The 51954-nt window shown below is 62.1% G+C and carries 51 protein-coding genes and 1 pseudogene; 40 read left to right on the forward strand and 12 right to left on the reverse strand.

Features of this window, described 5'->3' with window-relative positions; genetic code table 11:
- The 7 genes and pseudogenes from QZY67_RS02140 to argF form a co-directional block, all read left to right on the forward strand.
- A pseudogene (locus QZY67_RS02140) lies at window positions 1-745 on the forward strand (argininosuccinate synthase domain-containing protein); the annotation flags it as partial.
- A 97-nt stretch (window positions 746-842) separates the two neighbouring features.
- Window positions 843-2225 carry an argininosuccinate lyase gene (gene argH, locus QZY67_RS02145; protein WP_295368326.1) on the forward strand — a complete coding sequence of 461 codons (1383 nt, stop codon included), beginning with the start codon at window positions 843-845 and terminating at the stop codon, window positions 2223-2225.
- Window positions 2222-3163, forward strand: coding sequence for an N-acetyl-gamma-glutamyl-phosphate reductase (argC, locus tag QZY67_RS02150; RefSeq protein ID WP_295368327.1), 942 nt, complete (start codon window positions 2222-2224; stop codon window positions 3161-3163). Before argH ends, argC begins: the two co-directional genes overlap by 4 nt.
- A gap of 49 nt (window positions 3164-3212) precedes the next feature.
- On the forward strand, window positions 3213-4478 hold the full coding sequence (gene argJ / locus QZY67_RS02155; RefSeq protein ID WP_295368328.1) for a bifunctional glutamate N-acetyltransferase/amino-acid acetyltransferase ArgJ: 1266 nt from the start codon (window positions 3213-3215) through the stop codon (window positions 4476-4478).
- Window positions 4479-4490: 12 nt separating this feature from the next.
- Entirely contained in the window at window positions 4491-5360 is an 870-nt protein-coding gene (gene argB / locus QZY67_RS02160) for an acetylglutamate kinase (protein WP_295368329.1), read from the forward strand.
- Between the two features lie 53 nt (window positions 5361-5413).
- Window positions 5414-6598 carry an aspartate aminotransferase family protein gene (locus tag QZY67_RS02165; protein WP_294537056.1) on the forward strand — a complete coding sequence of 395 codons (1185 nt, stop codon included), beginning with the start codon at window positions 5414-5416 and terminating at the stop codon, window positions 6596-6598.
- 18 nt (window positions 6599-6616) lie between these two features.
- Window positions 6617-7540, forward strand: a complete 924-nt coding sequence (gene argF, locus QZY67_RS02170; RefSeq protein ID WP_295368330.1) for an ornithine carbamoyltransferase — start codon at window positions 6617-6619, stop codon at window positions 7538-7540.
- Window positions 7541-7586: 46 nt separating this feature from the next.
- Here argF and QZY67_RS02175 read toward each other — a convergent pair whose 3' ends face one another.
- Both QZY67_RS02175 and QZY67_RS02180 read right to left on the reverse strand, forming a co-directional pair.
- Window positions 7587-8042 carry a GNAT family N-acetyltransferase gene (locus QZY67_RS02175; protein WP_295368332.1) on the reverse strand — a complete coding sequence of 152 codons (456 nt, stop codon included), beginning with the start codon at window positions 8040-8042 and terminating at the stop codon, window positions 7587-7589.
- 90 nt (window positions 8043-8132) lie between these two features.
- Window positions 8133-8978 (reverse strand): DegV family protein, encoded by an 846-nt coding sequence (locus QZY67_RS02180; RefSeq protein WP_294535470.1) that lies wholly within the window; start codon window positions 8976-8978, stop codon window positions 8133-8135.
- 286 nt (window positions 8979-9264) lie between these two features.
- Between QZY67_RS02180 and pyrH the strand changes: the two genes are divergently transcribed.
- The 18 genes from pyrH to QZY67_RS02270 all read left to right on the forward strand — a co-directional run bounded on the left by pyrH (window position 9265) and on the right by QZY67_RS02270 (window position 28093).
- Window positions 9265-9987, forward strand: a complete 723-nt coding sequence (gene pyrH / locus QZY67_RS02185) for a UMP kinase (RefSeq protein ID WP_295368333.1) — start codon at window positions 9265-9267, stop codon at window positions 9985-9987.
- A gap of 1 nt (window position 9988) precedes the next feature.
- Window positions 9989-10543: a ribosome recycling factor gene (gene frr, locus QZY67_RS02190; protein ID WP_294535463.1), complete on the forward strand. Its 555-nt coding sequence runs from the start codon at window positions 9989-9991 to the stop codon at window positions 10541-10543.
- Between the two features lie 188 nt (window positions 10544-10731).
- Window positions 10732-11487 carry an isoprenyl transferase gene (locus tag QZY67_RS02195; RefSeq protein ID WP_295368334.1) on the forward strand — a complete coding sequence of 252 codons (756 nt, stop codon included), beginning with the start codon at window positions 10732-10734 and terminating at the stop codon, window positions 11485-11487.
- Window positions 11480-12295 (forward strand): phosphatidate cytidylyltransferase, encoded by an 816-nt coding sequence (locus QZY67_RS02200; protein ID WP_294535456.1) that lies wholly within the window; start codon window positions 11480-11482, stop codon window positions 12293-12295. The genes QZY67_RS02195 and QZY67_RS02200 overlap by 8 nt, the downstream gene beginning before the upstream one ends.
- A 40-nt stretch (window positions 12296-12335) precedes the next feature.
- Window positions 12336-13490: a 1-deoxy-D-xylulose-5-phosphate reductoisomerase gene (gene dxr / locus QZY67_RS02205; RefSeq protein ID WP_294535453.1), complete on the forward strand. Its 1155-nt coding sequence runs from the start codon at window positions 12336-12338 to the stop codon at window positions 13488-13490.
- 12 nt (window positions 13491-13502) lie between these two features.
- Complete coding sequence (locus tag QZY67_RS02210; RefSeq protein WP_295368336.1) at window positions 13503-14621, forward strand: site-2 protease family protein; 1119 nt, start codon at window positions 13503-13505, stop codon at window positions 14619-14621.
- Window positions 14622-14877: 256 nt separating this feature from the next.
- A complete protein-coding gene (gene ispG / locus QZY67_RS02215) occupies window positions 14878-15915 on the forward strand; it encodes a flavodoxin-dependent (E)-4-hydroxy-3-methylbut-2-enyl-diphosphate synthase (protein WP_295368338.1) in 1038 nt (345 codons plus the stop codon).
- A 65-nt stretch (window positions 15916-15980) separates the two neighbouring features.
- Window positions 15981-20141: a PolC-type DNA polymerase III gene (locus tag QZY67_RS02220; protein WP_295368339.1), complete on the forward strand. Its 4161-nt coding sequence runs from the start codon at window positions 15981-15983 to the stop codon at window positions 20139-20141.
- Between the two features lie 180 nt (window positions 20142-20321).
- Window positions 20322-21491 (forward strand): ATP phosphoribosyltransferase regulatory subunit, encoded by a 1170-nt coding sequence (gene hisZ / locus QZY67_RS02225; RefSeq protein WP_295368340.1) that lies wholly within the window; start codon window positions 20322-20324, stop codon window positions 21489-21491.
- A complete protein-coding gene (gene hisG, locus QZY67_RS02230) occupies window positions 21488-22132 on the forward strand; it encodes an ATP phosphoribosyltransferase (protein ID WP_295368341.1) in 645 nt (214 codons plus the stop codon). The genes hisZ and hisG overlap by 4 nt, the downstream gene beginning before the upstream one ends.
- Window positions 22126-23424, forward strand: a complete 1299-nt coding sequence (hisD, locus tag QZY67_RS02235) for a histidinol dehydrogenase (RefSeq protein WP_295368342.1) — start codon at window positions 22126-22128, stop codon at window positions 23422-23424. The genes hisG and hisD overlap by 7 nt, the downstream gene beginning before the upstream one ends.
- Window positions 23424-24035, forward strand: coding sequence for an imidazoleglycerol-phosphate dehydratase HisB (gene hisB / locus QZY67_RS02240; RefSeq protein WP_295368343.1), 612 nt, complete (start codon window positions 23424-23426; stop codon window positions 24033-24035). Before hisD ends, hisB begins: the two co-directional genes overlap by 1 nt.
- Entirely contained in the window at window positions 24035-24643 is a 609-nt protein-coding gene (gene hisH / locus QZY67_RS02245; RefSeq protein ID WP_295368344.1) for an imidazole glycerol phosphate synthase subunit HisH, read from the forward strand. Before hisB ends, hisH begins: the two co-directional genes overlap by 1 nt.
- Complete coding sequence (hisA, locus tag QZY67_RS02250) at window positions 24640-25362, forward strand: 1-(5-phosphoribosyl)-5-[(5-phosphoribosylamino)methylideneamino]imidazole-4-carboxamide isomerase (protein WP_295368345.1); 723 nt, start codon at window positions 24640-24642, stop codon at window positions 25360-25362. The genes hisH and hisA overlap by 4 nt, the downstream gene beginning before the upstream one ends.
- Window positions 25356-26159 carry an imidazole glycerol phosphate synthase subunit HisF gene (gene hisF / locus QZY67_RS02255; protein WP_295368346.1) on the forward strand — a complete coding sequence of 268 codons (804 nt, stop codon included), beginning with the start codon at window positions 25356-25358 and terminating at the stop codon, window positions 26157-26159. The genes hisA and hisF overlap by 7 nt, the downstream gene beginning before the upstream one ends.
- A complete protein-coding gene (hisI, locus tag QZY67_RS02260) occupies window positions 26152-26478 on the forward strand; it encodes a phosphoribosyl-AMP cyclohydrolase (protein WP_295368347.1) in 327 nt (108 codons plus the stop codon). The genes hisF and hisI overlap by 8 nt, the downstream gene beginning before the upstream one ends.
- A 3-nt stretch (window positions 26479-26481) precedes the next feature.
- Entirely contained in the window at window positions 26482-26811 is a 330-nt protein-coding gene (gene hisE, locus QZY67_RS02265; protein WP_295368348.1) for a phosphoribosyl-ATP diphosphatase, read from the forward strand.
- A 103-nt stretch (window positions 26812-26914) separates the two neighbouring features.
- Complete coding sequence (locus QZY67_RS02270; protein WP_295368349.1) at window positions 26915-28093, forward strand: iron-containing alcohol dehydrogenase; 1179 nt, start codon at window positions 26915-26917, stop codon at window positions 28091-28093.
- Window positions 28094-28140: 47 nt separating this feature from the next.
- Here the strand turns inward: QZY67_RS02270 and QZY67_RS02275 are convergent, their stop codons facing one another.
- A complete protein-coding gene (locus QZY67_RS02275) occupies window positions 28141-28644 on the reverse strand; it encodes a nitroreductase family protein (RefSeq protein ID WP_295368350.1) in 504 nt (167 codons plus the stop codon).
- 225 nt (window positions 28645-28869) lie between these two features.
- Here QZY67_RS02275 and QZY67_RS02280 point away from each other — a divergent pair, with 225 nt between their 5' ends.
- The 3 genes from QZY67_RS02280 to QZY67_RS02290 all read left to right on the forward strand — a co-directional run bounded on the left by QZY67_RS02280 (window position 28870) and on the right by QZY67_RS02290 (window position 31004).
- Window positions 28870-29517 (forward strand): redox-sensing transcriptional repressor Rex, encoded by a 648-nt coding sequence (locus QZY67_RS02280; RefSeq protein WP_295368351.1) that lies wholly within the window; start codon window positions 28870-28872, stop codon window positions 29515-29517.
- Window positions 29518-29520: 3 nt separating this feature from the next.
- Entirely contained in the window at window positions 29521-30672 is a 1152-nt protein-coding gene (locus tag QZY67_RS02285; RefSeq protein ID WP_295368352.1) for a hypothetical protein, read from the forward strand.
- Window positions 30673-30848: 176 nt separating this feature from the next.
- Entirely contained in the window at window positions 30849-31004 is a 156-nt protein-coding gene (locus tag QZY67_RS02290) for a hypothetical protein (RefSeq protein ID WP_294534088.1), read from the forward strand.
- An 89-nt stretch (window positions 31005-31093) separates the two neighbouring features.
- Here QZY67_RS02290 and gltX read toward each other — a convergent pair whose 3' ends face one another.
- Window positions 31094-32578 (reverse strand): glutamate--tRNA ligase, encoded by a 1485-nt coding sequence (gene gltX, locus QZY67_RS02295; RefSeq protein ID WP_295368353.1) that lies wholly within the window; start codon window positions 32576-32578, stop codon window positions 31094-31096.
- A 192-nt stretch (window positions 32579-32770) separates the two neighbouring features.
- Between gltX and trpS the strand changes: the two genes are divergently transcribed.
- The 4 genes from trpS to QZY67_RS02315 are packed head-to-tail and all read left to right on the forward strand — an operon-like array spanning window position 32771 to window position 36889.
- Window positions 32771-33772, forward strand: a complete 1002-nt coding sequence (gene trpS, locus QZY67_RS02300) for a tryptophan--tRNA ligase (protein WP_294534082.1) — start codon at window positions 32771-32773, stop codon at window positions 33770-33772.
- A gap of 34 nt (window positions 33773-33806) precedes the next feature.
- A complete protein-coding gene (locus QZY67_RS02305) occupies window positions 33807-34919 on the forward strand; it encodes an MraY family glycosyltransferase (RefSeq protein WP_295368354.1) in 1113 nt (370 codons plus the stop codon).
- Complete coding sequence (gene wecB / locus QZY67_RS02310; protein ID WP_295368355.1) at window positions 34916-36079, forward strand: UDP-N-acetylglucosamine 2-epimerase (non-hydrolyzing); 1164 nt, start codon at window positions 34916-34918, stop codon at window positions 36077-36079. The genes QZY67_RS02305 and wecB overlap by 4 nt, the downstream gene beginning before the upstream one ends.
- Before the next feature lie 33 nt (window positions 36080-36112).
- The gene (locus QZY67_RS02315) at window positions 36113-36889 is read left to right on the forward strand and encodes a hypothetical protein (RefSeq protein ID WP_295368356.1); all 777 of its coding nucleotides are present in this window, start codon (window positions 36113-36115) and stop codon (window positions 36887-36889) included.
- A 5-nt stretch (window positions 36890-36894) separates the two neighbouring features.
- On the opposite strand, the gene QZY67_RS02320 is transcribed toward QZY67_RS02315, so the two are convergent.
- The 3 genes from QZY67_RS02320 to QZY67_RS02330 are packed head-to-tail and all read right to left on the reverse strand — an operon-like array spanning window position 36895 to window position 38032.
- Window positions 36895-37203, reverse strand: coding sequence for a hypothetical protein (locus tag QZY67_RS02320; protein ID WP_295368357.1), 309 nt, complete (start codon window positions 37201-37203; stop codon window positions 36895-36897).
- On the reverse strand, window positions 37196-37708 hold the full coding sequence (locus QZY67_RS02325; RefSeq protein ID WP_295368358.1) for a hypothetical protein: 513 nt from the start codon (window positions 37706-37708) through the stop codon (window positions 37196-37198). Before QZY67_RS02325 ends, QZY67_RS02320 begins: the two co-directional genes overlap by 8 nt.
- Window positions 37709-37750: 42 nt before the next feature.
- Complete coding sequence (locus QZY67_RS02330; protein ID WP_294534066.1) at window positions 37751-38032, reverse strand: hypothetical protein; 282 nt, start codon at window positions 38030-38032, stop codon at window positions 37751-37753.
- Window positions 38033-38118: 86 nt separating this feature from the next.
- Between QZY67_RS02330 and QZY67_RS02335 the strand changes: the two genes are divergently transcribed.
- Together QZY67_RS02335 and QZY67_RS02340 are read left to right on the forward strand one after the other, a co-directional pair.
- On the forward strand, window positions 38119-38592 hold the full coding sequence (locus tag QZY67_RS02335; protein ID WP_295368359.1) for a YfcE family phosphodiesterase: 474 nt from the start codon (window positions 38119-38121) through the stop codon (window positions 38590-38592).
- A 4-nt stretch (window positions 38593-38596) separates the two neighbouring features.
- A complete protein-coding gene (locus tag QZY67_RS02340; RefSeq protein ID WP_295368360.1) occupies window positions 38597-39382 on the forward strand; it encodes a type III pantothenate kinase in 786 nt (261 codons plus the stop codon).
- 37 nt (window positions 39383-39419) lie between these two features.
- Here the strand turns inward: QZY67_RS02340 and sigG are convergent, their stop codons facing one another.
- From sigG to QZY67_RS02365, 5 genes are all read right to left on the reverse strand, one after another.
- Window positions 39420-40190, reverse strand: a complete 771-nt coding sequence (sigG, locus tag QZY67_RS02345) for an RNA polymerase sporulation sigma factor SigG (protein ID WP_295368361.1) — start codon at window positions 40188-40190, stop codon at window positions 39420-39422.
- 225 nt (window positions 40191-40415) lie between these two features.
- Window positions 40416-41342 carry a GTP-binding protein gene (locus tag QZY67_RS02350; protein WP_295368362.1) on the reverse strand — a complete coding sequence of 309 codons (927 nt, stop codon included), beginning with the start codon at window positions 41340-41342 and terminating at the stop codon, window positions 40416-40418.
- Between the two features lie 22 nt (window positions 41343-41364).
- Complete coding sequence (locus QZY67_RS02355) at window positions 41365-43101, reverse strand: ASKHA domain-containing protein (RefSeq protein ID WP_295368363.1); 1737 nt, start codon at window positions 43099-43101, stop codon at window positions 41365-41367.
- Window positions 43102-43146: 45 nt separating this feature from the next.
- Window positions 43147-43803 (reverse strand): hypothetical protein, encoded by a 657-nt coding sequence (locus QZY67_RS02360; RefSeq protein WP_295368364.1) that lies wholly within the window; start codon window positions 43801-43803, stop codon window positions 43147-43149.
- A gap of 58 nt (window positions 43804-43861) precedes the next feature.
- Entirely contained in the window at window positions 43862-45139 is a 1278-nt protein-coding gene (locus QZY67_RS02365; RefSeq protein WP_295368365.1) for a helix-turn-helix domain-containing protein, read from the reverse strand.
- A gap of 272 nt (window positions 45140-45411) precedes the next feature.
- On the opposite strand from QZY67_RS02365, the gene QZY67_RS02370 reads away from it, so the two are divergent.
- From QZY67_RS02370 to QZY67_RS02395, 6 genes are all read left to right on the forward strand, one after another.
- Window positions 45412-46071 carry a cobalamin-dependent protein gene (locus QZY67_RS02370; RefSeq protein WP_294534043.1) on the forward strand — a complete coding sequence of 220 codons (660 nt, stop codon included), beginning with the start codon at window positions 45412-45414 and terminating at the stop codon, window positions 46069-46071.
- A gap of 67 nt (window positions 46072-46138) precedes the next feature.
- Window positions 46139-46780, forward strand: a complete 642-nt coding sequence (locus tag QZY67_RS02375; RefSeq protein WP_294534040.1) for a corrinoid protein — start codon at window positions 46139-46141, stop codon at window positions 46778-46780.
- 63 nt (window positions 46781-46843) lie between these two features.
- On the forward strand, window positions 46844-48301 hold the full coding sequence (locus QZY67_RS02380; protein ID WP_294534037.1) for a trimethylamine methyltransferase family protein: 1458 nt from the start codon (window positions 46844-46846) through the stop codon (window positions 48299-48301).
- A gap of 129 nt (window positions 48302-48430) precedes the next feature.
- Entirely contained in the window at window positions 48431-48667 is a 237-nt protein-coding gene (locus QZY67_RS02385) for a hypothetical protein (RefSeq protein WP_294519895.1), read from the forward strand.
- A 3-nt stretch (window positions 48668-48670) separates the two neighbouring features.
- Window positions 48671-50233 (forward strand): sodium:solute symporter family protein, encoded by a 1563-nt coding sequence (locus tag QZY67_RS02390; protein ID WP_294536499.1) that lies wholly within the window; start codon window positions 48671-48673, stop codon window positions 50231-50233.
- Between the two features lie 84 nt (window positions 50234-50317).
- Entirely contained in the window at window positions 50318-51676 is a 1359-nt protein-coding gene (locus tag QZY67_RS02395; RefSeq protein ID WP_295368366.1) for a uroporphyrinogen decarboxylase family protein, read from the forward strand.
- The last annotated feature ends 278 nt before the right edge of the window (window positions 51677-51954 follow it).

Genomic DNA, 51954 nt, shown 5'->3' on the forward strand with positions numbered 1-51954 from the left:
CGACTACGCCGAGGCCCACAACGTGCCCCTGAAGATCTCCCGGGAGACCAACTACTCCAAGGACAAGAACCTGTGGCACCTGAGCCACGAGGGCCTGGACCTGGAGGACCCGGCCAACGAACCCCAGTACGACAAGCCCGGCTTCCTGGAGATGGGGGTCAGCCCCATCCAGGCCCCCGACGCCCCCACCTACATCACCCTGGACTTTGAGAAGGGCTGGCCCGTGGCCTTCAACGGCGAGAAGATGAAGGCCAGCGACATCATCCGCAAGCTCAACGAGGTGGGCGGCGCCAACGGCATCGGCCTGCTGGACATCGTGGAGAACCGGCTGGTGGGCATGAAGGACCGGGGCGTGTATGAGACCCCCGGCGGCACTATCCTCTACCGGGCCCACGAGGTGCTGGAGATGATCACCATCGACAAGGACACCGCCCACATGAAGAGCAAGCTGGCGGTGGACTTCGCCGACCTGGTGTACAACGGCAAGTGGTTCACCCCCCTGCGGGAGGCGCTGTCCGCCTTTGCCGCCGAGACCCAGAAGCACGTCACCGGCACCGTGAAGCTGAAGCTCTACAAGGGCAACATCATCACCGCCGGCGTCACCTCTCCCGAGACCCTCTACTCTGAGAACCTGGTCACCTTCGAGGAGAGCGACTACGACCAGAAGGACTCTCAGGGCTTCATCAACCTCTGGGGCCTGCCCGACACCGTCCAGGCGCTGCGGGAGCAAGGCAAGCTGAAATAAGGAACCGCGTACAAAGCCGGAAGGCGGGCGCCCTCAGCCAGAGGGACGCCTGCTCTCCGGCTCTGCCGCAAAAGAGCAAAAAGTGAGGTAATGGCTTATGAAACTGTGGGCAGGCCGGTTCCAGAAGGAGACCGACACCCTGGTAAACGACTTCAACTCCTCCATCACCTTTGACGCCCGGCTCTATCAGGAGGATATTGAGGGCTCCATGGCTCATGCCGCCATGCTGGGCAAGCAGGGCATCATCGAGGAGCACGAGGCGGAGAAGATCATCGACGGCCTGAAGGCCATTCTGGAGGACATCAAGGCCGAGCGGGTGGAGCTGACCACCGACAACGAGGACATCCACATGAACGTGGAGTCCCTGCTCACCGGCCGCCTGGGCGAGACGGGAAAGCGGCTCCACACCGCCCGCAGCCGGAACGACCAGGTGGCGGTGGACTTCCGCCTCTTTGTCAAGCGGGAAATTCCCACCATCATCCGCATGTGTCTGGACCTGGAGAAGGTACTGGTGAAGAAGGCCCAGGCCAATCTGGAGACCGTCATGCCCGGCTATACCCACCTCCAGCGGGCCCAGCCCACCACCTTCGCCCACTACATGATGGCCTATGCCAACATGTTCCGCCGGGACGTGACGAGGCTGGAGGACTGCCTGGAGCGCATGGACGAGTGCCCCCTGGGCGCGGGCGCCCTGGCCACCTCCACCTACCCGGTGGACCGGTTCCAGACCGCCGCCGCCCTGGGCTTCCAAAAGCCCACCGACAACTCCATGGACTCGGTCTCCGACCGGGACTTTGCCATTGAGTTCCTCTCCGCCTGTTCCATCCTGATGATGCACCTGTCCCGGTTCTCCGAGGAGATCATCCTCTGGTGCTCCTGGGAGTTCAAGTTCGTGGAGCTGGACGACGCCTACTCCACCGGCTCCTCCATCATGCCCCAGAAGAAGAACCCGGACGTGGCCGAGCTGGTCCGGGGCAAGACAGGGCGGGTGTACGGCTCCCTCATCACCCTGCTCACCGTCATGAAGGGCCTGCCCCTGGCCTACAACAAGGATATGCAGGAGGACAAGGAGCCGGTGTTCGACGCCATCGACACGGTGGAGATGTGCCTGCCCGTGTTCACCGCCATGCTGGACACCCTGACCGTGCTGCCCAATAACATGCGCCGGGCGGCCTCCGGCGGCTTCATCAACGCCACCGACTGCGCCGACTACCTGGTGAAGAAGGGCATGCCCTTCCGGGAGGCCTATATGATTGTGGGCCGGCTGGTGAACATGTGCATCAAGACCGGCGAGACCCTGGACACCCTGCCCCTGAAGGATTTCCGGGCCATCTCCGCGGCCTTTGACGAGGATGTGTACCACGCCCTGGAGCTCAAAACCTGCGTCAACGGCAGAAAGGCCTATGGCGGCCCTGCAAAGGAGGCCGTAGAGCAGCAGATTGCCAATATTCAGGCGTTTATCGAGGCGAGAGAAGCATGAAAGCCAATGTGTATATTGACGGCAGGGAGGGCACCACCGGCCTTCAGATCTACGACCGCCTGTCCGGCCGGGCGGACATCAATCTCCTGCTGATAGATGATGACAAGCGAAAAGACCTTACAGAGCGAAAGAAGTACCTCAACGGGGCGGATATCGTCTTTCTCTGCCTGCCCGACGCGGCGGCAGTGGAGGCGGTGGGGCTCATCGATAACCCCAATACCCGGGTGATTGACGCGTCCACCGCCCACCGTACGGCGGCGGGGTGGGTGTACGGCTTCCCCGAGCTGCTGGCGGGCCAGCGGCAGCGGATCAAGTTCGCCAGGCGGGTGGCCAACCCGGGCTGCCACGCCACCGGCTTCCTCAGCATCGCCGCCCCTCTGGTGGCCATGGATATCCTCCCCGCGGACTATCCCGTCACCTGCTTTTCCCTCACCGGCTACTCCGGCGGCGGGAAGAAGATGATCGCCGAGTACGAGGGAGACGGGAAGGCGGAAGCCCTTTACAGTCCGAGAATCTACGGCACAAGCCTCAACCACAAGCACCTGCCCGAGATGCAGGCCCTGTCCGGGCTGAAGCATCCGCCCGTGTTCAGTCCCATTGTGGACGACTACTATAAGGGAATGGCCACGGGGATTCAGCTCCACAACGCCCTGCTGAAGGGAAAGCCCACGGCCCAGGACATCTGCGAGCTGCTGGGCCGCTACTACGAGGACCGGGCCATGGTGCGGGTGGCCCCCTGGGGGAGCGAGACCGGCATGCTGGCGGCCAACGCCTTCTCCGGGTACGACAACCTGGAGATCTCCGTCACCGGCAACGGGGAGCAGACCCTGATAGTCTCCCGCTTTGACAACCTGGGCAAGGGGGCCAGCGGCGCGGCGGTGCAGAACATGAATCTGATGCTGGGGCTGGACGAAACCACCGGCCTTGCTGTAAAATAAAGGGACAGACCGGCGCGGATGCGCCGGCACCGAAAGGGAAGTGTGAACAATGAAGCAGATTTCCGGCGGCGTCACCGCGCCCATCGGCTTTACGGCGGGCGGCATCCGCTGCGGCGTGAAGAAGGGCCTGGCGGACGGCAATCAGCCTGTGATCTCCTCCATGACCGACTATCTCTCCGGCAAGAAGGACCTTGCCATGATTCTCTCGGAACAGGAGTGCACGGCGGCGGCGGTGTACACCATGAACCGGGTGAAGGCCGCGCCATTGTACGTCACCATGGAGCACCTGGAGGACGGCGTGGCCCGGGGGGTCATCGCCAACTCAGGCAACGCCAACGCCTGCGCCCCCGAGGGCCACGAGAACGCCAGGAAGATGTGCGAGGCGGCGGCGGAGGCCACCGGCCTCAAGCCCTCCGACTTTGTGGTGGCCTCCACCGGCGTCATCGGCCAGACCCTGAACATCGCCGCCATTGAGGCGGGGGTGCCTGTTCTGGCGGGACAGCTGAAAAAGGAGGGCGGCTCCGACGACGCGGCCCACGCCATCATGACCACCGACACGGAGAAGAAGGAGATCGCCGTCACCACCGTCATCGGCGGCAGGACCGTGACCATCGGCGCCATCGCCAAGGGCTCGGGCATGATCCACCCCAATATGGGCACCATGCTCTGCTTTGTCACCACAGACTGCGCCATCACCCACGAGCTGCTCCAGGACGCCCTCCACGAGATCGTGCCCCGCACCTTCAACCGGGTCACCGTGGACGGGGATACCTCCACCAACGACATGTGCGTGGTGCTGGCCAACGGCATGGCGGGCAACCCCCTCATCGAGTGGAAGGACGACAATTATACCCTCTTTGTCCAGGGCCTGCACCATGTCTGCGAGTCCCTGGCCAAGTGCATCGCCGGGGACGGCGAGGGCGCCACCCGCCTGGTGACCTGCCGGGTGTGGCAGGCCCGCAGCGAGGAGAGCGCCGAGCGCCTGGCCAAGGCGGTGGTGGGGTCCCCACTGGTGAAGGCGGCCATGTTCGGCGCCGACGCCAACTGGGGCCGGGTGCTGTGCGCCATGGGCTACTCCAAGGCCCCTTTCCGGCCTGAGTATGTGGACGTGAAGTTCGCCTCCGACCTGGGGGAGATCCTGGTGTGCCAGAAGGGCTCCGGGGTGGACTTCGACGAGGAGAAGGCCAAGAACATCCTCTCCCGGGACAGTGTGGTCATCGACGTGTGCCTCCACGAGGGGGAGCACGAGGCCTCCTGCTGGGGCTGCGACCTGACCTACGACTATGTGAAAATCAACGGGGATTACAGAACCTGAGGAGGTGCCCCCATGGAGGCGAAGGCAATGTCCGATTCCCACGTGGAGCGGGCCAAGGTTCTGGCCGAGGCCCTGCCCTATATTCAGAAGTACTACGGCAAGACCGTGGTGGTGAAGTACGGCGGAAACGCCATGATCTCCGACGAGCTGCGCCACGCGGTTATCTCCGACATCATCCTGCTCCACCTGGTGGGCATCCACGTGGTGGTGGTCCACGGCGGCGGGCCGGAGATCAGCGACATGCTGAAGAAGATCGGCAAGGAGTCCCGCTTTGTGGACGGCCTGCGGTACACCGACCGGGAGACCATGGACGTGGTCCAGCAGGTGCTCTGCGGCAAGGTAAACAAGAACCTGACCGCTATGATCAACCACATGGGGGGCCGCGCCATCGGCCTGTGCGGCCTGGACGCGGGGCTGTTCATGGCCCGGCAGCTGGATGAGAAGTACGGCCTGGTGGGGGAGATCACCCACGTCAACCCCGCCGTTGTGAACGACAGCCTGAACGACGGCTACATTCCGGTCATCTCCACGGTGGCCCAGGGGGAGGACGCCGAGACGGCCTACAACATCAATGCGGACACAGCCGCGGCCAAGCTGGCGGTGGCCCTCAACGCCGAAAAGCTCATCCTGCTCACCGACGTGCGGGGCCTCCTGCGGGACCCAAGCGACGAGGACACCCTTCTGCCCGTGGTGGAGCTGTCCCAGGTGCCCGGCCTGGTGAAGGACGGCGTCGTCACCGGCGGCATGATCCCCAAGGTGGACTGCTGCGTGGAGGCGGTGCGCTCCGGCGTCAGGAGCACCATTATTCTGGACGGGCGGATTCCCCACTCCATCCTCATCGAGCTGCTGAGCGACGAGGGCGTGGGTACTATGCTGCTTTAATCAAATAAAAGGCTCTGCCGCGCTGCGGCGGGCCCGCCAAGGGGGAGAGTCAAATGACCCATGAAGAGCTGAGACAATTGGACCGCCGGTATGTCATGCAGACCTACGGCCGCTTTGACGTGGACCTGGACCACGGCAGCGGCGCCACGCTGTACGACCTGGCGGGCCGGGAATACATCGACTTTTCCAGCGGCATCGGCGTCAACTCGGTGGGCTACGCCCACCCCAAATGGGTGAAGGCGGTGGCCGACCAGGCCGGCAAGCTGGCCCATATCTCCAATCTGTTCTACTCCCAGCCCTACGCCAAGCTGGCCGAGCAGCTCTGCCGCCGGGCGGGCATGGCGGACGTCTTTTTCGCCAACTCGGGCGCTGAGGCCAACGAGGGCATTATCAAGCTGGCCCGCAAGTACAGCTTTGACAAGTACGGCAAGGGCAGGGGCACCATCATCACCCTGAAGAACTCCTTCCACGGCCGCACCATCACCACCCTGACCGCCACCGGCCAGGAGGTGTTCCACAACTATTTCTTCCCCTTCATCGACGGCTTCCGGTACGCCGAGGCCAACAACATGGAGAGCGTGGCCGAGGTGGCGGGGCACGACGTGTGCGCCGTCATGCTGGAACTGGTCCAGGGTGAGGGCGGCGTGCTGCCCATGGACCAGGACTTTGTCCACGAGCTGGCGGTGCTCTGCGCCGAGCGGGACTGGCTGCTGCTGGTGGACGAGGTCCAGACCGGCGTGGGCCGGACGGGCACCCTCTTCGCCTTCCAGCAGTACGGCATCCTGCCCGACGCGGTGTCCTTCGCCAAGGGCATTGCCGGCGGCCTGCCCATGGGCGGCTTCATGGCGGGGGACAAGTGCCGGGACGTGCTGGGGCCGGGCACCCATGCCACCACCTTCGGCGGCAACCCCATCTGCGCCGCTGCGGCCCTGGCGGTGCTGGACATCCTGGACGAGGACACCCTGGCCCGGGTTAAGGAGAAGGGGAATTACCTCCGGGCCCGGATTGAGAAGATGGGCCTGGACTGCCTGGGCGCTACCCGGGGCCTGGGCATGATGATCGGCGTGGAGGTGGCTGGCGGACGCACCAATAAGGAGCTGGCCGCCAAACTGATTGACAACGGCCTGCTGGTGCTGACGGCGGGCAAGGCCCTGCGCCTGCTGCCGCCGCTGACCATCACCCGTGAGGAGATGGACAAGGGCCTGGAGATTATGGAAAAGACCCTCAAGGAACTGTAACGGAAGGAGTATCGGAACATGCAGAAGGACCTGCTCAAGCTGCTGGATCTGACCAAGGAGGACATCATCAAAATCCTCAACGTGGCCGACCAGATGAAGTACAACCAGAAGCACGGGCTGACCCACAACTACCTCCAGGGCAAGACCCTGGCCATGATCTTTGAGAAAAATTCCACCCGAACCCGCGTCTCCTTTGAGACCGGCATGTTCCAGCTGGGGGGCCACGCCCTGTTTCTCTCCGGCAAGGAGAGTCAGATCGGCCGGGGCGAGCCCATTGAGGATACCGCCCGGGTGCTCTCTCGGTACTGTGACGGCATCATGATCCGCACCTTCGGTCAGGACGAGGTGGAGACCCTGGCCAGGTACGCCTCCATCCCGGTCATCAACGGCCTGACCGACTTCGCCCACCCCTGCCAGGTGCTGGCCGACCTGATGACCATCCGGGAGCACAAGGCCCGGCTGGAGGGGCTGAAGCTGTGCTTCATCGGCGACGGCAACAACATGGCCAACTCCCTCATTGTGGGCGGCCTGAAGTGCGGCATGGACGTGTCGGTGGCCTGCCCCGAGGGGTATGACCCGGACCAGAAGGTGCTGGACTTCGCCAAGACCGTCACAGACAGCAAATTCCAGCTCTGCCGGACGCCGGAGGAGGCCGCCGTGGACGCCGACGTGATGATCACCGACGTGTGGGCCTCCATGGGCCAGGAGGGGGAGAAGGCCGCCCGGGAGAAGGCCTTTGCCGGCTTCCAGGTCAACGACGCCCTCATGGCTCTGGCCCACGAGGGCTGCATGGTGCAGCACTGCCTGCCCGCCCATCGGGGCGAGGAGATTACGGCAGAGGTCTTCGAGGCCCACGCCGGCGAGATCTTCGACGAGGCCGAGAACCGCCTCCACGCCCAGAAGGCGGTCATGTTCCTGCTCATGGGCGGCGAGCACGCCTGAGAGACGAAACAACAGCCCTGACACACGCAGGTGTCAGGGCTGTTGTTCATTTCAGGGAAAGTCTGTACACATCCAGGCCGTCTCTGTGTTCCACAAACGAGAACCGGTGTTTCAGCGCAATGTTCCCTGTGGCGGTCTGGGCGGGCAGACACTCGATGATTAGATTGTCCGTCTTGTCTCGTGCATCCTCAATGAGGCACTGCGTCAGCTCGCTGGCATAGCCCATGCCCCAATGGCGCTTATGCAGGACCCAGCCGATTTCATAGGAGCCGGCATCGTAGGGATGGTAAATGACATACCCGATAAACGCCTGATGGAAGTCCTCTACTGCATAGATCTGCGGCGGATCTGCCATCCCGCACCGGCGCAGAAACGCTTCGGCCGCTTCTCTTGTGTATGGCGCTTCCAGGTATTTCATCACTTCTTCATCAGACAGCAGATTAAATAAGTCGTCCAAATCGTCTGCCTGAAACCTCCGAATTTGCAGCCGTGCCGTATGCATAGTGCTTCTCCGTAATTATAAATTCAATCTCTCAAGGACAAAAGCAGCGGCGGCCAGGCAAATGCCCGGCTGCCGCAGTGCCTTTTATAATTATTTGCTGCGGATAAAGAGAATGCCCAGGGTGTTGGGGCCGCAGTGGGTGGACACGGTGCAGCCCGCCCTGGTCTCCAGAATCTCCTTAAAGGGGGCGTACTTGGCGATGGCGGCCCGCACCTGGTCCACGGTGTCCTGAGGCGCGGTGGAGTATGTAATGAAAATCCGGTCGGTCTCCAGATCGGTCCGGCCCTGGAGCCGGTCCCTCACGTAGTCCAGCACGCACTTTTCAAAGGTACCCCGGTATTTCTTGGCCACGCCCATCTTGCCGTCCTTCACCTCGATGCAGGGCTTGAGCCGGAGCAGGTTGGCCCCCAGCATGGCCACGGCGGAGCACCGGCCGCCCTTTACCATGTAGTCCAGACGGTTGAGGATGAAGCTGGCCTCCACCCGGCCGGTCAGGTCTTTCAGATAGGAGATAATTTCCTCGGGGGCCATGCCGGTCTCGGCGGCCAGGGCGGCCTCGATGACCACCAGCCCGTGGCCGGTGGAGAGATTGCGGGAGTCCACCACGTAGACGTTGTCAAACTCCTCGGCCGCGATGCAGGCGTTCTGATGGCAGGAGGAGAACTCGGCGCTGATGTTGATGTGAATGACCGCGTCGTGGACAGGGGAGAGGCGGGCGAACACATCCCGGTACTCGCCCACGCTGACCGCGGTGGTGGAGGTGATGTCTCCGCCTGCATCCACATGGCGGAAGATATCGCCGGGGGTGATCTCCAGCCCGTCCCGGTAGGGCTTACCATCCTTGACGATGGTAAGCGGGACGATTTCAACCTGATAGCGGCTGATCAGCTCGGGAGAGAGGTCGCAGGTGCTGTCGGACGTAATTTTAATGGACATAACGGCTCCTTTCCAGCGGCGAGGGAACAAAGATGCGCTGTCAAATCAAGAGTAACAGGCCGGACAGCCGGAAAATCCGGTGTAAAGCAGTTGAATCCGCTGTCTTTATTTTAGCCGTCAAAAAATGGATTGTCAATCCGGCGGGGGGAGCGGGAGAGACAAATTAAGAACAAATTGAAAAATCTTACTTCACCCCCTATGCAAACGAGAAAAGTTATATTAAAATAAAGTGAATTACAATGCTCCCCTGCGGGGAAATAAATATGGAAACGAAAGGGTCGAGTTTATGACGGAACCTCAGTATAAGCGAGTGCTCATCAAGATCAGCGGCGAGGCACTGGCGGGAGAGGCCTCCCGGGGCCTTAACTTTGACGTGATCAACAGCGTGTGCAGCGTCATCAAAAAGTGCAGCGACGCGGGCGTCCAGGTGGGCGTGGTCGTGGGCGGAGGCAACTTCTGGCGCGGCGTGAAGGACGGCGGCGGAAAGATGGAGCGGACCCGTGCCGACCATATGGGCATGCTGGCCACCACGCTCAACTGTCTGGCTCTGGCCGACGTGCTGGAACAGATGGAGGTGGAGGTCCGGGTGCAGACCGCCATTGAGATGCGCTCCATTGCCGAGCCCTATATCCGCTCCCGCGCCATCCGTCACCTGGAGAAGGGCCGGGTGGTTATCTTCGGCTGCGGCACCGGCAATCCCTTCTTCTCCACCGACACCGCCGCGGTGCTCCGGGCCGCCGAGATTGACGCCGACGCCATCCTGCTGGCCAAGAACATCGACGGCGTCTACTCCGCTGACCCCAACAAGGATCCCACCGCCGTGAAGTACGACTCCATCACCTATGATGAGATCCTGGCCCGCCACCTGCAGGTGATGGACTCCACCGCCACCTCTCTCTCCATGGATAACAAGATCCCTGTTATTCTCTTCGCCCTCAAAGACCCGGAGAACATCTACCGGGTGGTTATGGGAGAAAAAATCGGAACAATTGTCAAGGAGGCACAGTGAGATGAACGAAGCCAACAAGGAATTTGACGCAAAGATGCAGAAGACGGTGGACGTGGTGAAGAGCGACTTTGCCAGCGTCCGCGCCGGCCGCGCCAATGCCGCCGTACTGGACAAGATCACTGTGGACTATTACGGCGTGCCCACTCCCCTCAACCAGGTGGGCGGCATCTCCTCCCCCGATCCCCGCAGCCTGGTCATCCAGCCCTGGGACGCCAAGCTGCTCAAGGCCATTGAGAAGGCCATCCAGACCTCCGATCTGGGCATCAATCCCCAGAACGACGGCCGGGTGATCCGCCTGAACTTCCCCCAGCTCACCGAGGAGCGCCGTAAGGAGCTGACCAAGCAGGTCCGCAAGTACGCCGAGGCGGGCAAAGTGGCCATCCGCAACATCCGCCGGGACGCCATGGATAAATTCAAGTCCATGGAGAAGAAGTCCGAGATTACCGAGGACGACCGGAAGGAACTGGAGAAGGAGCTCCAGGATCTGACCGACAAGCGCTGCAAGCAGATTGACGAGCTGACCGAAAAGAAAGAGGCCGAGCTGATGGCCGTGTAACGGCCTTCCCGGCCCAGTGAACGCATACGCACGGGGCCGGCCCGCCCGGGCCTGTGCCGCAGATTGCCACGCCAGCATGTCGTGGGCGCGCTCCGGCGCCGCCGGAGAAGAGTCCGCGTCCGTGCCGGCGTGGCAATCCGCGTCTCCTGTCTCTGCGCCAGTTCATGGATAAAAGGATAGAGGATATCATGCCATTTTTTAAGCCAAAGGAAGACACCGCAGCTCTGGTGGACTTCGACCATCTGCCCCGGCATGTGGCCATCATTATGGACGGCAACGGCCGCTGGGCCAGGAAGCGGGGCCTGCCCCGCACGGCGGGCCACGCCGCCGGTGCGGAAAACTTCCGCACCATCGCAACCTATTGCAAGGAGATCGGCCTGGAGTACCTGACGGTTTACGCCTTTTCCACTGAAAATTGGAAGCGCCCCGCCGAAGAGGTCTCCGCCATCATGGGCCTGCTGAAGAAGTACCTGCTGGAGGCCATCAGCAAGATGGAACGGGACCGGGTCAAGATGTGCTTTTTCGGCGACCTGTCCCCGCTGCCCCAGGAGCTCCAGGATTTATGTGAGCAGACCCGGGAGATCTCCAGACACTATGAGGGCGTGCAGGTCAATATCTGCCTGAATTACGGCGGGCGGGATGAGCTGGTGCGGGCGGCCAAAGCCTTCGCGCTGGACTGCGCCGCCGGAAAGGCTGATCCCAACCATCTGACGGAAGCCCGGTTCGGCAATTATCTCTTTTCCGCCGGGGTGCCGGACCCGGATCTGGTTATCCGGCCCAGTGGGGAGAAGCGAATCTCCAATTTCCTGCTTTGGCAGTCGGCCTATGCGGAATACTATTTTACAGACGTGCTCTGGCCGGACTTCAATCGAGACGAGCTCCACCGGGCGCTGGCCGCCTACCAGCACCGCCAGAGGAGATTCGGAGGTGTCATCAATGGTTAAGCGAATTGCGGTGGCGGTGGTGTGTATCCCGCTCCTGTTTGTGGTGTTCTTTGTGCTCCCTGAGATCTTTATCCCCATTATGATCTCCGCCCTGTCCATGGTGGCCCTCCACGAGGTCCTGTGGTCCACGGGCTTTGTGAAGAACGCCTGGATTTCTGGGCTGTCCATCGCGCTGTCCGGCGTGGTGCCCTTCTGGGTGTACATCGGACAGGGCATGCGCTCGGCGCTGTGCGGCATTTTCATCTATTTCGTCTGCATCTTCGTGGTGGCCATCTCCAGCCACTACACGGTGACCCTGGAGAAGATGGGCGGTTCCTTCTTTTTTGCCATGCTCATCCCCTATTTCCTGTCCACCTTTGTGCGGATCGATCAGATGCCCCTGGCGGACTACCTGATTCTCCTGCCCCTGGTGGCGGCCTTCACCAGCGACGCCTTCGCCCTCTTCGCGGGCATGGCCTTCGGCAGGCACAAGCTGGCCCCCGAGCTCTCCCCCAAAAAGACGGTGGAGGGCGCTGTGGGCGGCCTGGTGGGCGCGGTCATCTGCTGCCTGATCTACGGCGCGGTGATGCAGTTTGGGTTCCAGCTGAAGGTGAACTACCTCTTCCTGGCCATCTATGGCCTGCTGGGCAGCCTGGTGTCCCAGCTGGGAGACCTGTCCTTCTCCTATATCAAGCGGCAGTACGGCCTGAAGGATTTCGGCAACATCTTCCCCGGCCACGGCGGCGTATTGGACCGGTTTGACAGCGTTATCTTCTGCGCCCCTCTGATTGAGATTCTCATCTACTGGATGCCCGCCCTCAGCGTGTAACAGCCAGCAGGGAAGAACGGATAAGGAGTGGATTGCGGATATGAGAAGAATTTCTCTCCTGGGCTCCACCGGCTCCATCGGCCGGCAGTCCCTGGACGTGATCTCCGCCTGCGGCATGACCGTGGCGGCCCTGACCGCCAACCGGGATGCAGCCCGGATGGAGGAGCAGGCCCGGCGGTTCAAACCCGAGCTGGCGGTGATGATGGACCAGGCCGCGGCCGCCGATCTGCGGGTGCGGCTGGCGGACACGGACACCCGGGTGGCCTCCGGCCCTGAAGGGCTGGAGGAGGCCGCCGCCCTGCCCTCCGCCGATACGGTGATCACCGCAGTGGTGGGCATGGTGGGGCTGAAGCCTACCCTGGCGGCCATCGCTCAGGGCAAGCGCATTGCCCTGGCCAACAAGGAGACCCTGGTCTGCGGCGGCGAGCTAGTGATGTCGGAGGCGGAGCGCTGCGGCGCGGAGATTGTCCCCGTGGACTCGGAGCACTCCGCCCTGTTTCAGTCCCTTCAGGGCTGCCGGGACAGGGGAGAGGTCCGCAGGCTGATTCTCACCGCCTCGGGCGGCCCCTTCTTCGGGTATACCCGGGAGCAGCTGGAGCACGTCACCCTGGACCAGGCCCTCAGGCACCCAAACTGGTCCATGGGCGCCAAGATTACCGTGGACTCCGCCACCCTGATGAACAAGGGCCTGGAGTTTATCGAGGCCATGCGGCTCTATCACATGCCGCCGGAGAAAATTTCCGTAGTGGTTCACCGGGAGAGTATAGTTCACTCCCTGGTGGAATACTGTGATAATGCCATGATCGCCCAGCTGGGCAGCGCGGATATGCGCCTGCCCATTCAGTACGCCCTCACCTGGCCCGCCCGGACGCAGGCGGTGGCAAAGCCCCTGGACCTGCTGGCCTGCCCGCCCCTCCACTTCGCGCCGCCGGACATGGAGGCCTTCCCCTGCCTGGGGCTGGCCATCGGCGCGGCCCGGACGGGCGGCACCGCAACCGCAGTGCTCAACGGCGCCAACGAGGCGGCGGTAGGGCTGTTCCTGGAGCGGAAGATTGGATTTATGGACATTCCCCGCCTGGTGGAGCGGGCCCTCAGCCAGGTGGCCCCGGTGTACGGCGGGGGGCTGGCCGAGATTCTCTCCGCCGACAGAGCGGCCCGGGACGCGGTGCTGTCCGCCCAGGGAACCCAACGCTAGGAGAAACATTTTATGATCATCGTCTATATCCTCATCGCGATTTTGATGTTCGGGCTGCTCATCGCGGTCCATGAGTTCGGCCACTTCGCCGCGGCCAAGGCCGTGGGCGTGAAGGTCAACGAGTTCGCCATCGGCATGGGCCCCCGCATCTTCCACCGGCAGAAGGGGGAGACCGAGTATACCATCCGTCTCTTTCCCATCGGCGGCTTCTGCGCCATGGAGGGGGAGGAGGAGGACTCGGGGGACCCCCGGGCCTTTGGCAACAAGCCCACCTGGCAGCGGCTGATTGTACTGGCCGCCGGGGCGTTCATGAATTTTGTCAGCGGTGTGCTGATTTTCGTCGTCCTATTTGCGGGCACCACCAGCTATATCAGCCCGGTCATCGCCGGCTTTATGGACGGCTTTGCCGCCCAGGGCGAGGACGGCCTGATGGCGGGGGACCGGATTGTGGAGGTGGACGGCCATGACATCTATCTCCAGGAGGACATCAGCCTGTTTTTTAACCGCGCCGGCGAGGTGATGGACATCACCGTGGTGCGGGACGGAGAGCGGGTAGAGCTGGAGGACCTGTCCATGCCCTGGCTGGCCATGGTGGACGAAAACGGCAGCCCGGTGCTGGATGAGAACGGCAACCAGGTCCTCAAGCGGGGCGTCAATTTTACGATTCAGGAAGCCAATGCATTTGACCGGCTGCGGCTGGCCTGGTATAATTCCATTGATACCATCCGCCTGGTCTGGGTCAGCCTGGGCGACCTGGTCACCGGCGCGGTGGGCATCCGGGACATGTCCGGCGCGGTGGGCATTGTGACCATGATGAGCGACGTGGGAACCCAGGCCCAGGAGGCCGCCCAGTCCACCGGGCAGAACTGGGTGGCGGCTGTGGCCAGCAGCATCGCTTATTTTGTGGCCTTCATCGCTATCAACCTGGCGGTGATGAACCTGCTGCCCATTCCCGCCCTGGACGGGGGACAGATTCTGTTCCTCATTGTGGATAAAATTTACAGCCTCTTTTCCAGGCGGCATATTCCCCAGAAGTATCTGGGCTATATCAACGCGGCCGGCTTCATCTTCCTCATGGGTCTGATGATTCTGGTGGCCTGCTCCGATGTGCTCAAGCTGTTCGGAAAATAAAAGGGGAGACACCAGTCTCCCAACAGGCACCTCTTCTCCTGTACGGGAGGGGAGGTGCCTGTCCCTAGGGCCTGTTTGAATATTGTCAACAGGCCCAATTGGCGGACCTTTTGACCGCTGGACGGCCCAATTTTTCCTTGAAATCCGTCGGGATCCCGCAAAAAAATTGCTTGCCAGCGGCCAAAATTCCTCGCCACTGCGCACATTGCCAATATTCAAACAAGCCCTAGACATATGGCGAACGGGGGAGATACCTATGACAAAGCAGATTCTGGTGGGCGGCGTGGCCGTGGGCGGCGGCGCGCCGGTGACCATCCAGTCCATGTGCAATACCCGCACCGACGACGTGGCGGCCACGGTGGAGCAGATTCTCCGCCTGGAGGCCGCGGGCTGCCAGATTATCCGGGTGGCAGTGCCTGACATGGCGGCAGCCCGGGCGGTGGGCGCCATCCGGGAGCGGATTCACATCCCCCTGGTGGTGGACATCCACTTTGACTACAAGCTGGCGCTGGAATGCGTGGCCGCCGGGTGCGACGCGGTGCGCATTAACCCCGGCAACATCGGCGGGGAGGACCGGGTGAAGGCCGTGGCCAATGCCTGTAAAGCAAAAGGACTTCCCATCCGCATCGGCGTCAACGGCGGCTCCCTGGAGAAGCCTCTGCTGGCCAAATACGGCGGCGTCACCGCCGAGGCCCTGGTGGAATCCGCCTTCGGCCACATCGCCCTGCTGAACCGGTATGACTTTGACGATATCTGCATCTCTCTCAAGTCCTCCAGTGTGCCCATCACCATGGCGGCCTACCGGCTGATGAGTGAGAAAAGTGATTATCCTTTACACCTTGGCGTCACCGAGACGGGCACGCCCAGAATGGGCGTACTGAAATCGGCGGTGGGCATCGGCGGCCTGCTGGCCATGGGCATCGGCGACACCATCCGGGTGTCCCTGTCAGCCGACCCCATTGAAGAGGTGTATGCCGCCCGGGATATCCTGAAGGTGTCCGGCGTGCGGAAGGAGGGCCCGGAGCTCATCTCCTGCCCCACCTGCGGCCGCACCCGCATCGACCTCATCGGCCTGGCCCAGCAGGTGGAGGAGCGGCTCCAGGCTGTGACCAAGCCCGTCACCGTGGCGGTGATGGGGTGCGTGGTCAACGGCCCCGGCGAGGCCGCCGCCGCCGATGTGGGCATCGCCGGGGGAGACGGCGTGGGCCTGCTGTTCCGCCGGGGGGAGATTGTGAAGAAGGTGCCCCAGGAGCAGCTGGTGGACGAGCTGTTCCAGATGATTGACGAGCTGTAAAGAGAGCGGACCGCAGGGCGTTTTCCCTGGTCCGGAGCGAAACCGTGTGTGGGAGCGTTGGTGCCATGCCTGAGCAAAAGATACCCTTTTTAACATTGTTTTCCGCCTGGCAGCCGGAGGAGGAGCTGGCAGCCCTGGCCGCCGGGTGCACCGTCACCGGGGCGGTCATTGACCGGGCCGCCCGGTCCATCTCCGCCCGGGTGGAGTGCCCGTCCCTGCCCGCCGACGACCTGCGCCGGCGGTGGGAGCGCTCCCTGGCCGACACCTATCGGGCGGGCCGGGTGGTGCTGGAGCTGCTGCGTCCGCAGAGCGAGGCGCCTGCCGCGGCGGAGCATCGGCCGGAGCCTGTCCCAGAGCCTCCCGTGGAGCAGGCGTCTCCCGCTGCGGAGCCGTCGTCCCCGCCCCGGGAGCCCGCCCAGCAGGAGACCGGGGCCGAGGCGGCCTTCCGCCGCACTGAGGAGATCCGCCGGCAGGCCCTCCAGAAGCTGAAGGTATGCCGCCCTGCTGCAAAAAAGCAGGACAGCAAAAAGGGAGGCGGCAAGCTCATTTTCGGCCGCCGGGAGATCAAGGGCGAGGCCACGGCCATGAAGGATCTGAACCTGGACATGGGCACCGTCACCGTCAAGGGCGATGTCTTTGCCGTGGAGCACAAGGAGCTGAAGAAGCGGGGCGCCTGGGTCATCGGCTTTGACATGACCGACTACACCGGCTCCATCCATATCAATAAGTTTTGTCCCGGCGACGAGGGCAAGCCCATTGTGGACAGCGTGAAGGAGGGTATGCACCTTCTGGTCCAGGGCAAGCTGACGGTGGACCGGTTCTCCGGCGAGATGGTGCTGGAGCCCTACGCCGTCATGGAGGGGAAGAAGGAGACCAAGCAGGACAACGCCCCGGAGAAGCGGGTGGAGCTCCATCTCCACACCACCATGTCCTCCATGGACGCCCTGACCCCTGCCAAAGCGGTGGTCAAGCGGGCGGAGAGCTGGGGCCACCGGGCCATCGCCATCACCGACCACGGCGTGGCCCAGGCCTTCCCGGACGCCTGGCACGCCGCCAAGAACATCAAGGTGCTCTACGGCGTGGAGGCCTATTACATCAACGACGTGGACGATCGTGTGGTGGTCCACGGGGAGCAGGAGCAGGACTTCACCGGTGAGGTGGTCTGCTTCGACATCGAGACCACCGGTCTGGACAACCGGCGGGACGTGATCATCGAGATCGGCGCGGTCATCCTGCGCAACGGCGAGATCGCCGAGACCTTCGATACCTTTGTCTCGCCCGGCCGTCCTCTGAGCCGGGAGATCGTGGAGCTGACCAGCATCACCGACAAGATGCTGGAGGGAGCGCCCTCTCAGGAGGAGGCCATCCGGGCCTTCCTGGAGTTCGCTGGGGACCGCCCCCTGGCTGCCCACAACGCCGAGTTCGACATGGGATTCATCGCTGAGGGCTGCCGCCGATACGGCATTCCCTTTGAAAAGACCTCCATCGACACCCTGATCCTGGCCCAGAACCTGTTGCCCGACCTGGGCAAGTACAAGCTGGACATTGTGGCGGAGCACCTGCGGCTGCCGCCCTTCAAGCACCACCGGGCCGACGCGGACGCCGGCATGGTGGCCTACATGCTGGTGCCCTTCTTCAGGATGCTCCAGGACTTGGGTATCCACACCCTCCAGTCCATCAACCCGGAGATGACCCGCCTGCGGGTCAAGGGCAAGGCCCGCCGCCAGCCCAAGCACCTGATTGTGCTGGCCAAGAACAACATGGGCCTGCGGAACCTGTATACCCTCATCTCCAAGGCCCACCTGGAGCACTTCAAGCGGTACCCCATCATGCCAAAGAGCCTCATCAACCAGCACCGGGAGGGCCTGATTCTGGGTTCCGCCTGTGAGGCGGGCGAGCTCTTTGAGGCTGTGGTCAAGCACAAGGACTTCAACGAGCTCAAGCGCATCGCCTCCTGGTACGACTTCCTGGAGATTCAGCCCCTGTGCAACAACGCCTTCATGCTCCGCAAGGGCATGGTCCAGAGCGAGGAGGAGCTGCGGGACTTCAACCGTACCATCGTGGCCCTGGGCAAGGCCCTGGACAAGCCTGTGTGCGCCACCGGCGACGTCCACTTCCTGGACCCGGAGGACGAGATTTACCGCCATATCCTGCTGGACACCAAGGGCTTTGAGGACTGCGACGCGCCGCTGCCCCTGTACTTCAAGACCACCGAGGAGATGCTGGAGGAGTTCTCCTACCTGGGCAAGGAGGACTGCTACAACGTGGTGGTCCGCAATACCAACCTGGTGGCCGACTGGTGCGACCGCATCAACCCTCTGCCTAAGGGGCTGTTCGCCCCCAAGCTGGAGGACTCCGCCGGGGAGCTGTCCCGGCTGGTGTGGGGGAAGGCCAAGTCCCTCTACGGCGAAGAGGTGCCCCAGATTGTGTCCGACCGTATCAACGCCGAGCTGGGAGACATTCTGAAGCGGCACTACGATGTGATCTACATGTCCGCCCAGAAGCTGGTGCAGAACTCTCTGGAGCACGGCTATCTGGTGGGCTCCCGCGGCAGCGTGGGTTCCTCTCTGGTGGCCTTCATGTCGGGCATCACGGAGGTAAACTCCCTGCCGCCCCACTACCGCTGTCCCAACTGCAAGCACTCCGACTTTGAAATCGCCAAGGAGCTGGGAGCTGGCTGCGGCGCAGACATGCCCGACGCGGTGTGTCCGGTCTGCGGCGCCCAGTATGCCAAGGACGGCTTCAACATCCCCTTCGAGACCTTCCTGGGCTTCGGCGGCGACAAGGTGCCCGATATCGACCTGAACTTCTCGGGCGAGTACCAGGCCAAAGCCCACCGGTATACCTTCGAGCTCTTCGGTGAGACCCACGTGTTCCGGGCCGGCACTATCGGCACGGTGGCGGAGAAGACCGCCTTCGGCTACGTGAAGAAGTACCTGGAGAAGCGGGGCATCCACGTGCCTCGTGCGGAGGAGAACCGGCTGGCCCACGGCTGTACCGGCGTCAAGCGTACCACCGGCCAGCACCCCGGCGGCATGGTGGTCATCCCCCAGAACCGGGAGATCTACGATTTCTGCCCGGTCCAGCACCCCGCCGACGACCCCAATACCGACATTGTCACCACCCATTTCGAATATCACTCCATGGAGTCCAACCTGCTGAAGCTGGACATGCTGGGACACGATGATCCCACCATGATCCGCATGCTGGAGGACCTGACCGGCGTCAACGCCCGGACAGACATCCCCCTGGACGACAAGAAGACCATGTCCCTCTTCACCTCCTCGGAGGAGCTGGGATTTGTGGACGACCCGGTGCTGGGCCCCACCGGCGCGGTGGCCATCCCCGAGTTCGGTACCTCCTTTGTCCGGGGCATGCTGGAGGACACCAGCCCCAGCGAGTTTGATATTCTGATCCGTCTGTCCGGCTTCTCCCACGGCACCGACGTGTGGCTGGGCAACGCCAAGGACCTCATCGTCAACCAGGGTATCCCGGTCGGACAGGCCATCGGCTGCCGCGATGATATCATGCTCTTCCTTATCTCCTGCGGCATGCCGGAGAAGCGTTCCTTTAAGATCATGGAGTCGGTCCGAAAGGGAAGAGGCCTGCCTGAGGGCGCGGAGGACGAGATGAAGGCCGCCGGCGTGCCCGACTGGTACATCGGCTCCTGTAAGAAGATCAAATACCTGTTCCCCAAGGCCCACGCCGTGGCCTACGTGATGATGGCCTTCCGCATTGCCTGGTTCAAGGTCCACCGGCCTCTGGCCTTCTACGCGGCCTATTTCTCCATCCGGGCCAAGGCCTTTGACGAGACCTACATGTGCCGTGGCATGGACGTGGTGAAGGCCAAGATGAAGGAGATCAAGGCCAAGGACAAGGAGGCCACCGCCGTGGAGCAGGACATGCTCACCACCCTGGAAGTGTGCTACGAGTTCTATCTCCGCGGCTTCACCTTTGAGCATGTGGACCTGTACAAGTCCCACGCCATCAACTTTATCTTCAGCAAGACCAACGACAAGGCGCTGATTCCGCCCTTTTCGGCCATTCCCGGCCTGGGCGAGACGGCTGCCTGGTCCATCATGGAACAGCGGGAGGGCAAGGAGTTCATCTCGGTAGAGGAGTTCTCCGCCGCCTGCCCCAAGGTGTCCAAAACCCATATCGAGCTGCTCAAAGCCGCCGGCGCCATGGATGGAATGCCGGATACCAGCCAGATGACTCTGTTCTGAGGCGGTGTTTTCTCTGTGGCTGCGCAGGTGACCGGAGTGCTCCGGCCGCCTGCGCAGCTCTGTTTTTTTCCGGGCGGGCAGCTCTGGAACGGTCGGAGTGAACTGGTAAAAAATTGTTGACTTTAGTATGGTAATGTGCTACTATGAAAAAGTAAAAATCGGGCATAGGAGGCATTTAGGGTGAATTACACGGTACATACCCCCGAGGGTACCCGGGACCGGCTCTTTGCCGAGTGCCGGGAGCGGCGCCAGGTCCAGCGGGCGCTGACGGCGCTCTTCCGCCGCCGAAGCTATGCGGAGATTATCACCCCCGAGGTGGAGTTTTACGACCTCTTCCTCCAGTCGGGCAACCCGATGCCCCAGGAGGCCATGCTGAAGATCATTGACCGCTCCGGCAAGATTATGGTCATGCGGCCCGACTGCACCACCCCCATCGCCCGGGTGGCGGCCACCAAGCTGCGCACCGTACCCCTGCCCCAGCGGCTCTACTATGACCAGACCGTGTTCCGCTCCGGGGACGCGCACCGGGGCGGCAGCAGTGAGATTGCCCAGTGCGGTGTGGAGCTCATCGGCGCGGCGGGGAAGAAGGCCGACCTGGAGATGGTGGCCCTGGCCGTGGACGCGCTGAAGGCCGCCGGCCTGGAGCGCTTCCATGTGGAGCTGGGCCACGTGGGCTTCTTCCGGGAGCTGACCGCCCGGGTGGATATGCCCGCGGCGGCAGCGGAGCAGATGCGCTCCCTCATCGAGGGCAAGAACTTCGCCGCCCTCAACGATTTGCTGGAGCCCTACGCCGGACAGCCCGCCGTCCGTCCCCTCCGCCGCCTGCCCTATCTCTTCGGAGGGGCCGAGGTGCTGGACGAGGCGGAGAATCTCTCCGGCGGCAGCGACGCCCTGGACTATCTGCGGGATCTGTACAGTGAGCTGAAGACCGCGGGCTACGGGGACCACATCCGTTTTGACCTGGGTCTGGTCCATCAGATTGACTACTACACCGGCGTGGTCTTCCGGGGCTACGTGGAGGGGGCGGGGGACGCCGTCCTCTCCGGCGGACGGTACGACAAGCTGGTGGGCGCCTTCGGGCGGCCCGCCCAGGCCACCGGATTTGCCGTGGACGTGGACGCGGTGGCGGCCTGTCTGCCTGCTGTGTCTCCCGCCGGGCTGGAGATGCTGATTCACTACGGCGATGGAGAGTTGGCCAGAGCCCTGGCGGTGCTGGATGTCCGGGAGCCCGGCTCCTGTGAGCTGTCCCCCTGCCGTGCCCTGGAGTCCACCCTCAGCCTGGCCCGGGAGAAGGGGGCGTCTGTGGTGCTGGTGCTGGAAAACGGCGGAGAGAGGCTGGTGGAGGTATGAGTCAGAATCTGAGAATCGCCCTGACCAAGGGCCGCCTGCAGGACAAGGCCGTGTCCCTCTTTGAGGCCATGGGGTTGGATTGCACCCCCATCAAGAACCCGGGCCGCCGACTCATCCACACCATCCCCAACTATCCGCTGGACGGGGTGCTGGCCAAGGCGCCCGACGTCATCACCTATGTGGAGCACGGTGTCTGCGACCTGGGTATCGCCGGAAAGGATACCATTCTGGAGCAGGGCGGCGCCTTCTACGAGGTGCTGGACCTGGGCTTCGGCAAGTGCCGCTTCGCCCTGGCGGTGAAAGAGGGCAGCGACTTCTACGGCACCTACAAGACCCGGCGCATCGCCAGCAAATACCCCAACGTGGCCCGGGCCTTCTTCGCCAAAAAGGGTATGGACGTGGACATCATCAAAATTGAGGGCAGCGTGGAGCTGGCCCCCATCCTGGGCCTGGCCGACGCCATCGTGGATATTGTGGAGACGGGCGCTACGCTGAAGGAGAACGGCCTGGTGCCCATCGAGACCGTGGCGCCGGTGAGCGCCCGGCTGATTGTCAACACAGCCAGCATGAAGCTCCGCAAGGCGGAGATTCAGGATTTTATCGCCAGATGTGAGCGGGAATTGGAGAAGAAGTCATGCTAGAGATCATCCGTGCCGACGGAACGGCGGAGAAGAACAGAATTGCCGCCATGCGGGCCAGAGCGGCCCAGGTGAGCGCGAACGTGGACCGCGCGGTGGCTGATATCCTGAACGATGTAAGGGAAAATGGCTTTGCAGCAGTCAAGGAGTACTCTCTCCGGTTTGACAAGGCGGAGCCCCGGGAAATTTCCAGGGCGGAGCTGGACGCGGCCTACGCCGCCTGCCCGGCCGGACTGATTGCCGCCATGGAGCGGTCCGCCGCCAACATCCGGGACTACAACGAGCACCTGCTCTCCCGCACCATGGAGTGGCGCTCGCCCGACGGCGGCGTGGTGGGCCGGGTGGTCCGGGGCCTGACTAGGGTGGGCATCTACGTGCCCGGCGGCACGGCGGCCTATCCCTCCTCGGTGCTGATGAATGCGGTGCCCGCCAGGGTGGCGGGGGTGGAGGAGATCGTAATGGTCACGCCCCCCACCGAGAACCTGAACAGCGCCGTGCTGGCCGCGGCAAAAATCGCCGGAGTGGACCGCTGTCTCGCCGTGGGCGGGGCCCAGGCGGTGGCGGCTCTGACCTATGGGGCCGGGTTTATCCCCCGGGTGGATAAGCTGGTGGGGCCGGGCAACGCCTTCGTGGCGGCGGCCAAGCGGATGGCCTATGGAACGCTGGACATTGATATGGTGGCCGGCCCCTCCGAGGTGCTGGTCATTGCCGACGGCAGCGCCAAACCGGCGTATGTGGCCGCCGACCTGCTCAGCCAGGCCGAGCACGACAGGCTGGCCTCCGCCGTGCTGCTGACCACCAGCATGGAGCTGGCCCAGGCGGTTGACAGGGAAATTATCCGCCAGACCGGGTATCTGAGCCGCAGCGAGATTATGGAGGCCTCCCTCCGGGACTTCGGCTGCGCCATTGTCTGCGACACCCTGGACGGCTGCGCCGCTCTGGCCAACGAGATCGCCCCGGAGCACCTGGAGATTGTCACCGAGGACCCCCGGGCCCTGCTGCCCGCCATCCGCAACGCCGGCGCGGTGTTCCTGGGGGCCTGGTCCCCGGAGCCCCTGGGGGACTATATGGCCGGGCCGGATCACGTGCTGCCCACCAGCGGCACCGCCCGCTTCTTCTCGCCCCTGAGCGTGGACAGCTTCCTCAAAACCATGAGCGTCATCTCCTATGAAAAGGAGCAGCTGGCGCCGGTCAAGGACCAGATCATCGCTCTGGCCGAGGCGGAGCGGCTCACCGCTCACGCCAACGCCATCCGGGTGCGCTTTGAAGAGGCACCGTCCAAGGAGGGATTTTGATGGAGACCCATGTGTACAAGGCGGGAGACGCCCCCATTCGGGCCTATACCATTGCGCGCAAGACCAAGGAGACTCAGATCCGCGTGGACCTCTGTTTGGACGGGGGAGAGGTGAAGGTGTCCACCGGCATCGGCTTTTTTGACCATATGCTCCACGCCCTGGCCTTCTACGCCGGGTTTGGCCTGGAGCTGGAGGCAAAAGGCGACCTGGAGGTGGACGGCCACCACACCGTGGAGGACACCGGCATTGTCCTGGGTCAGGCCTTCCGGCAGGCCCTCGGCAGCCGGAAGGGTATCCGCCGCTTTGCCAGCGCCTATGTGCCCATGGACGAGGCCCTGGCCTTCACCGCGCTGGACATCTCCAACCGGCCTTTCCTGGTCTACGAGGCGGAGATGCCCCAGGAGCGGATGGGGGAGTATGATGCCTGCCTCACCGAGGAGTTCATGCGGGCCTTTGCGGTCAACGGAGGGCTGACCCTCCACATGAAGGCCCTCTACGGCCGGAATTCCCACCATATTACTGAGGCCCTTTTCAAGTCCCTTGGCCTGGCCCTGAAGGACGCGGTGAAGATAGAGGGGAGCGGTGTCACCTCCACCAAGGGGGTGCTGTAATGGGCTATACCGCAATCGTGGACTACGGCGTGGGCAATCTGAAGAGCATCGCCAACGCCATGGACTATCTGGGCCTGCCCACCCAGGTCACCGACGACGCCGGAGCCCTGGAGCGGGCCGACGCCATTATCCTGCCCGGCGTGGGAGCCTTCCCCGACGCGGCGGAGCGGCTGCGCCGGTCCGGTCTGGACAGGGTGGTGATAGCTCAGGCGGAGCAAAAGCCCATTCTGGGCATCTGCCTGGGGATGCAGCTGCTCTTCGACGAGGGGGAAGAGGTACGGGGCTGTAAAGGTCTTGGCCTTGTCCATGGCCGGGTAAAGCGGATTGAGACAGACCGGAAGCTGCCCCACATCGGCTGGAACAGTCTGACCTTCCAGAACGACGCTCCCATCTTCCGGGGGCTGGAGGACGGTGCGTGGGTCTACTTTGTCCACTCCTACTGCGGCGTGGCCGCATCGGAGGAGGACGTGATCGCCCGCACGGAGTACGGCGTGTCTGTGGTGGCGGCGGTGCGCAGCGGAAATGTGTACGGCTGCCAGTTCCACCCTGAGAAGAGCGGGGAGACCGGCCTGCAAATCCTGAAAAACTTTGGGGAGCTGAACCGATGAAACTGTTTCCTGCCATTGATATGAAGGAGCGTAAGGTTGTAAGACTTTATAAAGGAGATTTCGCAACGGTCCATCAGGTTGCCGACGATCCCCTCACCGTGGCCCGGGCCTTTTATGACGCGGGCGCCCGCCACATCCACATGGTGGACCTGGACGGCGCCCGCAGCGGCGTGCGGGTCAACTTCCCTATGATCTATCAGGTCATTCAGAACTCCGGCCTCAAGGTGGAGCTGGGCGGCGGCATCAAGACCGAGTTGGACGTCATCACCGTGGGCGGGTCCGGCGTGGACCGGCTGGTCATCGGCTCAGCGGCGGTCACCAACCCCGTCCTGGTGTCCTATGCCCTGGGGCTCTACGGAGACCGGGTGGCCGTGGGCATCGACAGCCTGAGCGGCAAGGTGCGCACCGCCGGCTGGGAGGAGAACTCCGGCCTGGACTACCTGGAGTTTGCCGCCCAAATGGAGTCGATTGGTGTAAAGAATATTATCTTTACAGATATTGCGACAGATGGAATGCTGTCCGGTCCCTCCTATGAACAGCTGGCGCGGCTCCAGAAGACGGTGTCCTGTAACATCACCGCATCAGGGGGCGTCTCCTGTCTGGACGACATCAAGCGCCTGCGGGATATGGGGCTTTACGGCGCCATCATCGGCAAGGCCTACTACGCCGGGACCATCGACCTGGCGGAGGCGGTAAAGGAGGCTGGGGACCAGTGCTAGCCAAACGGATCATCCCCTGCCTGGACGTCCGGGACGGCCGGGTGGTCAAGGGGGTCAACTTTGTCAACATCCGGGACGCAGGTGACCCGGTGGAGCTGGCCAAGTACTACTCGGACGCGGGCGCGGACGAGATTGTCTTTCTGGATATCACCGCCACCAGCGACAACCGAAACACGGTGGCCGACGTGGTGGAGCGGACGGCAGAGCAGGTCTTTGTGCCCCTGACTGTGGGAGGCGGCATCCGCACACTGGAGGACTTCCAGCTGCTGCTCCGGGCCGGAGCGGATAAGATCTCGGTCAACTCTGCGGCGGTGAAGGACCCCACCCTCATCTCCCGGGCGGCGGAACGGTTCGGCTCTCAGTGCGTGGTGCTGGCCATTGACGCCCGCAGCAGGGGAGACGGCACCTGGGAGGTTGTGACCGCCGGGGGCCGCAGCCCCACAGGCCTGGACGCGGTGGCCTGGGCCAGAGAGGGCCAGCGGCTGGGGGCGGGGGAGATCCTCCTCACCTCCATGGACGCAGACGGCACCAAGGCCGGCTTTGACCTGCCTATGACCAGGGCCGTCACCCGGGCGGTGGGCATCCCGGTCATCGCCTCGGGGGGCTGCGGCAGTCTGGAGCACTTCGCCCAGGTCTTTGAGGAGACCGGCTGCGACGCGGCTCTGGCGGCGTCCCTCTTCCACTTCGGGGAGCTGACCGTGGAGGAGGTCAAGGAATACCTGCGGGGCCGGGGCGTCCCGGTCCGCCGGTCGGAGAAGAGTGGAAGCGAGTGGATGGGGGGACGGCTGCATGTTTAATTTGGATCAGCTGTTTCAAAAGTCGGAGCTGATTCCGGTGATCATCCAGGACGCGGACACCCTGGAGGTGCTGATGCTGGGCTTTACCAATCGGGAGGCGGTGGAGCTGACTCTGAAGACCAAAACCGCCTGGTTCTGGAGCCGCAGCAGGCAGAAGCTGTGGAACAAGGGGGAGAGCTCGGGCCACTTCCTCCATGTGGAGCGGATGGTCACCGACTGCGACACCGACACCCTGCTCTACTTCTGCCATCCCGTGGGCCCCACCTGCCACACCGGGGCGCGGAGCTGCTTTTTCCGGGAAATCGCAATGGAGGAATGACGTATGAACGATGAAGTTTTGAAGAGGCTCTATCAGGTGGTGCTGGACCGGAAGGTCAACCCCCAGGAGGGTTCCTACACCTGCTATCTCTTTGACAAGGGCGTGGACAAAATTCTCAAGAAGGTGGGGGAGGAGTGCGCCGAGACCATCATCGCCGCCAAGAACGGCGTGGCGGAGGACACGGTGAACGAGTGCTCCGACCTGCTCTACCACCTGATGGTCCTGCTGGCGGCCCAGAATATCCCCTTAGATGCGGTGCTCTCCGAGCTGGACCGCCGCAGCGCCAAAATCGGCAACCTGAAACAGATGCGGGTCACCGACCACAACACCTAATTACAAAAGGCCATGTCCGCTGTCACGCGGATATGGCCTTTTGTCTGGAGTTGTAGTATACTGGTCTCTGGACGAAAGTTCTGCCTCAAGGAGGAATTGTGAGATGAATGCCTTTACCTATCATGTACCTACCAGGGTCATTTTCGGCGAGGACACGGAGAGACAGACCGGACAGGCCATCCGGGACGCAGGGGGCACCAAGGTGCTGTTTATCTGCGGCGGCAGCGCGCTGAAAAGCGGCCTGATGCAGCGCATTGTTGAGTCGATGGACCAGGCTGGACTGTCCTGGGTAGGGGTGAGCGGCGTGAAGCCCAATCCCCGGCTGAAGCTGGCTCAGGATACCGTGGACACATACGCCGGCAGGGGATTTGACTTTGTGCTGGGCGTGGGCGGCGGCAGCGTCATCGATACGGCCAAGGCGGTGGCTCACGGCCTGGCCCGGCCCGACGTGCCCATCTGGGACTATTACAGCGGCAAGGAAAAGGTGACGGCCTCCCTGAAAAAGGGCGTGGTCCTCACCATTGCGGCGGCGGGCAGCGAGATGTCGGACTCCGCCGTGCTCACCAACGAGGCCAACGGCCAGAAAAAGGGGATCAACACCCCCTTCAACCAGCCGGAGTTTGCCATCATGAACCCCGCCCTCACCTGTACCCTGCCGCCCCGGCAGACCGCCTGCGGCGTGGCCGACATCATGATGCACACCATGGACCGCTATTTCAGCGTCCAGACCGACAACGCCCTCACCGACGGCATTGCCGAGGCGCTGCTCCGCACGGTGATTGAATACGGCCGGGTGGTCATGGACGACCCCAATGACCGGAAGGCCCGGTCTGAAATCATGTGGTGCGGCAGCCTGTCCCACAACGGCCTCACCGGTCTGGGCCAGCCCAAGGACTTCTCCACCCATGCCCTGGGCCATGAGCTCTCCGGGATGTTCGACCTGCCCCACGGCGAGAGCCTGACCATCATGTGGCCCGCCTGGGCCCGGTATGTGTACCGGGACGCGCCCGGCCGGTTTGCCCGGTTCGGGCGGAACGTCTGGGGCATCCAGGAGGAGGACGAGGAGCGGGCCGCGCTGGCCGCCATCCGGGCCACAGAGCGGTATTTCTGCGACGTGCTGAAGCTGCCTGTCTCCTTTAAAAAGGCCATAGGCGTACAGGATGAGGCGACCCTCCGGGACCTGGCCCTGCGGGCCACCTACTACGGCGGCCGCAGGGTGGGGCAGCTCCACCCCATGGAGAAGGACGAGCTCTTTCAGATCTATCAGCTGGCCAACCACTGAGAAAATGAGCAGCGGCGCCCATTGGGCGCCGCTCAGGCCGCTGCCGGTCAGCCCTTCCAGAAGCTGACCTTGTCCGGGTCATACTGGTCTGTCCTGGGCCGCTCCTCAGCGGGCCAGCCCAGGGCCACGATGCCCACGGGGAGCACCGCGCCGTCCAGCCGGAAGTAGCGGGAAAAGCCTTCAATCCGCTCCGGCTTGGGGGCGATTGCGCACCAGCAGGCGCCCAGGCCCTGGTGAACCGCCTCCACCAGCAGGTTCTCAATGGCGGCGGCACAGTTGACGTAGAGATATCCCTCCTCAACCTCGGCATTGCGGTCGCCCAAAACCATGATGGCGGCCTGAGCCTGCCGCATCATGGCGGTGTAGGGCTGGAGGGACGGGATGTCGTCCAGGGTTTTCCGGTCGGTGATGACCAGAAAGCGCCAGCTCTGCGTGTTGCGGGCGGAGGGGGCGTTCATAGCGGCCCGGAGCAGCTCGGTGAACACATCCTCCGGGATGGGGCGGGCTGTATAGCGGCGGATGCTGCGGCGTTCAAACAGTTCTTTCAGCATAGAACTCTCCTCCTTATATTTACGGGCGATAACCCCTTTTGCGGTTGTTCAACCGGCATTATTTTAGCATAAATGCGGGAAAAAGGAAAGCCGGGCCGGGCGCAGCCGGAAACCCGGTGAAAAAAATTGACAAGCGCAGGGTACTGCGGTAAACTATTAAAATAAGCGTAAGACCCGGCCTGACGGGAAAACAGCCAACCAAAACAGAGTGAGTGTGATAAAACGATGAGAAAGCAGAAGGTATCCAGCGCCGTAATCCGGCGGCTGCCTCGGTATTACCGCCACCTGAACGATCTCTTTCAAGCCGGTACCGTCCGAATTTCCTCCAATGCCCTGGGGAGCTCCATGGGGCTGACCGCCTCCCAGATCCGGCAGGACCTGTCCTGTTTCGGAGAGTTCGGCCAGCAGGGATATGGATATAATGTAGAGAAGCTGAGGGGCGAGATCTCCGACATCCTGGGGATGAACCGCTCCCATACGGCAGTGATTCTGGGCGCCGGCAACCTGGGCCGGGCGCTGATTGAGAATTTCCATTTTGAAAAGAACGGTTTCCAGCTGACCGCCGCCTTTGACGTCAACCCCGCCATTGTGGGCAGCACCATCGGCGGCGTGACCATCCGGCACGCGGACACGCTGGAGGCGTATCTGGCGGAGCACCCCACCAGCGTGGGCGTGCTCACCGTCCCCGGCCGGGTGGCCAACGGCCTGGCGGAGCGTCTGGCCGCCGCCGGCGTGAAGGGCATCTGGAACTTTACCAATATTGAGCTGAATCTGGCTGACAGCGATAACGTGATCATCGAGGACGTGCACTTTGCCGACAGCCTTCTGGCGCTGAGCTATATGATCTCCGACGCGGACGACGCCCGGGAGTAAACGATGAGACGAATTGCGGCAGCCCTGCTGGCCATGCTTCTGCTGGCCGGCTGTGTGGCGGCGGTGGCGGCGGGCGGCAGTTCCTCCGATCCGCTGCTGACCCAATCCTATTTTACCAATACTTATATCCCTGAGACCGTGGAGCAGGCGGACAAAGAGATTCAGTCCGGCCTCGGCAAGGTCTACGACGATGCGCTCAATGAGCTCAAGGCCCAGGCGGAGCTGTACCAGGCCAGGGCCAACGCGCTGGCCGGGGAGGGGGGCGGATATGCCGCCTCCTTTACCGAGCAGCGCTTCAAGCGGGGCGACGTCATCAACTTGGACACCGGCTCCAGCGGCATGCTGCTGGCCGGGTCCGCCTCCATCTCCTATGCCTCCGGCGGCGTGGTGGACATGACCACGGCCGCCGACGTGGCCTCCGGTACGGCAATGGCGGTCCGGCACCGCTATCTGGCTGCGGAGAACACCCTGTGCCAAGTGACCATCACCTCGGATACCGCTGTGCTGGCGCCCCAGGGATTTTACTCCGTTGTGAAAAGCAGCGCCACGGATTACAACGAGCTGGCCAACGCCCTGAAGGAGATGGGGCTGTTCAAGGGCGGCGACACGGCCTATGGCGATGGGCTGATGCTGGAGAACGCCCCCACCCGCATTGAGGGACTGATCATGTTTCTCCGCCTGCTGGGGGAGGAAGAGGCGGCTCTGGCCACCACGGACGCCTGCCCCTTTGTGGACGTACCCGAGTGGTGCCGCAGTTACGTGACCTACGCCTACGCCAAGGGATATACCAGGGGTGTGGGCGCGGACAGCGAGGAGCTGTACTTTGCCCCCTATGTCACCATCACCGCCGGGGAGTACATGACCTTTGTGCTCCGGGCGCTGGGCTATCGGGACAGCGGCGACAGCCCGGACTTCCAGTGGGATTCGGCGCTGCTCCGCAGCCTGGAGCTGGGGTGCATCACCGACGGGGAGTATAAGCTGCTGGTGGAGGAGTCCTTCCTCCGCGCCCAGGTGGCCTATGTGTCTTACTACGCGCTGGACGCCGGAATGAAGTCCGGCGGGACCCTTCTCAGCCACCTGACTGCGGCGGGCACACTGGATGCCGCCAAAGTCACAGCAGTGCGGGACAGCGTAGTCACAGAGAGAATTGCATAACCAACCCCCGGCGGTCTGACGAACCGCCGGGGGTTGGTTTTTCTATCCCTGCCGATGGCGCCGCAGCCCGCACCAATCAGGACGTGGGGCATAGTATGAAGTGAGGCCGCGCAGGAGAAGCTGTCAGGGCAGACTCCGGCAGCCGGTCTCCATTTCATTTCAGGAGGTACTTCATTATGGGGTGCTGCAATAACGGTTCCGGCTGGGGTGGCTGCGGCTGCCTGTGGATCATCATCCTTATCATCATCCTGTGCTGCTGCTGCGGCGGCGGAAGCTGGGGCGGCTGCGGCGGTGGCTGCAACAACGGCTGCGGCAATAACTGCGGCTGCTGAAACCGGCAGGCTGAACATAAGAACGAAGGGCCGGGCGCCTGTGCGCCCGGCCCTCTGTCACGAGAACGCAGGAACGATAAGGTGGGGACTCAGCCGCCCAGTTGAGCGATGCCCTTGCGGATGCGGGAGAGAGCCTCGTCCCGGCCCAGGATGTGGCACAGCTCCACCGCGCCGCCGGGGGTGACCGCCTTGCCGGACAGGGCGGTGCGCACCGGCCACATGATCCGGCCGTTCTTCAGCTCCAGCTTCTCCGCCAAACCGATGAGGGCGTCGTGAATGGCGTCGTAGGTCCAGTCGCTCAAGCCCTCCAGCACGGGGAGCACCTGGTTAAGGGCCTCCAGAGAGTTCTCCTCATTGGTCTTCATCTTCTTGTGGCAGTAGAGCTCGTTGGAGTACTCAGGCAGGGCATCAAAGAAGTCCACCTGGGGGGCGATGTCCAGCAGGGTGTCGCACCGGGGCTGGACCAGGGGGGCGATGAGCTTCAGGTCAATGCCGGGGGTCTTGACGGCCTCCCGGAGGTAGGGCTCGGCCAGGGCGTAGAAGTCCTCGGCGGAGAGCTCCCGCAGGTACTTGGCGTTGAAATAGCGCAGCTTCTCGATATCAAAGATGGCGGGGGACTTGGAGATGCCGCCGATGTCGAACACATGGGAGAGCTCCTCCAGGGAGAAGAACTCCTGCTCGCTGTACTCGCCCCGGGGGGACCAGCCCAGCAGGGTGACGTAGTTGACCACAGCCTGGGAGAGGAAGCCCTGGGCGATGAGGTCCTGGTAGGAGGGGTCGCCGTGGCGCTTGCTCATCTTGTTGTGGGCGTCCCGCATGACGGGGGAGCAGTGGATATAGGTGGGCACCTCCCAGCCGAAGGCCTGGTAGAGCAGGTTGTACTTGGGCGCGGAGGAGAGGTACTCGCTGCCCCGGACCACGTGGGTGATGCCCATCAGGTGGTCGTCGATGACGTTGGCAAAGTTGTAGGTGGGCAGACCGTCGGACTTGATGAGCACCTGGTCATCCAGAGTGTCGTTGTCCACGGTGATGTCGCCGAACACAGCGTCGGAGAAGGTGGTGGTCCCGCCGGAGGGGATCTTCTGGCGGATCACGTAGGAAGCCCCGGCTTCCACGCGGGCCCTGGCCTCCTCCAGGCTCAGGGAACGGCAGGGGTCGGCGGCACGGTCGAAGTTGCCGCTGTCCTCCTCGCTCTCGGTCTTTTCGCAGAAGCAGTAGTAGGCGTGGCCCCGCTCCACCAGCAACTCGGCGTATTTGCCATAGGTGTCCCGGCGCTGGGTCTGGATATAGGGGGCCACAGGGCCGCCGATATCGGGACCCTCGTCCCAGGTCAGGCCGCACTCCCGGAGGGTCTTGTAGATGACCTCGGTGGCGCCCTCCACCAGGCGCTCCTGGTCGGTGTCCTCAATGCGGAGAATAAAGGTGCCGCCCTGATGCCGGGCGATGAGCCAGGTGTAAAGGGCGGTGCGCAGGTTTCCGATGTGCATATAGCCGGTGGGGGAGGGGGCGAAGCGGGTGCGGACCTTGCCCTTGGGGATGCGGGCCTCCATGTCGTCAAACCATTTCATATCCATGGTGATGCCTCCAGTGGTAATAATTGTGAGAATCACGCCGGCAGGCGGAAGTTCTTCTGATCTTTACCATTCTAAAGGCAAGGGTAAAACTTGTCAAGCGGTACGCCATGTGGTATGATAAACTGGTATGTAAATATGCGCCCCGAAAGAGGAAAATTGTCTCAGGAGGCGCAGTCGAGGTGTAAAACAGAAATGGAAACGACAAAGAAAGTAATGCTCTCCGGCATCCAGCCCAGCGGCGATCTGCACCTGGGCAACTACCTTGGCGCCATCAAGAACTGGGGCGCCCGGGCGGACGAGTTTGACTGCTACTATTTCATGGCGGACATGCACACCATCACTGTCCGCCAGACTCCCGCCGACCTGCGCCGCCGCACCCTGGAGCAGCTGGCCCAGTACATCGCCTGCGGCCTGGACCCGGAGAAGAACACCCTGTTCGTCCAGTCCCACGTCCACCAGCACGCGGAGCTGGCCTGGGTGCTGTCCTGCTACACCATGTTCGGCGAGCTCTCCCGCATGACCCAGTTCAAGGACAAGTCCGCCAAGCATGCCGACAACATCAACGCCGGCCTGTTCACCTACCCCTGCCTGATGGCGGCGGACATCCTGCTCTATCAGCCTGACTTTGTGCCCGTGGGCGAGGACCAGAAGCAGCACGTAGAGCTGACCCGCAATATCGCCCAGCGCTTCAACCATGTCTACGGCGACGTGCTCAAAATGCCCGAGCCGTACATCCCCAAGATGGGCGCCCGGGTCATGAGCCTGAACCAGCCCGACACCAAGATGAGCAAGTCCATTCCCGAGGGCTGCGTGTTCCTCATGGAGAAGCCGGAGGACATTATGCGCAAGTTTAAGCGGGCCGTCACCGACAGCGATACCGAGCGCTGCGTCCGGTACGACCGGGAGAACAAGCCCGGCGTGGCCAACCTGATGAGCATCTATTCCGCCGTCACCGGCAAGACCTTTGCGGAGATCGAGGCTGAGTTCGACGGAAAGGGGTACGGCGCCTTCAAGCCTGTGGTGGGCGAGGCGGTGGTGGAGATGCTCCGGCCCATCCAGGAGGAGACCCGCCGGCTGCTCTCCGACAAGGCCTATCTGGAGGGCGTATACCGCGCCGGCGCGGAGAAGGCCTCCTATGTGGCGGAGAAGACCCTGCGCAAGGTCTATAAAAAGGTGGGCTTCCTGCAGCGCTGAAGCGGCAGTTGATTCCGTCTAAAGGAGAAGGACCATGAATATAGAACTTCGCGAGATCGGCATGGTGGCGGCCGCCATGGGCGTGGCGCTGATTGTCGCCCTTATTCTGACCCCGGTGGTCAAATCCCTCGCGCAGAAGGTGGGCGCGGTGGATGTGCCCAAGGATAACCGCCGGATGCATGACCATCCCATCCCCCGCATGGGGGGCCTGGCCATCTTTTTCGGCTTTATTGCCAGTACCCTGCTTTTTGTGGAGATGACGCCCCAGATCCGGGGCATGCTGCTCGGCGCCGTGATCATTGTGGTGCTGGGGATTTTTGACGATATCTACTCCCTGAAGGCATCGCTCAAGTTTGTGATCCAGATTATCGCGGCCCTGGTGGCGGTTATGTCCGGAAACGTGATTGAGATTATCTCCAATCCCAATGTGTTCTCCGCCAATCTCTACTGGGATCTGGGCTGGCTGGCCTATCCGGCCACTGTCATCTGGATTGTGGCCATCACCAACGCCGTCAATCTGATTGACGGTCTGGACGGCCTGGCCTGCGGCGTGTCCACCATCAGCTCCATGACGTTGCTGGTCATCGCCATGTCTGTGGGGGAGGTGCCCATCGCCCTGATGGTGGCCGCCCTGTGCGGCGGCTGCCTTGGCTTCCTGCCCTACAACCTGAACCCGGCCAAAATCTTTATGGGGGATACCGGCTCCACCTTCCTGGGCTTTGTCCTGGCGGTGATCTCGGTTCAGGGCCTCTTCAAGCTATACACCATCATCTCCTTTGTGGTGCCCTTCCTCATGCTGGGTCTGCCCATTTTTGACACCTGCTTTGCCTTCATCCGGCGCATCGCCCACGGCCAGAGCCCCATGCACGCCGACCGAAGCCATGTGCATCACCGGCTCATCGACATGGGCTTTTCCCAGAAGCAGGCGGTGGCTGTGCTCTACATCATCAGCGCCATCCTGGGCCTGTCCGCCGTGGTGCTGACCACCGAGGGCCCCGTCAAGGCCATGCTGCTGCTGATGGCTCTGTGCGCCGCCGGCGCGGTCGCCGGGCAGATTTTCATGCACAACAACAGGAAAAACCGGGGTAATCCGCCCCGGACAGGGGAACCCGAGGACGGGACCGGGGAGGAGGAAGAGACAAAATGAGACCCATCCGTGTCATGACCATTTTCGGCACCCGGCCTGAGGCCATCAAGATGGCCCCGCTGGTGCAGGAGCTCAGCCGCCGGGAGGGGATCGAATCCCTGTGCTGCGTCACCGCCCAGCACCGGCAGATGCTGGACTCCGTGCTGGAGATTTTCCGCCTGAAGCCAGACTATGACCTGAACATTATGGAGCCCCGGCAGACCCTGTCCACCATCACCACCAAGTGCCTGCTGGGACTGGAGGAGGTGTTCCAGGACGCAAAGCCCGACCTGGTGCTGGTCCACGGCGACACCTCCACCACCTTTGCCGGGGCGCTGGCCGCCTTCTACCACCAGATTATGGTGGGTCACGTGGAGGCCGGCCTGCGCACCTGGGACAAATACTCCCCCTACCCCGAGGAGATGAACCGCACCCTTGTGGGGGACATTGCCGACCTCCATTTCTGCCCCACCTCCGCCAACCGGGCCAACCTGGCTGGCGAGGGGATTCAGGACGGGGTGTTTATCACCGGCAATACCGTCATTGACGCCCTCCAGACAACGGTTGTAAAAGACTATCACTTTGCAACTGAGCTGCTCAACCACCTGGACTACGTAGGCAAAAAAATCATCCTGGTTACCTGTCACCGCCGGGAGAACTACGGCCGGCCCATGGCCAACATCATGACCGCCCTGCGCCGCACAGCGGATACCCACGAGGACGTGGAACTGGTGTACCCGGTGCACCTGTCCCCGGTGGTGCGGGAGGCGGCTGCCAAGTATCTCTCCGGCCACCCCAGAATTCATCTCATTGACCCCCTGGATGTGGAGGAGATGCACAACCTGATGGCCCGCTGCTACCTGGTCATGACCGACTCCGGCGGACTGCAGGAGGAGGCGCCCGCCTTGGGGCGTCCGGTGCTTGTTCTGCGCCGGGAGACCGAGCGGCCCGAGGCCGTGGAGGCGGGCACGGTAAAGATTGCGGGCACGGAGGAAGCGGATGTGTACCAGCTGGCCCATACCCTGCTGACCGATGCCAATGCCTACGGCGAGATGGCCCACGCGGTCAATCCCTACGGCGACGGCCAGGCCTGCCGCCGCATTGCCGACGCCATTGAGTGGAAATTCGGCCTGCAGGAGCAGCCCCCGGAGGAATTTGGGGCTTTGAACGGCAGAATCTGAACGGCGGGGTAAATCCAATATGGAGGTGGGGGAGTGGAAGAGAGAAACCGAACAATCTTTGTGGTGCTCATTGCCATTGTGATTGTGATCGCGGTGTTTTCCAGTTTCGGCCTCAATCTGTTTAGCCCAGCCGCTCCCGAAATTACCCTGCCCGCAGTCACCGAACCAGCAGAGGATGAGCAGGGGCAAGGGGGCCAGCCGGCGGACACGGATCGCTACGTCCGGGTGGAGGTGATGCCGGAGACGGTTCAGAGCGTGATCCGCACCATGGTTCCACTCCAGCCCGAGAGCTATTTCCGGACCATTACAGTAGAGACCTCCCTGGGAGACGGGGCCATGGGCGCCACGGTCAACCGGGTCTGGCAGGACGCCGGATGGACTCAGGTGGAGTCTACCTGGCCCGGCGGAACTGTGGAGCACACCATTGCAGGCGACGGGACCGTCTACCGCTGGTACGGCGGCGACAGCACCTGGACCCAATGGGACGAGGGGGAGCGGGATATAAACATGGCCCAGCGGATCCCAACATACGAGGATGTGCTGGCGCTGAATATAAAGTCCATTACCTCCACAGGATACGAGGAACGGAACGGGGAATCCTGCGTCTACGTGGAGACGGCGGAGAATGAGCTGGGCAACCGGGAGCGCTACTGGGTGTCGGTGTCCAACGGCCTGCTGATTGGCGCGGAGACCTGGTGCGGCGACGAGCTGGTGATGCGGATGTCCTCCGAGCCGGTGGAGATGCCGGCGCCGGCGGGGACTGCGTTCATGCTCCCCGACGGCACTGCGCTCCATACCGTAGAGGCTTAATCGGATTACTCGAGGCCCAGCAGGAGGAGCAGCCCCAGCGTGATCATCAGCTCCACGTCGTCGCCCTCCATGAAAAGAAAGAGGAGAATGAGCAGGAGGAGCACGTCCCCGCTGTCCAGTTGGTCCAGCTTGAGGCTTTTGAGCAGTGAGGCAAGGGCGCCTGCGGCTTTTTCCGCCTTGGGTACCGCCTCGCCGTTGGACGGAGGAGGGGACTGGGGGCGGTGCGCCTCTGGCTCCGGCCGGCCGGCCGGCTGCCCATCCTCCTCTAAAATCCGGGTGTATCCTCCGGTGCCGGGGATATATCGGTTATACATCCGTTTCGCCCCCTTCTTTTTTGAAGACCTGGAAGGCGACCCGGATGACCCGGGAGAGCTTGGCGATCTGAATGGCTTTTTCCAGCTTGGCCTGCCGCTCCTCCTTCAGAAAGGGCTTCAGGGCGCTGAGAAGGGCGGTGCGCCGGTCATCCTCGGCGCTGTACGCGGAAAAGAGCTGAAGAGCGATTTGGATCAGCTTAGGGTCCAGGCTGCCCAGGACGGAGAGAGGACTGTCCCCGCCGCCGCTCTGGCCCTCCGGACGGGACTGCCCGGTTAGACCGGAGAGCAGGGCGGCCACGGCGTCCGAGTCCGGCGCCTGGCCGCCGGCGTCCCCGTCAGGGGCCCCATTTGGAGGCTGCTCTGCCGCCTGGTCATCCTGTCCGCTGCCCTGGGCGTCGCCTGCGGTATCTCCAGCGTCCGACAGGGAACGGGCAATGGACATAATTTGGCCCATAGCCTCTGGATTGCCCAGAATCGCATTCAGTTTATCCTCCAGATCGGCCATGGCTCACCCTCCGTTCCCTGGGAAATCCAGCGGCTGTTCGGCTTACGTTCTGGGCAGGGTTCCGCTGATGCGCCCTACCACCTCGGCGCCCTCCTTGCTCTGCATCAGGTGTTCCACAATACCGGCGAGGGCTTTGGCATCGCCCTTCATGGCGGCGTCGGCGGCGCCCTTGAGGCCGCCGCCAGCCTGACGGTTGAGCATCTCCATCAGGGCTTTGGTGTCCGGGGAGCTCATAATGCGGGTCAGCGCCTCCTTGTTTTTGAGCAGCGCTGCGGCCTCAGGGGATTTCATCAGGTCGTTCAGGTTGGATTTGGGTGCAGCCATGGCGTATCCCTCCAATCAACATTGTATGTATGCAGCCCGTTGAACTTCACTCTCATTCTATGCCCGACAGGGGAGATGGTGCATTGATGAAACTGTTGGTTTTTTCCGATTCCCATGGGAATATTGAACACATGCGCCGGGCAGTGGAGCAGGAACGGCCGGATCAGATTCTCCATCTGGGGGATGTGATGCGGGACGCGGTGGAGCTGTCCCGGTCCTATCCGAATATCCCCCTGGAGCTGGTGCCCGGCAACTGCGACTATGCCACCGACGTGCCTGCCCAGAAAATTCTGTTTTTTGAGGGGCGCCGGATTCTCATGACCCACGGCCATATCTACCATGTCAAGCTGGGGATAGGTCAAGCGGTCAGGGCGGCCGTGGAGGCCAAAGTGGATATTCTCCTCTTCGGCCATACCCACGAGGCCTTCTGCTGTCAGCAGGACGGCCTGTGGGTTATGAATCCTGGAACCATCCGAGGCGGCCTGGTGCCCACCTGCGGCGTCATCCGCCTGGAAGGGGATCACACATCATGTGAAATCATTGAGATTCCAAGGGGGTAAAGCCATGCTGCTTGCCATTGATGTGGGGAACACCAATATGGTGTTTGGTATTTACGAAGGGGACTGGCTGGTGAGCAGCTTCCGCCTGAAGACCGATGCCAGCCGAACTGCGGATGAGATTGGCCTGCTGGCTACCCGGTATTTTGCGCAATTTGGCCTGGACGCCAACGGGGTGGAGGACGTGATCATCGCCTCGGTGGTGCCACCTGTCATGGGGGCTCTCACCGGCGCTGTCGCCAAATACTTCAGCCGCAGGCCTCTCATCATTGACGGCGGAGTGGATCCCGGCCTGCCCTACGCTGTGGGCGGAGATGAGCGGCTGGGCGCTGACCGGTCGGTGGCCTGCGTGGCCGCTCTGGAGAAGTACGGTGCGCCTCTGGTGGTGCTGGACTTCGGCACGGCCACCACAGTGGACGCGGTCAGCCGGGAAGGGGCATACCTGGGCGGCTGCATCACGGCCGGCGTGCGTATCTCCACCGAGGCCCTGTTTCAGAAGACGGCAATGCTTCCGAACGTAGAACTTGCAATGCCTGACAAGGTATTAGGCTGTACAGCTGTGGGCCAGATTCAGGCGGGCGCCGTCATGGGATATATCGGCGCTATGGAGTATCTCATCCGCCGCGCCAAGCGGGAGATGGGGTACCCGGAGCGGGAGATCAAGGTGGTGGCCACCGGCGGGCTGGCCCGGATGGTGGCAGACAACACGGATATGATCGATCTGGTGGACGAGAGCCTGATTCTGGACGGCCTGCGCATTATCTATCGGCGCTGGCGGGCGGAAAAAGCATAAAAAGCAACACGGGGGAGCATTGCTCCCCCGTGTCTGTTTACAGGCTTTTTCTGATTTTCCAGATGGCGTTTTTCTCCAGGCGGGACACCTGGGCCTGGGAGATGCCGATCTCAGCGGACACCTCCATCTGTGTCCTGCCCTCAAAAAAGCGGAGGCTGAGGATGTGCCGCTCCCGGTCGGAGAGGTGGGAGATGGCCTCCTTCAGGGCGATATGCTCCAGCCAGCTCTCATCGGTGTTTTTGCTGTCCTTTACCTGGTCCATGACGCAGATGGCGTCGCCGCCGTCGGAGTAGACCGGCTCATAGAGGGACACCGGATCCATAATGGCGTCCATAGCGAAGACCACGTCCTCCCGCTTCAGCCCCAGTATTTTGGCGATCTCCTCCATGGTGGGCTCCCGCTGGTGCTCGGCCATAAACTTCTCCTTGGCCTGGAGGATTTTATAGGCAGTGTCCCGCATGGAGCGGGAGACCCGCATGGAGCTGTTGTCCCGGAGGTAGCGCCGGATTTCGCCCACAATCATGGGCACGCCGTAGGTTGAGAAGCGGACATCCAGGTCGGTGTTGAAGTTGTCGATGGCCTTGATGAGGCCGATGCAGCCCACCTGGAACAGGTCGTCCACGTTTTCGCCCCGGTTGCTGAACTTCTGAATGACGGACAGCACCAGCCGGAGGTTGCCGGCAATTAGCTCTTCCCGGGCGGCCATGTCTCCCTCTTTGGTCCGCTTGAGCAGGGCTACGGTCTCCTCGTTTTTCAGCACCTTGAGCCTGGACGTGTTTACCCCGCAGATTTCCACCTTTCCCTGCAAGCCGATACCCCCCTGTAATGCGCTGATTACAGTATCTCCCGGCCCGGTGGATTCATACGGGCTGGCAGGGGGGTATATTTTTTATCGTAGGACGGTTTTCCCTTGCTTTTGGCAAACGGAGGGAGGAAGCGGACGGCGCAAGTTAAGATAGAACGAAGATGGAACGCCTCCTGGAACAGAGCGAGCTCTGAACCAAGAGGCGTTTTTTATAAAACGGGAAGGGAATTACCGCAGGTCCACAGGCGACTGGAAGCAGCGGCCGGCGGCCTCCAGCGTGATGGAGAAGATGCGTATGCCCACGCTGGAGATGATGACCAGCTGGGTCTGGCCCAGGGCTTCCCCCCAGTCCTCTATCTGGCAGACCGTGCCCACCATACTGATATTCTTGGTGCCCTCGGTCGTGCGGCAGAAGCCCTTAACCCGGTAGGTGGAGGGGGCGATCTCCTCCAGAAACTGCCGGAGGGCCTGGGGCGTGACGGCCTCCTGGGTGGAGAGAGTGACGGTGACGGGGCGGCTGCTCTCCGTGTTGGAGCTCTCCTGGGGCGCGGCCTCCTCCTGAGGTCCGCCGGAGAGGATCTCCCGCAGGGAGACATTGGCATAGGTGGTGCGGTACAGGGCGGCGCTGGGATTGATTTCCCGGATGGACTGCTCCACCTGGGTCAGCTGCTCCTCAGTCACCAGATCCGCCTTGTTGAGAATCACCGCCCGGCTGTACTCCACCTGACGGCGGAGGGCCAGGAGGAGCTTGAGGTACTTGGGGAAGTAGAGGGCGTCCACCAGGCAGATGGCGCCGCAGTAGTCGTAGACCGCGCCGGAGAGGGTGGCGATCTGGTCCAGAATAGAGGAGATGCTGGAGGGATCGGCCAGGCCGGAGGCCTCCACAAACACATAGTCCAGGTTCCGCCCGGCCATGTCGATCAAGGAGTCCACAAAGGAGTCCTTGATGCAGGCGCAGAAGATGGAGCCGTTGTTGAGCTCAATCATGCTGGCGCCGGGGATGTCGTGGCGGATGAGGGCGCCGTCCACGCCGGTGCCGCTGAATTCGTTGACAATCAGGCCGATTTTCTCCTGGGAGAACTCCTGGAGCACGCGGTTGAGGAACGTGGTCTTGCCCGCGCCCAGGAAGCCGGTAAGAAGAACAAGCTTGCTCATATCTCTACACCCTCCATGGCAGTCAGAAGTTCATATTCATGATATAAGTCTCCATAAATTTGGGGCTGGTGGCCAGCTCCACGTGCTCGATGGAGGCGGGCAGCGCTTTGCAGCGGTCCATTTCAGCCTGGTCCAGCAGGCACATCTGCACGCCCTGGCCGGCGCCGTTGCCGATGGAGAAGATCCGGTCCCGGGGGACAGGCGGGAGCAGGCCGATCTCCAGGGCCCGGTCAATATCGATGTAGTTGCCGAAGGCGCCTGCCAGATAGAGGGCGTCCAGCTGGCCGGGGGAGAGGCCGGCCTCCTCCAGCAGGGTCATGCAGCCGGAGAAGATGGAGCTCTTGGCCAGCTGAATCTGCCGCACGTCGTGCTGGGAGAGGTAGACGGGCCGGTCGCCCCGGGTAAAGTAGAACGCGGTGTTGTACTCGCCGGCCTCACCCAGGTACTCGGCCAGGGGGCTGTCCGGATGCTGGGCAAGAAATTCATCCCGGGGCAGGAGACGGCCGGACTCGTCGATGATACCCGCCCGGCGCAGCTCGGCCACCGCGTCGATAATGGCGGAGCCGCACAGGCCCAGGGGCTCCGTGCCGCCGATGACCTGGTAGGTGAGTCTGCCGTCCCGGAGAGAGACCCGTTCGATGGCGCCCTCCATGCCCCGCATGCCGCAGGCGATGTTGCCGCCCTCCAGGGCGGGGCCGCAGGCGGTGGAGGCCACCTTGTATCCAGCCCCGCTGCCAACGGCTATCTCGCCGTTGGTGCCCAGGTCCACCATCAGGCAGGGGCCTGTGTCAGTGGGGAGGGTGAGGAGCACGGCGGCGGTGTCGGCCCCCACAAAGCCGCCCAGCAGGGGGAGAAATTCCACCACGCCCCCCGCAGGCATGTCGATTCCGGCCTCCGCGCCGGAGCAGCGGACGGGGCCGGCGGTGATGTTGACAAAGGGATCCTGGGAGAGACCGTAGGGGTCCAGGCCCAGGAAGAGATGCTGCATGGTACTGTTGCCGCAGAGCACCAGGTGGTAGAGATGGCTGCGGAAGCCGGGGATTTTCTCCTCCGCCTGGTCCAGCAGCGCGTGGATGGTATCGCGGATATGACCGGTCAGCTCGTCCAGGCCGCCCTCCTCCTGACGGGTATGGAGAATGCGGGAGATGACGTCGGCGCCTCTGACAATCTGTCCGTTGAGTGCGGACACTGTGTGGAGCAGCGCGCCGGTGTTCAGATCGTAGGCGTAGAGCACCACAGAGGTGGTGCCGATGTCAATGGCGCCGCCGTAGAGCAGCGCCGAGGTGTCTCCTGGCTCCACCGCCAGGGGCTGGCCGCGGTAGGAGACAAAGGTGACCCGGTCCACCGAAGCGTCGGCCATCAGCCTGGAAAAGGTGCGCAGAAGGTTGGGAGAAGCGGGTTCCAGGTAGGAACCGCAGTGGGCGGGCAGCAGCTCCGCCTTGGTCATGCAGCGCTTGGAGAGGGCGGGAGAGAGACGGGTACGATGGGCGGAGCGGCCTTCCGTTACGATGGACGCGTCCCTGGTGAGCTGATGCTCCTCCAGATAGACGGTCATGTCGCAGTCCACTGCTGTCCGGCAGGCGAGGACAGTTTCGCCGACGCCGCCCCGCTCGATCCGGACGGCGCACTTGCCGCAGGTCCCTCTTCCGCCGCAGACCAGATCCATGGGGAACCCGGCGGCGGCGCAGGCCTGGGAGATGGTGACGCCGCCGGACGTCTCAAAGGCGGCGTTCTGGTTGGGCAGCTTGATGCAGTACATAGGTGAAAACCTCCATTTGTCAGTTGTCTTGATTTGTGGGCGGAATCAGAGACAGGCAGCGGGTCCTTCCGTGGAGCGGAAGAAGCAGGAGGTATTGGGACACTTGCCGCAGTCGTGCTCGACGGAGATCTCCGGGTTGCTGCAGTCAGCCCCGAAGAGATAGAGCATGGACTTCTCGGGGTAGAGCATGTAGCTCTCGGTCAGGCGGACGTGGGACAGGGCGGGGATGCCGCGGAAGGCGTCCAGGAGCACCGCCTGATACTCCAGATCCAGCTCCTGCTCGCCGGGGGAGAAGCGGAGGGTGAGGTGGCAGCGGCTCTTCTTCATGGAGGCGGCGATCTGGCGGTTCATCTGATCAGAGCCGTCAAAGAGCATCTCGTTGGCCAGGTCGTTGAGGAGGTAGCCCTCCAGAAAATCGCCCTGCTCCAGCAGCTGGGAGATGGCCTGGGTGATGGACTCCGAGCAGGTGGACAGGCAGGTGATGCGGTACCGGCACCGGTCCACCTCGGGAACGCCTATGGGCGGCGCGCCCTCCTCCACGGCGTAGCAGTGGGTCATGCACAGCTGCTGCCGGGCGGTGCGCTCCAGGGCGGGGAAGACCGCCTCGGCGTACCGGTAGGCGGAGGTGTCCGGCTGGATATGGAGCCTGCGGAAAATGCGGTTCCGGTCATATTTGGGCGTGATGTCAGCAAAGTAAACCATGGAAGGTCCATCCTTTCCTCATGTCCGAATTCGTCTGCCTGTGGAGCGGGGCGAAGGGTCAGTCAGAGGTATGCTTTTCACTGTTGAGCTGGCTTTTATACTGGCGGGGAGTAGTCCCCGTCACTTTTTTGAAAATTTTTGTAAAGTAGCTCTGGTCGTCAAAACCCACCAGGCCGGAAATCTCCAGCAGGCTTCTGTCTGTGTTGCGCATGAGCTCGGTGCTGTGTTCAATGCGGATACGGTTGAGGTAGTCGGTAAAGCTGGATCCCAGCTCCTGGCGGAACAGCTTGGACAGGGAGGACTCGTTGAGGAACAGGGCGGAGGCCAGATCCCGCAGGGTCAGCTTGTCCATGTAGTGGGCGTTGATGTAGGACACGGCCCGGGTGGTGGCGGAGGACACCTGGGGCAGCTCGGCAAAGATGTCGTCTACAAAGTGGACCACCAGCTCCCGGCTCCACTGGGCCAGGCTGTCCAGGGTGTTGAGCTCGTTGAGAGAGTTGATGAACTTGAAGTCCAGCCCGAAGATGTTCCGCAGGGAGGCGCCCCGCTCGGTGGACATCCTGGCCAGGGAGATGTACAGCTCGAAGAAATGCAGCTTGATGCTGTCGAAATTCCCGCCCTCCACCAGCACCAGTTCCTCAAAGAGGTCATCCAGACAGGTAAGGGCGGCCTCCCGGTTGCGGCCCTGGATTTCCCGGGCCAGGCGGTCCTCCAGATCCGAGCAGGTGGGGGCGGACAGGGCGGCGGAGGTGTTCTGGGGCTTGCTCTGCTTGCGCTTCTGGATATGGTCGCCCACAGTGAGCTGGCGCTGATAGCGGAGGCGGAGCTGTTCATAGTCGTCCCAGTTCTTGTGGCTGTGGACCACGGCGCTGTACAGCAGCAGGGAGAACTTCTGTATTTGTTCTGGAGTATATACCTGCATGGAGGAAATGAAAAGAGAAATTTTTGCCAGCAGCTCTGGAGACACCTGATTGAACTCAAAGACCTGGGTGAGAAACTCAGGGGAGATGGGACCCATGGAGAGGGGGCCGGCCACGGCACAGCCGCAGTATTTTTCCGAGACAATGACGGGAACGGCAATATGAATCAGGCCGGAAGGACAGGAAAATATGTAGGGCTCGCCCAGATGGTAGGAGGACTTTGCGGAGAAGAGCATGGTGGTTCCGCACACGCTCTCCGGCTCCCGGTAAATCGGAAAAAACTGACAGAATTTTTTCTCCGTCTGAAATTCTTTCAGAATCGCGCCGTCGGGGGCAAAGAGCGTGACCGGGACGCCGGTGCTCACGCTGAAGGCGTCCAGATATTCATGAAGACGCTTGTGGTCGATGGCCTGCAAAAAGACCCCTCCTATTCTGGCAGAATTGGTTCCCACCCCGGCGAACCGGAAGAGTTGATGTGCGGTAAGGGAATTGGTAAAATAAAGACTGCCAATTTGTAATTTTTAAAACACTATACCTCTTTTTTGGGTGAAAAGCAATAAAGGGATTTAAAAAATTTCAGTTTCATTAGCAAATACGCCGGAATAGAACAAAAAGAAATGGTATTTTTCTTAGAAAATGCAGCCCGGCTCCGGTATACTACAACTGTGGAGCGGAAAGGAACGGCAGAATGAATCAGTTTAATGCGATTTTTCAGAGCATCATCGACGGAGAAGAAGAGAAAACCGTAACACATTGCCGAGAACTGCTTGCAAAGGGCTGCCGTCCGGTTGACATTCTGGAAAAAGGGATGATTCCGGCCATGGACCGCCTGGGCGTGATGCTGAGCAGGGAAGAGCGGTTTATCCCGCAGATCCTGCTCTCGGCCAGAGCCATGCAGAAAGCGGTGGCCATCATCCGGCCGCTGCTGCTGGAGCAGTCCGACGGGGCAATGCGCCGGGAGAAGGTGGTGGTGGGGACCGTCCAGGGAGATATCCATACCATCGGAAAGAGCCTGGTGGGAATCATGCTCCAGAGCGCCGGGTTCGACGTGACGGATCTGGGGTCCAATGTCAGCGCCGAGCGCTTTATCGCCCAGCTGAGGGCGGACGGCGCCAGAATCGTGGCTATGTCCGCTATGCTGACCACCTCGATGGCCAGCATGAAGGAGACCGTAAAGCGGATTCGCCAGGTAGACTTCGGCTATCCCGTCCATATCATTGTGGGCGGCGGGCCCATTACGCCCAGCTTCGCCAGGGAGTTGGGCGTGGAATTCTCCGCCACCATGATGGACACGGCGCGTCTGGCCACTGAGATCAGCGCTGAACAGCGGGAAAAGCCGCGAAAATGAGACATACCGTACATAAATTCATCCGAACAAACTCAGAAACAATATTTTGAAAAGGAGCGGGAAATTCATGTCTATTCTCAACGAGATCTCCGAGCTTGTCATCAAGGGCGACATCATGGGGACCAAGGCCAAGGTGGCCGAGGCCGTGGAGCAGAAGGTTGACGCCTCTGAAATCCTCAACAACGGCCTGATGCCCGGCATCAATGAGATTGGCGAGCGCTTTGCCAAGGGCCAGATTTTTGTGCCCAACGTACTCATGTCCGCCAAAGCCATGAACACCGGCGTGGAAGTGATTCAGCCCCTGCTGGCCGCCGGCGGCGACACCACAATCGGCACCGCCGTCATCGCCACCGTAAAGGGCGACCTCCACGACATCGGCAAGAACCTGGTGGGCCTGATGATGAAGAGCGCCAACCTGAAGGTCATCGACCTGGGCGCCAACGTCCCCGCTGAGAAGTTTGTGGAGGCCATCAAGGAGTATAATCCCGACATTGTGGGCCTCTCCGCGCTTCTGACCACCACCATGAACGAGCAGGGCCACGTCATTGAGGTTCTGAAGCAGGCTGGCGTCCGGGACCAGGTCAAGGTCATGATCGGCGGCGCGCCCGTCACCCAGGCCTGGGCCGACAAGATCGGCGCCGACGCCTTCACCGCCGATGCCGCCGCTGCCGCCCGCTGGGCCAAGGAGTACGTGACCAGCATCCGCTGAAATTCCGACTGACGCTCCGGCCGGGAGCCGGGCAGATATGAATGAAATGGAGGATGAATTCCCATGGTAGGAAGAGTCAAATACAACGTGATGAGCGACCAGGAGCTCCAGTACCTCAAGTCCCGCATGGAGCAGCTGCTCATTGAGCGCGGCATTCACTTGGATCATGAGGAACTGCTCTCCGAGCTGGACAAGCTGGGCTGCGCGGTGGACATGGAGAAGAAGGACGTCCGCTTCACCAAGGAACTCATCGACAGGGCCGTCGCCGCCGTCCCTGAGAAGTTCACCCTTTATTCCCCCAGCGGCAAGTACGATCTGGAGTTCCCCAACCCCAACGGCAGCTTCTATACCCGCACCAACACCGGTGCGCCCAACTACCGCACCATCAACGGCGACACCCACTACACCACCCTGGAAGAGGTGGACGAGTGGTACAAGATCACCAATGTGATGGAGAATCTGGACTACGTCACGCTGCCCTCCACTTCCGGCGAGTACGTGCCCGGCGACGCCGTGGATGTCTACACCCTGGAGAAGGCCCTGAAGCACTCCGCCAAGCACATCTGGATTCAGCCCTATGAGTCCGACAACGTCCAGTGGCTCATCGACATGGCCGCCGCCGCTGTGGGCGGGCTGGACAACCTGCGCGCCAAGCCCATTGTCAGCTTTATCGCCTGCGGCGTGCCCAGCCTGACCTTCAAGCACATGGACGCCGAGGTCCTCTACCGCTGCGCCAAGGCCGGCATCCCCGTGCAGCCCTGCTCGCTGCCCACCGCCGGCGCCAACACCCCGGTCACCGCCCAGGGCACCGCCTTTGTGGCCTGCGCCGAGGTCTTTGCCCAGATTGTGATTCTGGAGCTCCTCTGCCCCGGACTGCCGGTTATTGCCACGCCGCTGCTGTTCTCCATGGACATGCAGAGTACTTATACCCTTCAGTCCAACACTGAGATCACCATCGCGCGCCTCATCTGCATGGAGCTCTTCGAGCGGGGCTACAACATCCGCGCCCACTCCTACGGCACCGGTACGGACAGCGTGGTTCTGGACGCCCAGAACTTCATTGAGCGCACCAGCCTCATCGACGCCATGGCCATGAGCGAGGCATCCGTCCTGGGCGGCGCCGGCCAGCTGGAGACCGCCAAGACCATCAGCCCTGTGCAGCTGATTATCGACAATGAGATTTTCGGCATCGCCCGCCGCATCCGCCGCGGACTGGAAGTGAACGACGAGACCCTGGATTGGGAGGATCTGATCTCCGGCGCCGACCGGGATCCATCCTTCAGCTTCCTGACCAGCGAGCACACCTTCCGCCACTTTACCGAGCCCCACCGCCCCGACATGTTCAACCGCGACAGCCCGGTGAACTGGGAGCTGTCCGGCAGCAAGACCCTGCTGGACAAGGCCGTGGAAAAGTTCCACGCCATTATGGCCGCCGAGGATGTCTACGCCCTGCCCGCCGACAAGGCCGCCGAGGTGGAGAAGGTCCTCAAGCAGGCCCATGCCGCTCTGGTAAAGGAGTAAACGCCCTGTAACCATCTGCGATATGGCCCGCATCCCGATGCGGGCCATATCGCGGATCCGCCCCATGAGCGGCTTCAGCGGCGGAATTCCGCATGTGTGTTTGGAATTTGAGAGAAAGGCGGCTTAGAGATGAAAGTAACCAAGACGGAAAAAATCTGGCTGATTCTCACGGTAATCTTCTATATCCTCTACAATCTTCCCGGTGTCCCGCCTTACGGCGAGGCCATTCCCACGCTGATTCACGCGCTGCTCACAGTCGTTCCCATCTGGATCATCGTCTATGTGGGCCTGGTAAGGGTCTACCGGATTTACAAGCTCAGAGATGATGCGGACGCGCCCCCCGCGTCCAGTACAAAGGAGGGATAACGGATGCTGAGCGCCAATACTATCTGGATCGCTTTTGGCCTTTACATGTGCTTCCTTATCGGCGTGGCAGTCTACGTTACGCTGAAGGAGCGCCGTCAGAAGAACAAGGGAAGCCTGCTGACCGCATCCGTGCCCTGGCCGGTGCTGGTCATGACCTATATCGCGTCCCTGATGAGTACCTGGGTGTTCTTCGCCGGCCCCGGCGCCTACTACCGCGGCGGTCTGGGCTACTGGATCTCCGAGATGAGCTACATCGCCCTGTTCCCCATTATCGCCCACTTTACCATGAACAAGGTGTGGATCGTCAATCAGGAGAAGGGCGGTACGCTGGTTACCCCCGCAGACTTCTACTATGAGCGCTTCAAGAGCAACGCGCTGCGCACTATCCTGGGCATCATCTTCCTGGTCTCCGCCGTGCCCTACGTCACCTCCACCCTGGTGGCCATCGCTCAGGCGGCCCAGTACGCCACCGACGGCGCCATCAACTACCGCATGGCCGTCATCGTCATCGGCCTGACCATGACGATCTTCGTGTGTATCGGCGGCATGAAGTCCGCCGCCATGGCGGACACCGTTCAGGGCCTGCTGTTTATCGCCATGCTGTGGGTCATTGTCATCGCCTGCCTTATCGTGGGCTTTGGCGGATCCCTGCCCGCGGCGGTGGGCAACCTGTGGGAGAACACGCAGTCGTTCTTCTCCTATCCCGGCCCCTCCGGCTGGACGCCCTACGCGGCCCGGTTCGGCTATCCCTTCTCCTGCGCCATCGGCTGGACCATCATGCTGCCCCATGTCTTCGTCCGTTCCGGCTATTTTGGCGACAACATGAAGACCCAGCGCAAGCTGTCCTTCCTCACTCCTGTGCTCCAGGCTGTGGTATGGACCGGCACCATGATGATCGGCCTTATCGGTCTGGCTCTGGTCAGCAACATGACCGCCTCCGAGTCCGAGCTCATCATCCCCTATCTGGTGAAGAACTTCGTGCTGGACTTCAGCCCCGTGCTGGCCACCGTGCTGATGATCGGCTTCTTTGTGGGTTCCGCCGCCGTGGGACTGTCCACCGCCAACGCCTTCCTGGGCGTCAGCGCCGCTATTGTATCCTCCGATCTGATCAAGAATACCTTCCATATCAAGGTGCCTGAGAAGAAGGAGACCATGGTCAACCGGGTTATCATCGTGGTCATCGGCCTGGTGTCCACCGTCCTGGCCATCAATCCTCCCGATCTGATCTTCACCCTGATTATGTTCTCCATCGCCATTGTAACGCCGCTGTTTTCCGTGCTGGTGTTCGGCCTGTACTGGAAGAAGGCCACCAAGCAGGCCGCCATTGTGGCCTCTATCGTGGGCACGGTGCTGGTCCTCATGACCTACTTTGTGTGGAACGTGGGCGACACCTGGTACGGCGCCTTCGGCCTCCTGGGTTCTACCGTTACAATGTTTGTGGTCAGCCTGGTGACCAAGCAGCCCGAGAGCGACGCCGCCCCCTTCTACGCCACACTGGAGGCCGGCATGAACCGGTTCTATGAGGTCAAGAAGGCGAAAAAGGCCGCTAAAGCGGCGGAAAAGTAAGAGCCCTGCCGTTTATATCACTGCATTCTGAGGGGCCGGAGGAGAAACCCTCCGGCTCCCGGTCTGGAAAGGAATTATATCATTATGGGTAAGGAACTGATTTTTAAGACCATGCGTCACGAGCCCACCGAGCGGGTGCCCTGGGTTCCCTTTGCGGGTATCCACTCCGGCAAGCTTAAAGGTTATACCGCCGAGGAAATTCTTCAGGACGGCCAGAAGCTCTACGAGTGCCTGATGGAGGTGGCTCGGCTCTACGGACCCGACGGTATGCCCATTATGTTCGACCTCCAGCTGGAGGCGGAAATTCTGGGCTGCGACCTGATGTGGGCCAAGGACAACCCGCCCTCCGTGGCCAGCCACCCCTTTGAGGGGGACAATAAGGGGATTCCCTGCCGCTGCAAGCTGCCCACCCCTGAGTCCGGACGGATTCCCGTCATGCTGGAAGCCATGACCAAGCTGAAGGCCTCCGTCGGCGACGACATTGCCCTCTACGGCCTCATCTGCGGCCCCTTCACCCTGGCCTCCCATCTGCGGGGAAGCGAGATCTTCCTGGATATGCTCATGGATGAGCAGTATGTCCGCGACCTGGTGAGCTACTGCGCCGAGGCCTCCATCCGGATGTGCGACTACTACATCAACGCGGGTATGGACGTCATCGCGGTGGTAGACCCCCTGGTCAGCCAGATCGCCCCCGAGTCCTTCGACGCCATGCTGGCCGACTCCTTCAAGGCGGTGTTCGACTACATCCGCAGCAGGGGCGTGTTCTCCTCCTTCTTTGTGTGCGGCAACGCCACACCTCAGCTGGAGGTCATGTGCAAGACCATTCCCGACTCCATCGCGGTGGACGAGAACGTGGATTTTGTCTACGGCAAGAGCGTGTCCGACAAGTACAACATCGCCATCAGCGGCAACATCCCCCTGACCACCGTCATGCTCCACGGTACACCCAAGGACAACATGAAGTACGTGGTGGATCTGCTGGACAGGGTGGAGGACCACCGCAACATGATCATCAGCCCCGGCTGCGACATGCCCTACGACGTGCCTGTGGAGAACACGGTGGCCTGCTCTCAGGCGGTGAAGAATACCGAGCAGTGCCGCGAGATGCTCAAGGACTACACCGGTCCCGATGACAGCGGCATCCAGATCGAGCTGCCCGATTACGAGCACCTGGAGCGTCCTTTCATCGAGGTCTTTACGCTGGATTCCACCCAGTGCGCCGCCTGTACCTACATGATGGCCGCCGCACAGGCCGCCAAGGACTATTTTGGCGACAAGATCGACATCATCGAGTACAAATATACTATCCGCGAGAACGTGGCCCGCTGCAAGAAGATGGGCATCACCAACCTGCCCACCATGGTCATCAACGGCCAGATCCGCCACGTCTCCATGATTCCAGACGGCAAGGCCCTCCGGGAGGAGATTGAGGCGCTGCTGTAAGCGCCCCGGCACAACTTTGGTTTAGTGCGGAGTGCCCGGCGTACAGCCGGGCGGAAGAAGATTTGCGCAGATCTTCACAGAGATGAATCGATGCCAGTCAGTTCACTTTGCCGCATTAAATATCTCCCTCAGAAACACACAGAGCGCCCGGCTTGGGGAGCCGGGCGCTCTGTGTGTTTCAGCCTGTCAAAAAACCTTGGTTGAACAGAATCGGGCTGTGTCGGGGCGGGGGAGCGCGAGGGGGCAGCCGCCCGCCTCGCGTGGAATCGAATGCCCCG

The sequence above is a fragment of the uncultured Pseudoflavonifractor sp. genome (assembly GCA_904419835.1).
Lineage (GTDB): Bacteria > Bacillota > Clostridia > Oscillospirales > Oscillospiraceae > Pseudoflavonifractor.

Coding starts and splice junctions, on each gene's coding strand:
- argH (WP_295368326.1), top strand. CDS start 843: ATGAAACTGTGGGCAGGCCGGTTCCAGAAGGAGACCGACACCCTGGTA.
- argC (WP_295368327.1), top strand. CDS start 2,222: ATGAAAGCCAATGTGTATATTGACGGCAGGGAGGGCACCACCGGCCTT.
- argJ (WP_295368328.1), top strand. CDS start 3,213: ATGAAGCAGATTTCCGGCGGCGTCACCGCGCCCATCGGCTTTACGGCG.
- argB (WP_295368329.1), top strand. CDS start 4,491: ATGGAGGCGAAGGCAATGTCCGATTCCCACGTGGAGCGGGCCAAGGTT.
- QZY67_RS02165 (WP_294537056.1), top strand. CDS start 5,414: ATGACCCATGAAGAGCTGAGACAATTGGACCGCCGGTATGTCATGCAG.
- argF (WP_295368330.1), top strand. CDS start 6,617: ATGCAGAAGGACCTGCTCAAGCTGCTGGATCTGACCAAGGAGGACATC.
- QZY67_RS02175 (WP_295368332.1), bottom strand. CDS start 8,042: ATGCATACGGCACGGCTGCAAATTCGGAGGTTTCAGGCAGACGATTTG.
- QZY67_RS02180 (WP_294535470.1), bottom strand. CDS start 8,978: ATGTCCATTAAAATTACGTCCGACAGCACCTGCGACCTCTCTCCCGAG.
- pyrH (WP_295368333.1), top strand. CDS start 9,265: ATGACGGAACCTCAGTATAAGCGAGTGCTCATCAAGATCAGCGGCGAG.
- frr (WP_294535463.1), top strand. CDS start 9,989: ATGAACGAAGCCAACAAGGAATTTGACGCAAAGATGCAGAAGACGGTG.
- QZY67_RS02195 (WP_295368334.1), top strand. CDS start 10,732: ATGCCATTTTTTAAGCCAAAGGAAGACACCGCAGCTCTGGTGGACTTC.
- QZY67_RS02200 (WP_294535456.1), top strand. CDS start 11,480: ATGGTTAAGCGAATTGCGGTGGCGGTGGTGTGTATCCCGCTCCTGTTT.
- dxr (WP_294535453.1), top strand. CDS start 12,336: ATGAGAAGAATTTCTCTCCTGGGCTCCACCGGCTCCATCGGCCGGCAG.
- QZY67_RS02210 (WP_295368336.1), top strand. CDS start 13,503: ATGATCATCGTCTATATCCTCATCGCGATTTTGATGTTCGGGCTGCTC.
- ispG (WP_295368338.1), top strand. CDS start 14,878: ATGACAAAGCAGATTCTGGTGGGCGGCGTGGCCGTGGGCGGCGGCGCG.
- QZY67_RS02220 (WP_295368339.1), top strand. CDS start 15,981: ATGCCTGAGCAAAAGATACCCTTTTTAACATTGTTTTCCGCCTGGCAG.
- hisG (WP_295368341.1), top strand. CDS start 21,488: ATGAGTCAGAATCTGAGAATCGCCCTGACCAAGGGCCGCCTGCAGGAC.
- hisD (WP_295368342.1), top strand. CDS start 22,126: ATGCTAGAGATCATCCGTGCCGACGGAACGGCGGAGAAGAACAGAATT.
- hisB (WP_295368343.1), top strand. CDS start 23,424: ATGGAGACCCATGTGTACAAGGCGGGAGACGCCCCCATTCGGGCCTAT.
- hisH (WP_295368344.1), top strand. CDS start 24,035: ATGGGCTATACCGCAATCGTGGACTACGGCGTGGGCAATCTGAAGAGC.
- hisA (WP_295368345.1), top strand. CDS start 24,640: ATGAAACTGTTTCCTGCCATTGATATGAAGGAGCGTAAGGTTGTAAGA.
- hisI (WP_295368347.1), top strand. CDS start 26,152: ATGTTTAATTTGGATCAGCTGTTTCAAAAGTCGGAGCTGATTCCGGTG.
- hisE (WP_295368348.1), top strand. CDS start 26,482: ATGAACGATGAAGTTTTGAAGAGGCTCTATCAGGTGGTGCTGGACCGG.
- QZY67_RS02270 (WP_295368349.1), top strand. CDS start 26,915: ATGAATGCCTTTACCTATCATGTACCTACCAGGGTCATTTTCGGCGAG.
- QZY67_RS02275 (WP_295368350.1), bottom strand. CDS start 28,644: ATGCTGAAAGAACTGTTTGAACGCCGCAGCATCCGCCGCTATACAGCC.
- QZY67_RS02280 (WP_295368351.1), top strand. CDS start 28,870: ATGAGAAAGCAGAAGGTATCCAGCGCCGTAATCCGGCGGCTGCCTCGG.
- QZY67_RS02285 (WP_295368352.1), top strand. CDS start 29,521: ATGAGACGAATTGCGGCAGCCCTGCTGGCCATGCTTCTGCTGGCCGGC.
- QZY67_RS02290 (WP_294534088.1), top strand. CDS start 30,849: ATGGGGTGCTGCAATAACGGTTCCGGCTGGGGTGGCTGCGGCTGCCTG.
- gltX (WP_295368353.1), bottom strand. CDS start 32,578: ATGGATATGAAATGGTTTGACGACATGGAGGCCCGCATCCCCAAGGGC.
- trpS (WP_294534082.1), top strand. CDS start 32,771: ATGGAAACGACAAAGAAAGTAATGCTCTCCGGCATCCAGCCCAGCGGC.
- QZY67_RS02305 (WP_295368354.1), top strand. CDS start 33,807: ATGAATATAGAACTTCGCGAGATCGGCATGGTGGCGGCCGCCATGGGC.
- wecB (WP_295368355.1), top strand. CDS start 34,916: ATGAGACCCATCCGTGTCATGACCATTTTCGGCACCCGGCCTGAGGCC.
- QZY67_RS02320 (WP_295368357.1), bottom strand. CDS start 37,203: ATGTATAACCGATATATCCCCGGCACCGGAGGATACACCCGGATTTTA.
- QZY67_RS02325 (WP_295368358.1), bottom strand. CDS start 37,708: ATGGCCGATCTGGAGGATAAACTGAATGCGATTCTGGGCAATCCAGAG.
- QZY67_RS02330 (WP_294534066.1), bottom strand. CDS start 38,032: ATGGCTGCACCCAAATCCAACCTGAACGACCTGATGAAATCCCCTGAG.
- QZY67_RS02335 (WP_295368359.1), top strand. CDS start 38,119: ATGAAACTGTTGGTTTTTTCCGATTCCCATGGGAATATTGAACACATG.
- QZY67_RS02340 (WP_295368360.1), top strand. CDS start 38,597: ATGCTGCTTGCCATTGATGTGGGGAACACCAATATGGTGTTTGGTATT.
- QZY67_RS02350 (WP_295368362.1), bottom strand. CDS start 41,342: ATGAGCAAGCTTGTTCTTCTTACCGGCTTCCTGGGCGCGGGCAAGACC.
- QZY67_RS02355 (WP_295368363.1), bottom strand. CDS start 43,101: ATGTACTGCATCAAGCTGCCCAACCAGAACGCCGCCTTTGAGACGTCC.
- QZY67_RS02360 (WP_295368364.1), bottom strand. CDS start 43,803: ATGGTTTACTTTGCTGACATCACGCCCAAATATGACCGGAACCGCATT.
- QZY67_RS02370 (WP_294534043.1), top strand. CDS start 45,412: ATGAATCAGTTTAATGCGATTTTTCAGAGCATCATCGACGGAGAAGAA.
- QZY67_RS02375 (WP_294534040.1), top strand. CDS start 46,139: ATGTCTATTCTCAACGAGATCTCCGAGCTTGTCATCAAGGGCGACATC.
- QZY67_RS02380 (WP_294534037.1), top strand. CDS start 46,844: ATGGTAGGAAGAGTCAAATACAACGTGATGAGCGACCAGGAGCTCCAG.
- QZY67_RS02385 (WP_294519895.1), top strand. CDS start 48,431: ATGAAAGTAACCAAGACGGAAAAAATCTGGCTGATTCTCACGGTAATC.
- QZY67_RS02390 (WP_294536499.1), top strand. CDS start 48,671: ATGCTGAGCGCCAATACTATCTGGATCGCTTTTGGCCTTTACATGTGC.
- QZY67_RS02395 (WP_295368366.1), top strand. CDS start 50,318: ATGGGTAAGGAACTGATTTTTAAGACCATGCGTCACGAGCCCACCGAG.